Source organism: Paenibacillus sp. A3 (assembly GCF_001399685.1).
Taxonomy (GTDB): domain Bacteria; phylum Bacillota; class Bacilli; order Paenibacillales; family NBRC-103111; genus Paenibacillus_G.
Genome location: NZ_JTHN01000048.1, coordinates 1 through 45,705 on the forward strand (window position 1 = coordinate 1; position 45,705 = coordinate 45,705).

General features: G+C 51.2%; 31 protein-coding genes. 12 read left to right on the forward strand and 19 right to left on the reverse strand.

Annotation, left to right across the window (positions count from 1 at the left end):
• Both QJ48_RS07315 and QJ48_RS07320 read left to right on the forward strand, forming a co-directional pair.
• The coding region (locus QJ48_RS07315) for a GyrI-like domain-containing protein (protein WP_054972983.1) at positions 1-616 on the forward strand (616 nt) is incomplete at its 5' end.
• Between the two features lie 62 nt (positions 617-678).
• Complete coding sequence (locus QJ48_RS07320) at positions 679-1,626, forward strand: hypothetical protein (RefSeq protein WP_054972984.1); 948 nt, start codon at positions 679-681, stop codon at positions 1,624-1,626.
• An 88-nt stretch (positions 1,627-1,714) separates the two neighbouring features.
• Here QJ48_RS07320 and QJ48_RS07325 read toward each other — a convergent pair whose 3' ends face one another.
• Complete coding sequence (locus QJ48_RS07325; protein ID WP_054972985.1) at positions 1,715-3,550, reverse strand: SgrR family transcriptional regulator; 1,836 nt, start codon at positions 3,548-3,550, stop codon at positions 1,715-1,717.
• Positions 3,551-3,670: 120 nt separating this feature from the next.
• Here QJ48_RS07325 and QJ48_RS07330 point away from each other — a divergent pair, with 120 nt between their 5' ends.
• The gene (locus QJ48_RS07330; RefSeq protein WP_054972986.1) at positions 3,671-4,927 is read left to right on the forward strand and encodes an MFS transporter; all 1,257 of its coding nucleotides are present in this window, start codon (positions 3,671-3,673) and stop codon (positions 4,925-4,927) included.
• 71 nt (positions 4,928-4,998) lie between these two features.
• Here the strand turns inward: QJ48_RS07330 and cysI are convergent, their stop codons facing one another.
• Entirely contained in the window at positions 4,999-6,720 is a 1,722-nt protein-coding gene (gene cysI / locus QJ48_RS07335; RefSeq protein WP_054972987.1) for an assimilatory sulfite reductase (NADPH) hemoprotein subunit, read from the reverse strand.
• Between the two features lie 35 nt (positions 6,721-6,755).
• The gene (locus tag QJ48_RS07340; protein ID WP_054973011.1) at positions 6,756-8,561 is read right to left on the reverse strand and encodes an assimilatory sulfite reductase (NADPH) flavoprotein subunit; all 1,806 of its coding nucleotides are present in this window, start codon (positions 8,559-8,561) and stop codon (positions 6,756-6,758) included.
• A gap of 203 nt (positions 8,562-8,764) precedes the next feature.
• Here QJ48_RS07340 and QJ48_RS07345 point away from each other — a divergent pair, with 203 nt between their 5' ends.
• Positions 8,765-9,430 (forward strand): GntR family transcriptional regulator, encoded by a 666-nt coding sequence (locus QJ48_RS07345; protein WP_054972988.1) that lies wholly within the window; start codon positions 8,765-8,767, stop codon positions 9,428-9,430.
• Between the two features lie 6 nt (positions 9,431-9,436).
• On the forward strand, positions 9,437-10,420 hold the full coding sequence (locus tag QJ48_RS07350; protein WP_054972989.1) for a multidrug resistance efflux transporter family protein: 984 nt from the start codon (positions 9,437-9,439) through the stop codon (positions 10,418-10,420).
• Here QJ48_RS07350 and QJ48_RS39460 read toward each other — a convergent pair.
• The 5 genes from QJ48_RS39460 to QJ48_RS07370 form a co-directional block, all read right to left on the reverse strand.
• Positions 10,381-10,476, reverse strand: a complete 96-nt coding sequence (locus QJ48_RS39460) for a hypothetical protein (RefSeq protein ID WP_369126839.1) — start codon at positions 10,474-10,476, stop codon at positions 10,381-10,383. The genes QJ48_RS07350 and QJ48_RS39460 overlap by 40 nt on opposite strands.
• A 16-nt stretch (positions 10,477-10,492) precedes the next feature.
• A complete protein-coding gene (locus tag QJ48_RS07355; RefSeq protein WP_054972990.1) occupies positions 10,493-10,933 on the reverse strand; it encodes an SRPBCC family protein in 441 nt (146 codons plus the stop codon).
• Positions 10,914-11,378, reverse strand: coding sequence for an SRPBCC family protein (locus QJ48_RS07360; protein WP_054972991.1), 465 nt, complete (start codon positions 11,376-11,378; stop codon positions 10,914-10,916). Before QJ48_RS07360 ends, QJ48_RS07355 begins: the two co-directional genes overlap by 20 nt.
• On the reverse strand, positions 11,375-11,878 hold the full coding sequence (locus tag QJ48_RS07365; protein WP_054972992.1) for a MerR family transcriptional regulator: 504 nt from the start codon (positions 11,876-11,878) through the stop codon (positions 11,375-11,377). The genes QJ48_RS07360 and QJ48_RS07365 overlap by 4 nt, the downstream gene beginning before the upstream one ends.
• Before the next feature lie 150 nt (positions 11,879-12,028).
• On the reverse strand, positions 12,029-13,882 hold the full coding sequence (locus QJ48_RS07370) for a hybrid sensor histidine kinase/response regulator transcription factor (protein WP_237762837.1): 1,854 nt from the start codon (positions 13,880-13,882) through the stop codon (positions 12,029-12,031).
• Between the two features lie 151 nt (positions 13,883-14,033).
• On the opposite strand from QJ48_RS07370, the gene QJ48_RS07375 reads away from it, so the two are divergent.
• The 4 genes from QJ48_RS07375 to QJ48_RS07390 all read left to right on the forward strand — a co-directional run bounded on the left by QJ48_RS07375 (position 14,034) and on the right by QJ48_RS07390 (position 20,367).
• Positions 14,034-15,923, forward strand: a complete 1,890-nt coding sequence (locus tag QJ48_RS07375; protein WP_272948115.1) for a serine hydrolase — start codon at positions 14,034-14,036, stop codon at positions 15,921-15,923.
• Between the two features lie 327 nt (positions 15,924-16,250).
• Positions 16,251-16,634 carry a BlaI/MecI/CopY family transcriptional regulator gene (locus QJ48_RS07380; RefSeq protein ID WP_054973013.1) on the forward strand — a complete coding sequence of 128 codons (384 nt, stop codon included), beginning with the start codon at positions 16,251-16,253 and terminating at the stop codon, positions 16,632-16,634.
• Positions 16,635-16,683: 49 nt separating this feature from the next.
• A complete protein-coding gene (locus QJ48_RS07385) occupies positions 16,684-18,960 on the forward strand; it encodes a M56 family metallopeptidase (RefSeq protein ID WP_054972994.1) in 2,277 nt (758 codons plus the stop codon).
• A gap of 333 nt (positions 18,961-19,293) precedes the next feature.
• The gene (locus QJ48_RS07390) at positions 19,294-20,367 is read left to right on the forward strand and encodes a hypothetical protein (RefSeq protein WP_054972995.1); all 1,074 of its coding nucleotides are present in this window, start codon (positions 19,294-19,296) and stop codon (positions 20,365-20,367) included.
• 68 nt (positions 20,368-20,435) lie between these two features.
• Here the strand turns inward: QJ48_RS07390 and QJ48_RS07395 are convergent, their stop codons facing one another.
• Both QJ48_RS07395 and QJ48_RS07400 read right to left on the reverse strand, forming a co-directional pair.
• On the reverse strand, positions 20,436-21,479 hold the full coding sequence (locus QJ48_RS07395) for an ankyrin repeat domain-containing protein (RefSeq protein WP_054972996.1): 1,044 nt from the start codon (positions 21,477-21,479) through the stop codon (positions 20,436-20,438).
• 30 nt (positions 21,480-21,509) lie between these two features.
• On the reverse strand, positions 21,510-21,881 hold the full coding sequence (locus tag QJ48_RS07400; RefSeq protein ID WP_054972997.1) for a helix-turn-helix domain-containing protein: 372 nt from the start codon (positions 21,879-21,881) through the stop codon (positions 21,510-21,512).
• A gap of 171 nt (positions 21,882-22,052) precedes the next feature.
• Here QJ48_RS07400 and QJ48_RS07405 point away from each other — a divergent pair, with 171 nt between their 5' ends.
• The gene (locus QJ48_RS07405; RefSeq protein ID WP_054972998.1) at positions 22,053-22,637 is read left to right on the forward strand and encodes an NAD(P)H oxidoreductase; all 585 of its coding nucleotides are present in this window, start codon (positions 22,053-22,055) and stop codon (positions 22,635-22,637) included.
• Positions 22,638-22,806: 169 nt separating this feature from the next.
• Here QJ48_RS07405 and QJ48_RS07410 read toward each other — a convergent pair whose 3' ends face one another.
• On the reverse strand, positions 22,807-23,160 hold the full coding sequence (locus QJ48_RS07410; RefSeq protein WP_054972999.1) for a helix-turn-helix domain-containing protein: 354 nt from the start codon (positions 23,158-23,160) through the stop codon (positions 22,807-22,809).
• Between the two features lie 568 nt (positions 23,161-23,728).
• The gene (locus tag QJ48_RS07420) at positions 23,729-24,571 is read right to left on the reverse strand and encodes an HNH endonuclease (RefSeq protein WP_054973001.1); all 843 of its coding nucleotides are present in this window, start codon (positions 24,569-24,571) and stop codon (positions 23,729-23,731) included.
• Between the two features lie 643 nt (positions 24,572-25,214).
• On the opposite strand from QJ48_RS07420, the gene QJ48_RS07425 reads away from it, so the two are divergent.
• On the forward strand, positions 25,215-25,766 hold the full coding sequence (locus QJ48_RS07425; protein WP_054973002.1) for a hypothetical protein: 552 nt from the start codon (positions 25,215-25,217) through the stop codon (positions 25,764-25,766).
• 384 nt (positions 25,767-26,150) lie between these two features.
• On the opposite strand, the gene QJ48_RS07430 is transcribed toward QJ48_RS07425, so the two are convergent.
• The 3 genes from QJ48_RS07430 to QJ48_RS07440 form a co-directional block, all read right to left on the reverse strand.
• Positions 26,151-26,453, reverse strand: a complete 303-nt coding sequence (locus tag QJ48_RS07430) for a hypothetical protein (protein WP_157261553.1) — start codon at positions 26,451-26,453, stop codon at positions 26,151-26,153.
• Positions 26,454-26,610: 157 nt separating this feature from the next.
• Positions 26,611-29,184, reverse strand: coding sequence for a hypothetical protein (locus QJ48_RS07435; protein WP_054973004.1), 2,574 nt, complete (start codon positions 29,182-29,184; stop codon positions 26,611-26,613).
• A 562-nt stretch (positions 29,185-29,746) separates the two neighbouring features.
• Positions 29,747-30,112: a helix-turn-helix transcriptional regulator gene (locus tag QJ48_RS07440; protein WP_054973005.1), complete on the reverse strand. Its 366-nt coding sequence runs from the start codon at positions 30,110-30,112 to the stop codon at positions 29,747-29,749.
• A gap of 358 nt (positions 30,113-30,470) precedes the next feature.
• Here QJ48_RS07440 and QJ48_RS07445 point away from each other — a divergent pair, with 358 nt between their 5' ends.
• Positions 30,471-30,908 carry a RadC family protein gene (locus QJ48_RS07445; protein ID WP_054973006.1) on the forward strand — a complete coding sequence of 146 codons (438 nt, stop codon included), beginning with the start codon at positions 30,471-30,473 and terminating at the stop codon, positions 30,906-30,908.
• 67 nt (positions 30,909-30,975) lie between these two features.
• Here the strand turns inward: QJ48_RS07445 and QJ48_RS07450 are convergent, their stop codons facing one another.
• From QJ48_RS07450 to QJ48_RS07465, 4 genes are read right to left on the reverse strand one after another with little or no spacing between them, the layout of a single operon-like run.
• Entirely contained in the window at positions 30,976-34,860 is a 3,885-nt protein-coding gene (locus QJ48_RS07450) for a non-ribosomal peptide synthetase (RefSeq protein ID WP_054973007.1), read from the reverse strand.
• A gap of 36 nt (positions 34,861-34,896) precedes the next feature.
• The gene (locus QJ48_RS07455) at positions 34,897-39,588 is read right to left on the reverse strand and encodes a non-ribosomal peptide synthetase (RefSeq protein WP_054973008.1); all 4,692 of its coding nucleotides are present in this window, start codon (positions 39,586-39,588) and stop codon (positions 34,897-34,899) included.
• Complete coding sequence (locus QJ48_RS07460; RefSeq protein ID WP_054973009.1) at positions 39,585-40,814, reverse strand: MupA/Atu3671 family FMN-dependent luciferase-like monooxygenase; 1,230 nt, start codon at positions 40,812-40,814, stop codon at positions 39,585-39,587. The genes QJ48_RS07455 and QJ48_RS07460 overlap by 4 nt, the downstream gene beginning before the upstream one ends.
• Positions 40,815-40,826: 12 nt before the next feature.
• Positions 40,827-45,566, reverse strand: coding sequence for a type I polyketide synthase (locus QJ48_RS07465; protein ID WP_054973010.1), 4,740 nt, complete (start codon positions 45,564-45,566; stop codon positions 40,827-40,829).
• Positions 45,567-45,705 lie beyond the last annotated feature (139 nt).

Sequence of the window (45,705 nt, forward strand, 5' to 3'; positions counted from 1 at the left end):
CGAGCTAAAACAAAACGGGACGCTGGTGGATGCCGAAAAGCTGAAGCCGATCCTCTTGGAGCACACAAACAGCATTCGTGACGAAATTGGGCGCCAACAAAAGCTTCTGGCTGCGGTTCAGCGCATGGTCGATTATATTTCCATTACGGGAGGAACGAACATGGAACCGAAGCTGGTGAAGAAAGCCGCTTTTACCGTTGTCGGGATGGAGTGGAACAACAAAAGCAGCGAAGGCGGCATTCCCCAATTGTGGGACCGATTCGTACCGCGGGAGGATGAGATTCAGGGGAAATTGCAGCCGGACGTCTCGTATGGCGTCTGCATCCCCGGTTCGAACGGAGATTTCTCGTATATTGCCGGCTATGAGACGGCGGGAGAACACATTCCGAACGGTATGATGACATTCACGGTGCCGGAACAAACCTATGCCGTGTTTACCCACACCGGCAGTCTGAGCCGTCTTGGAGAGACGATGGAATTAATCTATAGCAAGTGGCTTCCCCTGCACGGCCTTGAGCCGTCGCAAGGCATGGACCTCGAAGTATATGACGAACGGTTTACCGGGCCGGAAGATGAACAAACCCAAATCGATTTGTACATCCCGGTGAAGCCTTAAATTCTCCCCCCGTCAAGCGGCGGTATGGATCGCCATCTATCAAAGGAGGCAAAGATCTCACGATGGTCAATCAAAAGACGCTTTCGCACCTTACCTACACGGGCTCCGGCCCGTACTGCTACGCGAATTCCTTCGCGATGATGTTCGGCGCGGGCGCGCCCTCTCCGGCCGTGATCGAGTTCGCTACCGGCAGCCCGTTCGGGATGCAGCTGATCGGCGGCACGCTGCCGTTCTTCGATCCGTACGGCTGGGACCCCGAGGCGGGCTTCGACGACGCGCTGACCGCCCTGGGCTGGACGTCCACGGTTGCCAAAGGCGGCGACGCCGACGAGGCCCTCGCCCGCCTCAAGGCGTCCCTGTCGGACGGTCCGGTGTGGATCGGCCCGCTGGAGATGGGACATCTGCGGCATCAACCGGAAATGACCGGACCGATCGGCGCCGACCATTACGTCGTCGTCCTTGAGGTGAACGACGAGCGCGTGCTCATGCACGACCCGCAGGGCTACCCGTACGTTTCGCTGCCGTTGAGCGACTTCATGACGGCCTGGCGAGCCGAGACGCTCAGCTACGGCGAACCGTACACGATGCGCACCGGCTTCACCCGGCTCGCGGAAGTCTCTGAGGCAGATGCCATAAGAGCGTCGATCCCTGCCGCGATCCGCTGGCTGTCGATGGACGGCGGTCACAACACGCCGGCTGGCACCCTCGGCAACGGCGAAGCCGCCGAAGGGCTCGCGGCGTTCATCGAGAGCGGCTGCAGCAGAGAGCTTCGCGGCCACCTGATTTACTTCGCGGTCCGGGTCGGCGCTCGCCGCGCCGCGGATGCCGCCACCTGCCTGACGCGCGCCGGATACGCCGAAGCCTCGCGGATCGCAGCCGAGCAGGCGCTGCTCATCGGTTCGCTGCAGCACCCGCTGGTCACCGGCGACGACGCCGCGGCGGCCGCCACGCTTCGGGCGCTCGCTCCGACGTACGCCCAGCTGCTGGCGGCGCTGGAAAGCGGAAGCTGAGATCAAGCATAACTAAGAAGCAGGCCGATCCTCAGTTTTCTTGCAGCGTGGAGGATCGGCCTGCTTTTTTCTTTTATCTCGCTCACGTTCAAGACGAGACATGCGGATGAAACCAAATCTTATGGAAATCAAGCCAGCCTGAAGCATTAATGGTAACTCCGCGAACCGATTTATGAAACGAAGTATTGCTTTTCTTTTGGATAAGATACAGGACGGAATATGTCTGCCATATCAGATTTTCCACATCCGCCAGTTTGCGCTGGCGTTCTTTCTCGTCGGATTCGCGAAAAATAGATACGGCCGCTTTTTTTACAGCCTCCGCCATGGGCTCGTCAAACGCAGACAAGAAGTAATTTTTTTGTAGATACATCTCCAACTCGCATACCTCGTCATTGCTAAAGATGTTCCCAAACAATAGACAGTCATGCTGCGGCAAAGAAGGGTGTACCGCGAATTCGGACGGATCTGTAATTTGTATTTCCAAATGGACTCCAAAAGACTCGCAGCGCTCCCGAATCCAAACGGCGTCTTCCTCGTGATATTCGGTTGTCAGCAAACGGAACGCTTCCCCCTGATAGCCGCTTGCCTTCAACAGGGCCAAAATTTCCGAGCGACTTACGCTGGAATTCGCTGCCGTTATTTCACCGGAGACCGGATGGTATGGACGGAATCCCTGTGCGGGAAAAATCCGGTCGCCCCCCAACTCGGCAATCATCTGTTCTCTATCGATGATGTGATGAAGAGCTTGCCGGAATTTTGGATGGTTTTGCGGACCGCTCTTCCACTGGTTAAATACAAGCAAACTGCAGCAGCAGAACAACGTTTCCATATCAAGCCAATCGCTGTTCCCTTTTATCAAAGCATCCCGCTGCGCTTTGGAGGCATCCCCGTGCGAAATCATAACCGATGTCCAATCAGGCTCCTTCAAGCGGCCGGTTTCCATTTCGGGGAAGATAAGAACCTCGACGCGATCCAGGTGCGGCCTGCCATGAAAATGTGCCGGAAATGCCTCCAAAATACAGATTCCCTCATTTAGGCGAACCATTCGAAAAGGGCCTGTTCCTACCGGTTTTTTCCCAAATTCCGCTTCGCCTGCTCGTACAATCTCTTCGGGAACAATACTTGCGGGAATGGTGGAAAGAAACCGCAGAAACAAATAATTCGGTTCTTTTAAACGGATGCGTACCGTTTTATGGTCTATTGCCTCGATCTTCTCGATGTCTTGAAACATCCAGCTCGATTCAAATCGTTCAGGATTCAATCGAAGCCGATCCAGTGAAAAAACGACATCATGAGCAGTCAGTTCCCGCCCATGATGGAACATGACGCTTTTTTTCAAATGGAACGTCCACTCTCTGGCATCGACGCTGCTTTCCCAGGAATGCGCGATACAAGGTGTGACGGTCCGGCTTTCCTGATCGTATTCGACCAACGTATTGAACAATTGGCCTACCATGTGAGCATCGAAATTATAATAAATCAGTCCGGGGTCAAGCGTTAAAATCGAACGGTACACAGGAAAACGCAGCGTGTCCTGCAGCTTATTCGAAACGGCCTGTGTGGAAAACCCCATTCCTTCCGACAGCCAATCCATAAACTGCTCTTTGACAGCGGCCGCCCCGAAACGATTCATCAGCTCCATCGCTTCCTTTACATTCCCCTGCCCCATCCTAAGCTTAACTTCCCGAAGGAGGATTTCGCCCGAATCCGTAAGCAATGTCAACACGGACGTATGACCGCGGCCCCGCCCGGCTTTCCACTCAATCCAGCCCAGCTCGCAAAGCTTACGGACAATCAGTTTCGCGTATCGGGGCGTACAGTACCATATCCCGGTAAGCTTATCGACCGTAACCGAGAAGGGCTTGCCGACCTCATGGTTGTTAAAATATTGGCGCAGCTCTAAAAAGTGCGGGACCGTCAGCATATCGAACCTCATTTCTACTAAAAAGGTGAACTGATTTAAACAAATCATACTCTTTTTATACCTTTTTTAATAGCTATACTGAAGTTAGGGAAGACGAAACAGCAGAGGGTGAAGAAGAGGATGAACATGATCTTAAAAAAGCGGTTAAATATGCCCCGATTTCATCCGGTAGCATGGGGAGTTATTATCGGAACCTTCCTGTCACGCACAGGATTTTTTATGACACTTCCATTTTTGGGTATTTATTTGGGCAAAGTCAAGGGAATCGATCCGGCAACCGTTGGGGCCATTTTAGCGGTAAGCTTATTGGTCGGAACGATGAGCAGCTTTGTCGGAGGAGCATTATCGGATCGTTTGGGCAGATATCCGGTTATGATTTCTTCGATGGCCGCCTGGAGTCTTGTCTTGATAGGCTTCGCCTTTGCCGCCGAAACCTGGTCTTTCTTCTTATTGAGTGCGATAAACGGTCTCTGCCGCAGTGTTTTTGAACCGACCGCCAGAGCCCTGTTGGCCGACGTAACTCCTTCCGAACATCGTGCTGACGCCTTTAATGCGAGATATTTTGCCATCAATATAGGAGGAGCTATAGGACCATTAGTAGGCTTGAAGCTTGGAGCAGGCGGTTCTTCCTCGCTTTTGCCGTTTTTCGCCAGTGCTGTGATTTTCTTTATTTACGCCATAGTTTTGGTGATTTTCATGGTCACGTTCAAGCAAAAGCTTCATGAGAAATCGGCATCGATCACGATGAACCAAATGGCACGAATTATTTTTACCGACAAAATATTCCTCTATTTTCTTTTGGGTAATGTATTTGTAGCAGGAGCCTATTCCCACTTGGATACCACCTTATCGCAATTTATTGGTCATGACCGGGTCGAATCGTATTCGTTTCTTTTCGTGATCAATACGCTTTCCGTATTGGTATTGCAATATCCTCTTGCCAAGCTGATGAAGCGCTTCTCTTCATTAACGGCATTGAAAGCCGGGTGCCTGTTATTTGGGTTGGGTCTGTTCGGGTTTGGGGTTTTTGACAATATTTTGATGCTCGCCTTGTCGATGGTCGTTTTTACGACTGGCGAAATCTTATGTTTTGTCATTGGAGATGTGCTTATCGGTGAAATTGCACCGGAACATTTGAGAGGGGCCTATTATGGCGCCAGCGGATTGGCATTTATCGGGCAGAGTGTGTGCGCTTGGATTGGCGGTATTTTACTGAGCGTATTAGGCTTCGGGCAAGGTCCTGTCCTATTCGCGATCCTCATGCTTTTGGCATTTATCGCATTTCCATTCTTCCATCGAGGGCAACATCTTTGGGAACAACGGCAGGGCCTTGAGAAAACAAATGGTTTGATAGCGGGGATTGAGCAGCAGAAGTAACTATCCCTCTTAAAAAGGCTTCGCAAATGATAAGATCATCTTGCGAAGCCTTTTTAGGTTTGTGCAGTCGGTTACTCGTGAAAATCAAGTCCCGAACGAACTTCCTTCACGTATCCGGCGCGAATCACGAAGTCACCGAAATGCTCGCCTTCCTCGCGTTCCTTCGCATAGCGGTTCAAGATGGGCCGAAGCTCCGCAAGAATTTGCGTCTCGTCAATATTTTCGCGGTACATTTTATTGAGCCGGTTGCCGGAGAAGCCGCCGCCCAAATACATGTTATATCTCCCCGGGGCCTTGCCGATAAAGGAAAGCTCCGCAAGCGCGGGCCGGGCGCATCCGTTCGGACAGCCGGTCATCCGAATGACAATCTCCTCTTCGCGCAATCCCGCCTCATCCAAGATCGATTCGATCTTGTCCAGCAGCGTAGGCAAATAGCGCTCCGATTCGGCCATCGCCAATCCACAGGTCGGCAGCGCCACACAGGCCATCGAGTTTCTGCGCAGCGCGGAATAGTGAATGCCGTCGGTCAGCCCGTATTCCTTAATGAGTTCCTCAACTTTTTTCTTCTTCTGGGCCGATACATTGCCGATGATCAGGTTCTGATTCGGCGTCAGACGGAAATCCCCGCTGTGCACCTTGGCAATTTCCCGCAACCCGGTCATCAAGGGGTAATTGTCCTCGTCCTTCACCCGGCCGTTCTGAATAAAGAGAGTGAAATGCCATTTGCCGTTGCTTCCCTTCACCCAGCCGTAACGGTCTCCATTGTGGTCAAAATGATAAGGACGCGCTTCCTCCAGCTTCCACCCCAACCGCTGATGAAGCTCATCGATAAACCATTCCAAGCCGCGGTCATCGATCGTGTACTTGAACCGGGCATGCTTTCGCACCGAACGGTCTCCATAATCCCTTTGGATCGTGACGGTCTTCTCGGCCACGTCGACCACCTGCTCCGGTGTGACAAAACCGATCACCCGCGCCAGCTGCGGATACGTTTGCGGATCGCCGTGCGTCATTCCCATGCCTCCGCCGACAGCCACGTTGAAGCCCAGCAGCCGCCCTTTCTCATGAATCGCGATGAAGCCAAGATCCTGAGAAAAGACATCGACGTCATTGGAAGGCGGCACGGCAATGCCGATCTTGAACTTACGCGGCAAATAAACAGGTCCGTAAATCGGTTCTTGCTCTTCTCCATCGCGGCTGTCGACAACCTTCTCTTCATCCAGCCAAATTTCGTGATAGGCTCTGGTTCGCGGATCAAGATGGTGGCTGATCTTCTTGGCCCATTCGTACACCTGCTCGTGGATTTCGGAAACGTACGGGTTCGGATTGCACATCACGTTACGATTGACGTCCCCGCATGCCGCAAGCGTGCTTAACAGCGCTTCGTTGACTTCCTTGATGACATTTTTCATGTTCCACTTGATCACGCCGTGAAGCTGGAACGACTGACGGGTCGTGAGACGAATCGTTCCGTTCGCATATTGCTGCGCAATACGGTCCATCATCAGCCATTGCTCCGGCGTAACGACCCCACCGGCAGCCCTCACGCGCACCATGAACTGATAGGCCGGCTCCAGCTTCTGTTTATTCCTCTCGTTGCGTAGATCCCGGTCATCCTGCATATAGCTTCCGTGAAATTTCATCAAGCGGTTATCATCCTCGGGAATGGAGCCCGTGATTCTGTCAGTGAGCGTGTCCGCAAGAGATCCCCGCAGGTAGTCGCTTCGCTTCTTGATCTCCTCTACATCGCTATGAGGCGCACTATTTGCTGAAAGTAAATTGTTTTCGCTCATGTCCCTATCCCCTCTCGTTATCTTTGAGCCTGAACTCAGTAGACATCTCGCTGATAACGTTTGTCCTGTTGCAATCGTGCCAAATACTCCGCAGCGGCTTCGGAGCTAATTCCGCCCTCCCGCTCGATAATGGTGGCGAGAGCGGCATGAACGTCATGCGCCATGTGCTTTTCGTCTCCGCATACGTAGATGCTGGCTCCTTCCTCAAGCCATTGATACAATTCCTTGCCGTGCTCAAGAATTCGGTGCTGCACATAAACCTTCTCATCCGTATCACGGGAAAACGCCACATCCATGCGGGTCAGCACGCCATCTTTCAGCCAACGCTGCCACTCGACCTGATAGAGGAAATCCGTGGAGAAATGGCGGTCGCCAAAAAACAGCCACGTCTTGCCCTGTGCCCCGGTTTCTTCCCGTTCGCCCAAGAAAGCCCGGAACGGAGCAGCGCCTGTGCCGGGTCCGATCATGATGACCGGCGTATCCGGATTTTGCGGAAGCTTGAAGTTCGGATTGTGCTGGATAAATACCGGCAGCGAATCGCCCAGCTCCAAATGCTCAGCGATATAGGTCGAGCATACCCCGTATCGCTCTCGTCCGTGCGCTTCGTATTGTACCTTCCGGACCGTGAGATGCACCTCGTCCGGGTACGCCTTCGGACTGCTGGAGATGGAATAAAGACGCGGCGGCAGCTTGCGAAGAATCGATACAAATTGTTTACCGGATACTCCTTTAAGCTGATAATCCTGCACCAAATCCAACAAATCCCGATTTTTGATATACGCTCGAAGCTCCTGCTCACGTCCTGGCGCAAGCAGCTCCTGCAGGCCGCTGCCCGGGAACAGAGTTGCCGCTTGTTCCAACAGCGGCTTGGTCAGAACCGTAATTTCATAATAGCTGGTCAAAGCTTCAAGCAGCGGGCGCTCGCTGCCGTTTTTGTCGACCGGCACGAGTTCCTCCCGGTTCCAATCCAGCGCCTGGATCAGTTCGTCGACAAGTCTGGGATGATTCTTCGGATACACGCCCACGCTGTCGCCCGGCTCATACTGGAGATTGGACCCTTCCAGCGAAATCTCCAGGTGACGCGTTTCCCGGTCCGATCCGCGGCCGTTCAGATTCAAATTTTCAAGCACTGCGGCTTGAAACGGGTTCGACCTGGAATATTCCGTCTGCTGCGTCTCGCTCCGGACCGCTGCACCGCCGCCGCTTGCCAAGGACGGAGCCGCCGCGGCCTCGTTCAGAGAGGCCAGGACCTGATTCATCCACTCCGCCGCAGAATCCTCGAAATCCACATCGCAGTCGACGCGCGCAGTAAGCCGTTTGCCTCCGAGCTCCTCAAGACGTTTGTCGAAGTCTTTGCCCGTTTGGCAGAAAAACTCGTACGAAGTGTCCCCCAAAGCCAGTACGGAAAACCGCAGGCCTTCCAATTGCGGCGCTCTCTTGCTGTGCAGAAACTCATAGAAAGACAGCGCATTATCCGGCGGTTCGCCTTCCCCGTGCGTGCTCACTATGATGAGCAGGTTTTCAACCTTCTTAAGCGTATTCGGCTTGAAGTCGCTCATGGAGGAAAGCGTTGGCTGGAGGCCCTGCTCCTTCAGCTTTTCGCTCAGCTTCTTGGCCAGCTTCTGGCTGTTCCCGGTCTGGGACCCGAATAGCACCGTGACCTCTTTGGAGAGGACCGGTTGGTTCACGGCCGGAGCAGACGCCGAAGCTTCGGTTTTGTGCAGAGCCGTCAAATAACCGCTCAGCCAAATCTTCTGCACCTCCGTCAGCGTAGGCAGCAAGCGGTTAAGAAGCTCCACCTGCTCTTGATTAAAAGGACTGTTCATCACCTGTAATATCAACAATATGCACCTCGCATAGGATGAAAATAATTCCCAGTATTCTTATATACTTAATTTTATCTTATCTTCAAGCTATCACAGCCGGGTAAATGGATCAATTAAAAGGATTTTATAGCTTTTATTAGTTTTGCTGATAAATCGCCGACCTTACCGGATCGCAAATAAATATTGCCCAACAAACCAATATCCGATATATTGGTTTTATGAAAAAAGATCAGATTAAACCCATTCAACGGCTGTCGTTTAGAGACGAAGTCTATCAAACTTTAAAAAAGTGGATTATTACCTTGGAATTGCATCCCGAAGAACGCTTGAGCGACAAAGAATTGGCGGAGAAATTCGGCATTAGCCGCACGCCTGTCAGGGAAGCGCTCAAAAGGCTCGAAGATGAAGGCCTGGTCCAATCCCTTCCGGGATCATCCACGTACGTAGCACCATTAAATGTAACGGAAGCGAAGCACGCATTTACGGTCGTCGCAGTCTTACACGCTTTAGCGGCAAAGCTCGCATGTCCTGTTTTGAAGGAAACGGATCTTCAAACGTTAGAAGCAAGTAATAACGCTTTACAGCTTGCGATTGAACAAGGCGACGTGATTCAGGCTATCGAGGCGGATACGCATTTTCACAAGGTGTTCTTGGATGCGGCCGGGAATCCCGAGATCGTACTGGCGCTGGAACGCAGCATCCCGAAAATCCAACGGTTGGAGATATCCCAATTCAATACCCTCAAAGGGTTAAATTCCGTGGAACAACACAATCACATGATTGCCGCTTGCCGAAATGGGGAGTATGAAAAGGTTGTCCGTCTTGTCGAAGAAAACTGGCTAAGTCTCGGCGAGCTGCTAACCCAACCCCCGGAATCGAGGTGAGTCCAGTTGAAGCCTATTTTGATCGGGATAGGTTCGGCCTTCTTTTTTGCTTTCACCTTTGTTCTCAATGCCTCGATGGAGCTGTCCGGCGGGAGTTGGATTTGGAGCGCTTCGCTGCGTTATCTCTTCATGGTTCCGCTGCTCTTGGGCGTGGTACTGGCTCGAAAAAGCCTGCGTCCGCTCTTCGCGGAAATGAAAAAACAACCCGGAACGTGGCTATTGTGGGGCACGGTGGGATTCGGGTTATTCTATGCTCCCTTATGCTTTGCAGCGGCGTATTCGCCCGGCTGGCTGATTGCCGGCACATGGCAAGTTACGATTATTTCGGGCACTTTGCTTGCACCGTTATTTTGGGAAACGATCTCTACCGACAAGGGACCTGTGCAAGCCCGGGGGAAAATTCCCGTTAGAGGTCTAGTTATGTCGCTCCTTATCCTGCTGGGGATTATTCTGATGCAGATCGAACATGCCAAAAGCCTTTCCTTGGAAAGCCTCTTGCTTGGAGTAATCCCTGTGCTGATCGCGTCGTTTGCCTATCCTTTGGGCAATCGGAAAATGATGGACCTCTGCGAAGGACGGTTGGATACGTTTCAGAGGGTATTGGGCATGACGATTGCGAGTCTGCCTTTCTGGCTGCTCCTTTCCTTATATGGCTTGTCTACCGTAGGATGGCCGAGCAAGGAGCAGAGCTTTCAAGCTTTGCTGGTTGCCCTGTTTTCCGGCGTCGTGGCCACCGTCCTCTTCTTCAAAGCAACGGATATGGTGCGGGGAAATATGCGGAAGTTGGCCTCGGTCGAAGCCACGCAGTCGATGGAAGTCCTGTTCGCCTTAGCCGGGGAGCTGCTGTTTTTGTCGATCCCCCTGCCCTCGCTTTTGTCCTGGTGTGGGATGATTGTCGTTGTTCTTGGCATGATTTTGCATAGTTACGTGGCGAATAAACAAGAGAAGAGTCAGTTGAAACCGTCAGCCGCGCTGAACGAAAAAGTATAAAAATATCGCCGTCCAACTCCGACAGAGCGTAGCGTGTGAACGGCGATATTTTTAATTCATCCCATCGCATAGCTAGGAGGTCATTTCTTCCAGCACCCTGCCTAACCGGTCGAGGTTCTGTTCATTAGCTTCCATACAGAATGCCTTGACTTGTTCGAATTCCTCGGTTAACTTGAAAAGCTGACGGAAAGTAACTTTGGTACGGCCTTCCAGGTTCTCGAAAGTACCCGTTACCCGAAATTCGTGACCGGATAGATGGTCAATCACGATCCGCTCAAACGGAACGATCTCAACAAAGACGTTATGGTTCGGGTAATCCGTACCGTCCGGTCCATGCATGGTGAGTCGCCACGTGCCGCCCGGCCTGATATCGCACTCGTGAAATGTATTCGTGAAGCCATGCGGCCCCCACCAACGAGCGAGCAAATCGGGGGTTGTCCAAGCCCGAAATACAAGCTCCCGCGGTACATCGAACTCGCGTGTGGAAATAAGTTCATTTTTCCCCATGGTCATGATCATTCCCCTCTTCAAAGACCTTGCCGAGCGCATCCAGCATGAGATTGGTTCCGTGCTCCCGTATTTCCGGCGTATCGTGCCCGTCAAAGAATGCCCCTTGCTCCGTAAAAATAAGCTTCGTGCCGCCCTCCAGCTTGATCAGCTCGACCGTTGTATTCGAGACGGAGACGCGTGTGCTGCCGGAATCCAGGGTGTACGTATAGACAATGCGCTGCTCCGGAACAATCTCCTGGTAACTGGCGTCGAACGTAAAGACCGGCCCTTCCGGCGGCCCGCCGCTGCTGTACTCGCGCCCGCCAACCCGAAAGTCGAAGATCTCCGGCTTCGAAAACCACTTCGCTTTGGCAGCCGGGTCAGCCCAGGCTTGGTAAACCCGCTCCGGCGAGGCGGCATAAGTCCGCTCGACGACGAAGGTCGCATGCTTAACAAATCGTTCATTCATTGATTTTCCTCCTTAGGTTTCGGCGTTGTCTCCTCGGCAAGAAAGTCCCCCAACAGATCCAGGTTTCGCTCCCAAATCGTTTGCCGCTCAATGACCAGCTTCTCAAATGACATTTTCATCGCTTGCAGAAGGCTCGTGAAATCTTCCACCGTTAATTGCGCCTTGCCCTGCATAAGCTTGGATACATGTTCGAGCTGCTCCAATAGTTTCTGCTGCAGCTTGATCTGCTCTTTGATTCGGTTGATCTGCAGGTTGACAATCTCAAGCGGACTGATTTGCCCGCCGGTTAAAAGTGATTTAATCTCCTCAAGAGATAATCCCAGCTCTTTAAGCGATAAAATCTGGTGCAAACGCGACAGGTCCGATTCATTGTACAGCCTGTGACCGGATTCCGTATGTTCCGACGGAGAGAATAGCCCGATTTGATCATAAAAACGCAAGGTTCGTACGGTAAGCCCCGTCAGATTGGCGAGGTCTCCGATCTTCCAATATTTCTTCATTCATCATCTCCACTCTTTGGCGCAAGCTTTGTACCGGTAGCTTCATTATAAAACCTTACGTTACGTAAGGTGCAAGCATTGCTTTTTCTTGTGCAATCTATACATTTCCAGGCTATCTATCGTTCAAATAACTTCATTCGTATGGCCCGCCTAAACGACAAGTCCTTCCTCCTGCGCTTTCCTCACCGCGTCTTCCCGGTTATTCACGCCCAGCTTGGCATAAATCATCGTAGTGCAATTACGAACGGTACCTTCGGAAAGAAATATTTTTTCTGCAATCGCTTTTATGCGAAGCCCCTTCACTAGGGATGCCAGAATTCCCCGCTCACGCTCCGTCAACCCGTAAGGGCAAACGCGCCCTTGCAATTTACGCAGCCCATCTAGTTCTTCCTGCTGCACCTTCATCTCTTGGAAGAGGACATCTGCGATGGACTGGGTAATCAGCGTTTCCCCTTGGTGGACGACCCTTATCGCCTCCACTAACTCAATAGGGGAAACGGATTTCAACAAGTAACCGTTGGCGCCGTTCTTGAGCGTATCGGCGGCCTGCGAAGCCTCTTCGATGGTTGTCACCATAATGACGCGTAAGGCGGGCCATCGTTCGCGTATCGCTCGAAGCGTACTCGGTCCGTCCAATACAGGCATTCGGACGTCCAGCAGCACCACATCGGGATTCACGTTTGGAATCATATCGAGCGCTTCCTGCCCGTTTCCGGCGAGCCCAACGACTTGCATATCCTGCTGTTGTTGTAAGATCAGCTGTAAGCTTTCCCTGATGATCGGCTGATCGTCAACGAGAAGTATGCGAATGCTTGCTGCTTGTGGAAGAACCGTCTGATGAGGCAGGCAGCAAATAACCGCTACCCCTCCTTCATCCAGACAATGAAGAGATAAATGTCCATGAAGGGCTTCAAGCCGCTCTTTCATCGATTGCAACCCGAATCCGAATTCAATATCCTTGTTTCCATTCCCGTTATCTTCAACCTGCATTCGGATTTGGGCTTCTTCAAAGTACAATCCCACCTGTATAAGTGAAGCACCGCCGTGGCGCACGGCATTGGTCAGCGCTTCCTGCAAGCAGCGATACAGGGGCAGCTTCCGGGACCGACTTAATTCATACTCCTTGCCGTAGATGCGCAGCTTGACGATCACCCCGGTTGACTGCTGAAATTGCTCGATCAATTCGCGAAACGAGGACTCCAAGGTCGTAAACGATTCCCGGGTGGTTTCCGCCCAATTGTGAACGATCCCCCTGGTTTCATTCAAACCGCGACGCGCCATGTGAAGCAGGGTGTCCAGTCGATTCACTTCGGTATCGGGCAAGCGAGACCGAAGCGTCTCCATACCCATAATTAGCGATGTCATCGTGTGTCCGATCGTGTCGTGCAGCTCTCTGGATATCTTGTCTCTCTCCTCAAGCAGCGTTATTTGCTCCACTCGACTCGCATATTGCTCCAAAATTTGGTTCTGTTCCTTAATGATCAGGCTCTGCTTATGCGTACGGACCAACAATTGAAAGCCGAACCCGAACCCATACATTCCCAAATGGTACAAGATGGCTTGAAAAGCGATACTATCGAAATCCAGACGAGCGGTATTCCATGCGAGAAAGGGGACAAGAAGAATCGTAGCAGGCCCCGTCCAACGGTATGTTCGTTCCGTGCTATGGAATCCCACGACAAAGGCGATGATCACAAACTGCCATTGGGTCGCTTCAAAATAGTAGTTTACAGCAATGTAAAGGCTCCCGCTCAGCGCAATCTCAGCAATCAAATAAGCGCTGGTGGAATACCGGTAAAACCAATAAGGAATAACAAACGCAAGAACCGAAACGAATAGCACCGCCTCTACAGGGTACGGCAAACGGTCGTGATATCGAACAAGCCCGATGACAATCGTGATCCACCACATGAAGCGGATCGTGAAAATGATCCAATCGAACCATGCCCATCGGTTGGCAAATGTCAGCAGGATGAACACCTCATTTCCGGATTTAACTGTCAACCATTATAGCATGCGCCTCCACGAAGCGATATCACGAAGACGAATGACAATGTACAACTTCCCAAAATGACAGGTTCGACCTCATACTCAGCCATATCGCTACAGCCTGGCGATATCCATCGCTCAAAAACGAAAGGTGAAGATGATGAATATGTCGGATACACGGAAATGGTTGGCTGCTCTACTCGCTTCTTGCTTGTTATTCATATTGTGCATGCCACGTGCGAATGCGAATGAGGCTTCGCCGTTCTCCGCAGAAGTGTTGGATCAATTGATTGATCCTCTCATGAAGGAGGAAATGAGCAAGCTTCATATTCCCGGCGCAGCGGTTGTCATTACCCAAGGCGAACGCATCATGTATAGCAAAGGGTACGGCTTCGCCGATCTGGAACAACAAGTGCCCGTTAACCCGGCAAGCACGGTGTTTCGGCTAGGTTCCTTAACCAAATCCTTCACCGCTACGGCTGCTATGCAACTGGTCGAGGAGGGAAAGCTCTCGTTGCATGACGATATCAATGCAGCCCTGAAGGATTACCAGGTTAATGGAAATTATGGCCCGATTACACTCCATCACCTGCTCACGCATACGGCAGGTCTGGATGTAATCATGTATGAAAGAGATAATCGCCAAGGATTAATCCCTCAATGGTCGACGGATACGGTTCGGACGTATTTGGAGAGGCAGCCGACGGTGTTTGCCCCGGGAAGTAAATTCCTATACAGCAATGCCGGGTCAGGACTTGCGGGAAGTGTGGTCGAACAAGTATCCAGACTTCCCTTGAATGATTACATGCGGGAACGATTGTTCCAGCCACTCGGCATGAGCAGTGCGAGCTTGAATCTCCCACAGGATCGGACCAAGTTGGCCAAGAGCTATGCTTATACGGACAACGGTTATCAAGTGGTTCCTTATTCCGGAATTCATTTTCCCGGAGGAGGAGCCGTCAATATGACGCCGAATGACTTCGCCCCCTACATGATCGCACATTTGTCCAACGGCTATTTCCACGGTCAGTCCTTGCTTAAACCGGAGACGGTCCGGATGATGCATGCGAAGCAATTCTCTTCTCATGAACGCATGTATGGGATTGGGTATGGTTTTTTTCGGTCGGAGACGGTGAATGGAGTTCCCTACTTGTGGGCGAATGGAGGAATTGACGGATTTAATTCGAAAATGGTGCTCATTCCTTCCCATTCGATCGGTATTTTCATTACCGCCAACACCGGAGGTAGCGGGATGGAAATGCACGGGAAAGTCGTTCATGCCATCTCCCAAACGATCGACTCGAAAGTAGCCCGCAAGCCACTTTCTCCCCTTGAAAGCTCAGGGAGTGCGATCAAGGAACTGGAAGGACGATACGAGCTGCACTTGGCAGCGGAGCATGGCTGGGCCAAGGGACTTCGCTTGCTGGGCAGCGTACCGTATACGGTTGAAGCAAAAGACGATCGAACATTAGTGGTGACCGGCTTATTCCAGAACGACGGGCAACAGATGATCAGGAAAGAGTTTACCCAAGTAGATGAAAGGTTCTTCCAAGAAGTCGGCGGGGAGGAACAGCTGTACTTTCATAAAGAACAGGGGAGATGGACGCTGACAGGGCCGATGAACTTCTCCATCCCGCGCACGGCTTCGTTTGAGTCAGGGACTGTCTTGTTGGCTCTGTATGTGGTACCTGGCATTTTGTTCACGCTTATTCCGCTCCTATGGATCGTGAGGTACGCGATACGGCAATGGCGCAAGCAATCGCACAGCATCTCTGTAGTCATTCCAATCATCGCCCTCCTTCAGAGCATATTCTTCATTGTCCAGTTCATCTATGGGAATGGAGAGATTCTATACGGATACTCGCAGTTCTATCAGGTCGTCGTGGCTTCAATGCCTCTTATTTCGTCGGCCGCAGCTGTTTATTTCTTGATTCGAAAACTTACTGCCAAGGAGCTTGACCGATGGAAGACCGTAAACGTTGGTATCGCCGTGCTTACGCTCCTTTATACGGCTTACTTGTTCTATTGGAACTTTCTTTCCGTACATTATTCTTAGGATTACTTTCATTATGCAAGCGGTGATCGGGGCGGCTTACACCCCCGCAAATATCCTCTTGATGATGTGGGTGCCAGGTATAGCTTAACGAAGCACGAACAGACCTGCCTGATCCCAATTAAGGAATATTTTCTTAGGCCCGAGTACGATCGAATAGTCACTCGAACGTACTCGGGCTCTTCCGCTTCTGGAGTTCCTCTAATACACTCCTCATCTCCTACTTCACGAGTAAAAATAGCTCCCCCTTGACTTTTTTCATTTACACGCGTAAACTTTGATATAACGTTTACGGCCGTAAACAATAAGATATGAAAAAAGGTGAAGATGTTGACCAATTCCCCTCACATTACCGAAGCCGAAAGTGAAGTCATGAAGCTTCTATGGCAGAAAGAGCCTCTAACGGCGATCGAGATCATCTCCAAGTTAAAGGATCAAATGGACTGGTCGGACCAGACCGTCAAAACCTTCCTGAATCGGCTCCATAAAAAGAATGCGATCCGATTCGAAAAATCCGGCAGAAATTACTTATATTATCCACTGGTTTCCTACGACGAATATGTCAAAGCAGCGAACCGCTCGTTCCTGGATCGGATTTATAACGGGGCCGTGGGCATGCTGTTTGCGAAATTCCTCGAAGAGGAGAAGCTCTCCGAAAGCGAAATTGATCAGCTCCAGCAGCTATTGGAGAAAAAGAAAAGAGGCGGCAGCTAAGATCGGCGGGCGGCTTCTGCCATGAGGTTGTACGAAGGAGAACGAAATCATGAAACAGATCGAAACCGTTTTTTATCTCATGTTGACCGCATCTCTGGCATCCACTGTCATCATACTGCTGCTGCTCTTGATTCGGAAGCTGCTGTACAAACACCTGGGCCCCCGGATTTTTCATGTCCTGTGGTTTCTTGTGTTGATCAAGCTGCTTATTCCTATAGCTCCACAAAGTCCTGTCAGCCTCTTTAATCTGGTGCCGCACGGCATGCCGGATAAATCGTTTATGCCGAAATGGAATACGGAGCAGCCTCATTCTTCGGAAGCCGGATTTGAACCAAAGGTGGCCTTAAACCATAGCGAAGCGGCAAATTTGAATCCAGCTCCTATGCCGAAGCAGACGGAAGAGTCAAATACAATCGTACAGCCGCCCCCTGAAATGCATACTTATGAAAAAGATCGGGTCGAGCCGCAAACGATGCTCACGATCGGCTCGCTTGTATGGGTTGCGGGACTTCTGTCTTTGAGTATGTATTACCTGTTTGTTGCCGTGAGATTCAAAAGAATCGTTGGGACCTCCCGCAAGCTCGATAACCGCGAGGTGCTCTCCGTTCTGGAGGCGTGCAAGGGGAAGCTGGGCATCACCGCAACGATTCCCGTCTATGAGACCGATCGCCTCCATAGCCCATGCATCTACGGCTTGACGAAGCCGAGAATTTATTTGCCCGCGGATATCGTAACGATCGCCGATTCCCGTCAGCTTACGCACATCCTTCTGCATGAGCTTACCCATTACAAACGAAAGGACTTATGGTTCAATTTCCTGTGGACACTGACAGCCATGCTCCACTGGTACAATCCGGTGGTATGGCTTTCTATGAAAAAAATAAAGGCCGACCAGGAAGTCGCATGCGACGCGGGCGTACTCGAAGTGCTGGGGGAGCAGGAATCTTCATCCTACGGGATGACACTTCTTATGCTATCGCGGTTATTTGCCCGAAGCGCTTCTCCCCAAGCCAATCTTTCGCATTTTTTTGAAAACAATAAGGAAATGAAACGGAGAATTACCATGATCGCAAAATTCAAAAAAGGTACGTATAAACTGTCCGCGGCCGCGATTATCCTGGTTCTTGGCTTAAGCGCCGTCATCCTTACGAATGCTTCGAAGGGCGTGAAGAACGCCGAAGCAGACGCAGATTCCAAGCAGGGGAGCCCTTCCTCATTTAAAATTGAGAGACTGAATGACTGGGCTAAATGGTTCATCAATCTGGAGAGGGCAAATGATTTTGCCGGGTTTCCATTCAAAGTCCCCGATTATCTTCCTGACGGCTATCAACTGAGTGATATTGGAATTTACGAGAAGTTTGTGAATGGTACTCATAATCAGGTCATCATCGAGTTTGTATCAAATTTAGGAAAAGCTGATGAGAAACAATTCGAAGTGATCGCCTCCGAGGGAAATTTACTAAATGGGGCACTCTCCCAATTGTTGGAGGGGGATCAATCGAGGAGAACCCCGGGACCATCATGGGGCGCGGCACTACCCCGATCCTATATACAAGACGAGGTTACATATGCCGATATCAAAGGCGTTTTAGTAACAACCGTGCAAAAATACGAGCATCATGAACCGGAAATCGAAAAAACCTTCTTTTGGCGTGATTGGGATTGGCGTAATGTAGGAGTATACTACGGCATTCGATTCTATAGCGAAGATCATACCTCGGAAGGACTTCCTCTGAATCGGAGAAATATTTCGCAAGACGAATTGGAGAAAATTTTGCAATCTTTTAAATACCAGCAACAAATCCAACATGTCAGCTACGACGGAATATCGCATACGTTTTCGATCTATGGTGAAAAAGATTTGCAGGAAGCGGAAAAACTTCTGGGCTTTAAAGTGAAATTTCCGCTCACCCTGTCGAATAACGAACTTAAACTTGTAGCATTATACATGCGCAAGGCAGGAGCTACCCCCGGCTCCTTCAGATTTAACGTGAATGCGGTTGAAAATTTATACATTCTAACAGACAAATCCAAAGATGGCAGTCTCAAGGTTTATCAGAGCAAACTCCCGCTTATCAATGGTTCACAGTTGACGCTTATTCGGACTCTGAACATGAACGGTATCGATATTTCCGTCTATAGAGACGACAATTATGTCTATGGCGGACCCTCCTACCGCGGCGACGCCAACCACACAGATATCATAAACCGAACCTATTACTTATGGAAGCAGAATGACATTTATTATGCTGCCCGCTTAGACGATGATGAATTAAAGGGAAATCATGAAAAATTCATTAAAGCTTTCATACTCGCGCCTCAATGAGGCTGAGACCGCATGAGAAAGACCGGTAAAGGAGCCAGCCATGTAAAACGGACGGAGCGCAAGCGATGATCGAATTCCACATAGCTTGAACTGATGCAGGAGGGGCGAGGGGGCCCCCTCCTTTCTTTTCGCCGGCGGCGCTCAGCGAATAATTTAGCCGTCATTTGTGTACCGGTTCAGCTCATCGGGCCGATCTTCACCTTGCACGCTCGTCGATCAATGGCGAGGAGGAATGCCCACTCAGATGTCGAATGCTTCCAAAGTGGAGATCGAGAAATCTTCCGGCCAATACGTTAATACCAGTTGAATCCTATAGGAACGAGGAAATGAGCGATGAAGCTTCATTTGCTATATAACGAATATCTGAATCTAAAATTCAACAGGGGATTACCGTCCGTTCAAACGGACTGCTTTGAATACTCCCATTGTGAAGACGATAGCACAGAATTATTCTTCGTGGGTCGCGAGAATGAGCCGTTTATCGAGTGGACGTATGAATTACAGCCGAAAGATCCGAATTACACCGTAAGCCCGGACTGGAAGCCTGTGCTCTCGGCTTTTTTTGAACATCTGGATGTCTATGACGAACTGATCCTCTATTATTTGCTGTTTACGATCAACAAAACGATGTCCATTGTCAAGATCAATCCGTACAATGCCATGAATGATTTTATGAAGAACTATTGTTTTTTTCAGTTAGCTCAATTGTCGGATGCTGCCAGCTTGAACGATGAACAGAGACAGCAATTAAGAGACTTTTTCTTCTTTTTCTACCTTTATACTCACCCGGTGAATGAGGAGACCCTCTACTCCTTTTCATTCCGCGGGCAAGATTTGGTTCATACGAAAACCAATATCCATATGGAGCATTATTTTTCTGTATACCATGATTACTACAGCGAGCATCTCGACAAGTATAGAGATACATTATTCATCGCTCCGCATGAAATAAATGCCTGCAAACATCTTACGATGGAGTTGTTAAGGGCAATAGAGGGAAAATCGCCCAAGCTGGCCATGCCTCCGGAAGAAGGATTGGAAGATGTATTACGGCTAATCAATGACGTTGATTATTTGATCCATAGTTACTCCGAAAATAAAACAACGTTATTCGGGATGATGAGAGACTTTCTCTCTGACCATCGCTCTAACCCTTATCGCGAGCATTGTTTTCGTACGCTGCTTCAGAATTATGTTTGTTATATCCTTTATTTTAAGTTTGATGAAATTCATGATTTGGTGGATTACTTTAAAGGCACTCCGTCATGGTGCGAAACGATCATCAATAAAATCTTTACGGATGCCATCTTTATTCAGAAGATTATGAGGCAAAACCGTATAGATATTACCGAGTATAAGAATGTAGTCGAATTCTTCGACGAGGAGGCCCGAAGGATCTATCTGTGATCAGCTTTACGGGCCTATCGGCGAAACATGCGAAAGGAGCCTGCCAGCGGCAGCTCCTTCACAACATGTTAATCCATCATATGAAGAATGGCTTTGTTTACACATGCTTTGGCTAAATCCACAGCTGTCTTCCCGTCTCGATCTGTAGCATGAATGTCCGCGCCATATTCTAATAGCATTTCAATCGCGGCAACATTTTCTCTCCCAATCGCTCGATGCAAGGCGGTTTGTTTACAATCATTTCTACCTGCAAGATCAGCTCCGTGATCCAGCAAAAATTTAATCCCGACAATGTTATTAACATCCGCAAAGTTATGTAGAGGAGGGAATGGCTTCCTTTCCTGGTTCACCTCGCAGCCCAACCTTAGAATATCTTCCAGTAGAGCTTCATCTTTACAATCAAGAGCAATCCCGAAACCCTTCTTATTGACCTCTTTTTGATAAACATCCGGAAATTCCAGACGAATATAATTCACAATATCGCTTGAGTGTTTAAAAGCAATTTCAAGAGGGGTTTGAGTCAGAGAACGTTTTCCTACGTTGGCCCCCTTCTCGGCCAATAGTCTAAATGCCTCCAAATTATCGTGTTTACTGCAAAACTGCAATGAAGTGCCGCTATATTTAAGAACTTTGTCCAAATCGGATTTGCTCGCGTGGGTGACCAGCTCTTTAATTTTCTCCATGTCATTCATATAACACGCAAACACCAATGTATTCTTAATTTTCTCCGCCTTCAACGATTGCTGTAAGATTTCTTTTCTTTCCTCTTCCTTCGGTTCCAACCCATATTTCTGGAAAATGATTAACTCAAAGGCGTCCGTATCAAAAAGCTCAGGATTCGTATCGTTCACAAGGCCATGCTCAACTAATTTGCCAGCGTCGACTTTGATACAAAGAATGCCCTTTCCCAGCATGAGTTCCTCAATTTCGTCCATATATTTATCAAAAAGAGCAACAGTGGTGTGACCATCATAGGAAACTTCGTTTTCGAAAATGGGAAAATATCCGCTCGTAAACGAATTCTCCGTGCCTAAAATTAAATAGGTATACGTTTTTTCACTTAGCATAGGTTCGTTGATAATCGCGTCTACTAAATCAGCAAGGTTGTTCATCTGTTTAGGCCTCCATGTCTTTTCACGATTTTAAGCATTTTTTGAGCGTTCCGAGCAGGTGGACTTCCATTCACGTTGACGGATATATTGCTCGCCCCACTCGCTCAATTGGTCTAGTATGGATTTCAACGAGATTCCTAATTCACTCAGTTCATAGACCACTTTCGGCGGCACTTGATTATATACCGTTCTAATGATGATGCCGTCTTCCTCCAGCTCCCGAAGCTGCTGAGTTAACATTTTTTGCGTAATCTCGGGAATGGCTTTTTTTAATTCGCTCGTTCTCTTCGGCCCGGGGCCGCAGTTTAAATGACATAAAATCAGCAGTTTCCATTTCCCCCCTAAAACCTCCAAAGTCGCTTCCGCGGGGATGTTAAACGTCCGTGTTGCCTGCCTTTCCATGGGATCACCATCCTCTCGCCGGGTCTTGGGTATAGTTACTTTTCGGTGCCTATATCACTGTTTGGTGCTTATAGCACATAAAAGTGCGTTCTTCCCTTTTTTCCCAGTATAATAGATAATTTCATCATACCTCATTGGAATTAAAAAGTTGAGAGATGGAAGGTGAAGTCGATGAAAGTCTTGACCGTTGTATCGCACCCCAGGGTGAATTCCTTAACCTTTTCTGTTGCAAACAGATTTCTGCAGGGACTCGCTGATGCGGGTCACAAAACGGAGATGCTGGATCTGCATCGCAGCGGCTTTAATCCCGTGTTGTGGGAAGCGGATGAACCGGATTGGTCATCCGATCGCAAGATCTATTCGCCTGAGGTTGAGGCCGAAATGGAGCGAATGAAGAAGTACGATGCTCTCGCCTATATTTTCCCGATCTGGTGGTTCAATCTACCTGCTATGCTCAAGGGATATATCGACCGGGTATGGAATAATGGTTTTGCGTACGGCTCCAATAAATTGCATCATAAACAAGTACTGTGGCTTGGTTTGGCCGCAGCTCCGAAAGAACTCTTTGAGAAGAGACAGTACGACAAGATGCTGTCCCAGCATCTGAACATCGGAATCGCCGATTACTGCGGGATCTCTAATAGCCAGGTTGAGATATTATATGACACCTTGGATTCAAGGCCGGAAATTTTTGAGAATCTCCTGATGCGAGCTTACCATCTGGGACTACATTATGACAACGATTCGGGGCAGTAACATGCGTCTTTTCATGCACGCGCAGAAAAATCTGTGGTTTGCTCGAACGCAAAAAGGACACGACCGTTGAAACGAGTTGTGTCCTTTTTGTTGTAATGGCTTCATTAATATAAATGAATATGACATCATGTATCCACCTTCTCTGAAGCCGAGTAGATCACGATGTCATTTATCTTCCATTTTTAGCATCCTTACTTCGCTTTTCCTTGAGCAATCTGTACATTTCCAGACTATCCTTTAAGTGTCCGGCTTCATCTGTAGTCAAGTCTTCCGGTTCCCCATCAATAATCAGTCGGTTTATCTTTTTCTTGTCCCCGGGTTCGTTCAAACTTCCTACCAAAAGCCAATCAATCGACACGCCATACAATTGCGCAAGCTTCTGCAGCACTTCGTTATCGGGTTGCGATCTATCATTTTCATACTTGGATATTGTGGTAAAATCGATCCCGATTTTTTGGGCTACTTGCTCCTGTGTCAACTGCTTTCGATTTCTGGATTGTTTTAACCGCTCTCCGAAAGTCATCGGCCCCACCTCTGAGTTCAAGTATACGAAACTTGAACTTTCTTCAACATAAATTTGACGATAATTCAATTTTTATTTATAATATTGAAGTATCATCAAGTTTCGCTTGCAATAAAAAATTGTATTGGAGATGGTACTATGATTTATCTTACTTGGTTTGGAATCATGGGTCTCATTTCATTAGTTCTTATTATGATCTATAAATTTCAAGCCCGAAAAAAGCCCCAAATTAAAATTATATGGCTACTTCCCGACGAATCAATTCACGAAACGACCGTGCAGAGCATTGAGGAAATTATACCTTTACTACACTCCGTGCAAAAAATTAGCATCCATAACCTATCATATCGCTACAGGGAATCCGAGCTCATGATTGATGAAGATGGTTTTAGTCTGGCGGTATCACTTAAGTGATGCTGCTTTTTCATACCCATAGCAACGCTTGGGCCTAACTTGATTTCACTAATAGCTCGTGGATCCAGAATAAACTCTCCCCAGCAATATACGGTGCGATGTGATGGAGCATATGGAACGATTCACACGGGGGTTTTATAAGTTATTAGTTGGACTATTCTTGATCGCCAGTTGGTAAATTCCAATAAGGTATATCATATGAACTTGTTGTACTGCTGTAATGTCTTTTTTTATTGTTACACTTATTACAGAGAATTTGAAGATTGGAGGGATCATTGCTTCCGTGTTTATCCAAGGGGACTATATGATCCATATCAGGGTCGATACCTAAAAAAAGGTCTCCAGAGAGTGGGTTGCGACAGATCGTGCAAACACCCTTATCTCGAAAAAACACTCCTCTTTTTAACCAAACCGGCCATGAAGACATGCGTTTTATTTTTCCAGTTTCCGAGATGAATTCTGAGTGCAATTGATGTAGGTGAGCTTTGTCTCTAACTATATACTCCGCAAGTCTTTCATGGAAATCACGAAGAAAATGTTTATTCAACATCAGTACATGAAAAGCTGAGTGGATAATGTTGGGTTTAAGTTCATCTATTTTTTCTTGGATCCAGTCTACATAAGCAATAAGCTTCCTGCAACTCTTACAGTTTTCACAGAAGCCATGCCTCTCGATATATTCAAAATTAGGAATGATTTTAGATGGAATCCTAACATCGAAATCTTTCAAAGTGTTCTCATAAAAAACAAAAATCTCTTGACTGTAATCGCTATTTCTAAAATCTTCGATTACACTTGAATTATTAGAAATACACCATAAGTACTCGTGAAGTATTGTTTCTTTCTCTGATTTAAATAGTTTATGCGGAAACTCATCACGAATTGCTTCCCAAAAATACTCAAAATCCCAATAATCACCATAAAAATCTTGGATTGCATTGCTTACTAGATGTATGGAGTCTGAGTATGAAAATCGTTCGTGTTTTATGTGTCGCATTAAATATCTCCTATAACTTTTTTCCATTGTGCTCAGGAAGGGTGCAGGCAATATAAACCTCAGACATCAATTCAATTCCACACGGTGCGTAGCATGAAATATTTGTTCATCGTTCAAAGTACTATGATTGTTTCCTGACTGGCTTTCCAATTATTGAATCTATCAATTGAATGCCATGTACATGAATATCTATCATGCAACTAAAAATACTCGTCGTAAGTCCTTAAACGAATAATTGCTTATCAGAGAATGAACAACTGATTTCAGGACTTGCGAGTTCCAATTTTTACATTCGCATAAATAAATTAATTTAGGTGTTGTCGTAGCATCCCGATAAATACATCAACATTTGTAGACCCTCTAACAAGTTCAATATTCTTTCTTTTTTAGTCTTCATTTATAAAATCAGGACCCTCTCTTCTCTGTATGGAAAATCAATCAGTGGACTGATTCTCTACATATACCATCAATCTTGTAGGGTATCGAAATATAGTATCTGTAACCTTCAATTTGCCCCCGCTTTTCCAAAAAATATATATTCCTTATCTTCAGTAGCAATTTCCTATAATCGGAATTACAAGTTGAATATCGTGAACTTATCACATACAATTAAATATATTCCAAATATAGGGAGTGTTGCAATATGGGGCTTAATTTCTTAAATCTTGACCAAGAAACACGGCGATATATGGTAGATGAGTTGGAGTACGATCTTGAAAATGGAACGGTTTATTTCAGTTCTAGATTAAATCCAACTGGTAAGGAAAGGTATGTTGAAACCCTTAGAACATCATTACTCAATGGGGATGATGTTTCCCTTGCAAAAGAGATAAGAAATGGATACCTAAATGTAACGGAACAAAGAAGAACCAAAAACGGTTATACGACAGCACGTGTTCCTATTACAGCAGCCGATACTTTAGCAGAAGGAGAGTTTAATCGATACTATATTAGGGCATTATGTAGGCGGGCTATTAAAGAGTCAAAATATAAAATTGTTGTATACAGGGCCAAAGATGCCTCTGATCCTCGTCCTGCCTCCGAAGCTAAGATAGGTGAAAGTTTCGAACCTAATCATTTGTTGAAAGACTTAAGAGAAAACATCGGTGTTGATACAGGATTGGGCCTGCCTCCTGGTCCAAACTCAGGACTAAGTGCAAAGTTAGTCGATACCTCACAAGAAACTACTGCTTAATATACTTTTGATTTCGCATTAACAGGCATGAAATACAGTCCGTTCTTCCTCTCTTCTTTACTTTCTTCTTTACTTTCTTCTTCCTCTCCCGAAAAAATTAAACCATGAAGTCGAAAACGGCTCCGGTGAGGTGAAGAAAATGTCCAACATACTCGAAATCCACGAACAATTTGTGCTGGAAGAAGATCAACTGGTCAAGCGGACTGAAGTAAAACCAACAAAGATTAAACGCGTGACAAGGCCATCCTTTAGAGAATGGCCTTTCTTAGATACATCGTGCACTATTGTACAAGTAATGTTAATTATTCAGACTCTTGAGAATTATCTTTAATGCAAGTTGTAGTTTTATGTCCTCTCTAAGCTTTTCCTCCAACTTTCTGAAGATCACTGTCGAATTTGTTTTAAAGAAAACCCTTCAATTTCTATTTTTAAATTGTATTCTTCCCATAAAAAAAATTCATGTTCTGAGCTTTTAACAACCATTTTATTCATTTGAAAAGCATTGATTATTTCATCTCGCAATCGGGATTCGCCTAGACGTAAGTATCGTTGGAGTCTGACAGGGAGTCCATCTATTTGATAAAACTGTTGTATGAACTCAAATGGAGCAAAATGATAGTACTCGATTCCTTTAATGTCTATAACTTCTCCATCTTTTAAAAACGCAACCGTAAGGTTTCGTTCCAAAAAATTTAGCGCCATTGTTCCTAGATTATTATGAACAATATAATCTGATCGGCACAGCTGGGAAATTGATTCTTCTATTTCTCGGTAAAACAAACGGCAATATGCGGACTTGGCGAGGTCATTCACGCGATATTGAATTGCCCTCGCCTCCTCTAATTTATTGACCTTTAAGTTCCAATGTAATTTTATTCGTCGGCAATGTTTTATATTCTGCTAGATGTTCATCCAAAGCTTTTCGTAGCACATTATCTATCGATGATACCGTAACTTGCTCAGCCATTAATGCTTTAAAGAGGTCCCTGTAGAATATCTTGCGCGAATTGTTTAATTTTACAGAGTGCTTGCAGAAATTATCGTATAGATAACAGAGCACTTTTACATCCAAAAAAATTGCTTGCGTATCATAACTATCATCAAGATGTTGGTAGAAGTGTTCGCTCATGGTCTTGAAGTTATTTTCCCTAAATTGGTTAGATATAAATATATGACCACTTAATTGATGGTGATCACTAAACGCCCTAATATAATCATTCTGATTCAAAGTGTTAACATATTGCACTGCTTTTCTTTGTTCACTGATATTTAAATCATATCCCTTACCGTTTGTATTAAGCTTACAATCATAAGAAAATACCTTTTGGTATACCTTATTTTCTTTATCATCTCTAAATGAAACCGTAAAAATACCTTCTGGTACCTCTTGACCGGACATTTCTTTGCCCCACTTTTCAGCATTAGGGAAAATGTCCTTTAGCATTGCGTATACATGGTCTTCAAACATTTTATCGGTATACTCTTTCTTACTTAATTTTTCTTCAGAAAGATTTGAAATAGCATGAAATGCAGCATTTGCCGTTGCTGAAATAAATGTCTTAGTTCGTCGTTCTAAGGTTTCATAAATTTCATCCAAAAATAACGAGAACTCCTGTTCCCCTTTTATATATATTTTACCAAAGTTTGCAGGCTCCACGCAACTATAATCACTATAATTAATCATCCGTTCTTGTTGACCAATTAAAATTAATAAAGTGGGTTTCATCTGTCTATTTAAATACTTAAGCGCACTTTTTTGTAGAGATTTATCAGCAAAAACCAACTGTAAATGTTTTTCTTCATTTCGTATAGTTGTTAAATGCATACATTTTAGCTTAGTAGATCCCAAGTTCAGTTCGTTCTCCCTACTTACGAACCATACAGTATTTCCAACTTTAATACGCTCTTTTATAAATTTATAAACTTCGTTTATATTAGCATTTAAGACAGAACCAACTTTGGTTATAATTTGCTGCCCATCACAACTGTCACATTCGTTTGGAACATCTTTGGGATCCTCATAACTATAATCGATTCGGCAATTTGCACAATAGAAGTATTTAGTGACACTTTCCTCAAGAATCTTCTGATCTTTTAAGGTAGCTATTATAGAGCGTTCATATGGACTAGGCTTCTCTACACTGGAAGCCGCTAATAAATAATCAACTTTATCCGCTTTTCCCTCTTCAAAATGTTCGTTTGAAATTTCTCTGTATAACGGTACCCCAAACTTCTCAATAAACTTTTTTTCTATTGCCTTTTTGCTTAATTGATCCAGGTTACTATCATCCATAGAAAAAATCACATTACCATTTTCCAAAATTGTCGACTTTATTACACGGCTTCCTTCGCTAGATTTAAAATGCATACTTTCCAAATCTTTAAGACTTTCAAGGTTAACCACTCCTTGAGCATGTGCCTCCTCAACCGAAGGCCAAATATCTAAATCATCTAATTCTAGTGTAACTTTGGGTGAATTTTTCAAAGGACTGTTACGAAACCTTATTTTAAAGATAGTAAAATCCCTTACCGGCTGGCCAATGGCCGTTGTACTCGAACCCTTTATAATAGTATTTATAAAAACTTCTTTTTTATACTCCGTAAATACTTCAGTTTGAACCTCACTCAGAGGTGATCCAAGCGTTTGCTCTAAATATTTTCTAATAGAAGTTTCTTCTGTAGTTAACGCTTTAATTTCCACTGTTTTCTTTTCAACATCAATTAGAAATAATGCAGGAGAGACTTCTCTATTTCTTGGAGCAGTAACAAAATCCGGCCGCGGTGCATCACTTATTAAACGATAAAGAAGAATCAAAACTTTGTTATTAACAGTTGAACTAGAAAAAACTCTATAGTAGTTCTTGTTACCTGAACCTTGGAATAAAGTATCTCTGAGTCGTACATGAAAATTGTATTCTCTTGCTATGTTATGAGCTACAGAAGAAGATATAGCTTTATCGAAAACGAAAAGTTTACCAGATGCCCTGTTATCCCAAAGATACCAAGTGAAAATTTGAATAAGATGAACTGGATTAGTTTTGTAAAGATGAAGTAGCTTTGCCAAAGAAGACTTTGTGTACTGAGTTTCTTCTAGTGTTAAATTATCGTAATATGTATAAATGGTCTTCTTTTTTCTATTCGAAAAATCGTGTAAAAACAGGATTAGGTGTCTCTGCTCCAGTGGAAGTGAGCGTAGTTGATCTTTAATGCTTTCTTCATCATCTCTTATAGCTATATCATATAATTCACATAACTCTAATAGTGCGGGCATTTTAAATGAGGCTAGCATAGCCTTTATTCTAGCACTCAATAAAATTGACTCTGTTTCAGTAATCGCATCACTTTTAACGCCTATTTCTCTCCAGAAACCATTATCAACTTTATTAGCATCATGATACTGAGAATTTAGAATATGCAAGTTTTTCACCCCGTATTACATAAATTGAGAAATATTATACTACATATTTCCACAAAAGGAGCCTTTATTCCTGCGTAAAAAGACCTAACTCGACAAAAATATATTTTTTAACCCTTCGTCATACTCCTTAACCAAATATTCCCTTCCAGATTTTCCAGTAAGGGTCACCATAAGGCAGAGTGGTTTCCGAATAGAAATTACTTTGCCTAATGATTTCGTATTTACTCCCTCGCTAACGGGCTCACCAACAACAACTCGCGGAATGTGTTCCCCCTTGGACGATGCTTATGTTTGTGCGGCGAAACGGGGAGTTTAAAGCTTGCCATCAGGCTATTCGTCGTTATTTGTTGTAAGGTTCTGCGTGCATTATCTTAAATGCGCAGTACCTATTCCAGCGGCAGATAATATCCTTTATCCCAAAAACAAAGCTACACTTCGACAGGAAACCAAGTTCACGCCGTATTGTATTATTCATATCTTGGTCAATTTCACCCGCATATCTTATAAACTACAACAAATCCAGCCCCTAAACGGTGCTGGATTCTCTTTTGCCGTAAACTTCTTATTCCCACTTACCCTGCTGCTTCCGATAAGCAGTAAATTCAATATACTCACGGATAAACGCCTTTTCATCCTCCGAAAGCTCATGAACGGAGCCGACAACCGCTTGGAGCTTTTCTCCCAACGAGTCACCCTCTTTTGTGGGTCGGTCTTTACCAGTAACAAGCCAATCCAAGGTGACTTTAAAATACTCCGCGACTCTAACGAGCTTATGGATGTTAGGCGTGGACCGTTCACTTTTCCAATCCCCCATGTTGCCCGAGCTGATTCCCATTTCCTTCAGAAAATCACTCTTAGGAATGTTGTTGGCTTCAATCAAATATTCAATACGTTCGACAATTTCTTTTGAGGACACGAATTTTTCCATAGGTACACCCTTTTATAGTAATTAACTCGTAAATACGAAAAATATATTTACTTTCTCGTAAATACGAGTATAATTGGAAATGTGCAGTCTTTTTCTCTCCCAATTATACCACATCTAGGTTGACTTATTAATGTGCGAGGAAATAGCGATAAAGAAGGTTTCACAACCACAGCCTTAGTCACAACCTCATTGAAGTAAGCACCTAATAGACTTTAACATACTTGACGTAATTACGAGCATTAACGGATCAGTCGCCTTTAAATCTTTTTATGAAATACAACGGCTAACTACATTTTCATTAGAAAGGTTGCTTCGAGAAAATGAATTTAATCACCACAACCACTCAAGGTCAAACGCCATGAAACGGCTCAACGTAATAAGCTTACGCATGGTTCGCGAATCGACATACCCTTATAAAACCGACAAAATCCGTTGCCCCGAGGATGCATTTAAGCTCGTAACCGAGTACTTAAGCGACGTCGACCGCGAATACTGCCTGCTCATCTGCCTAAGCATCAGAAACACAATAACCGCGCTCGAAGTCGTCTCCATCGGTACTCTCGATGCGGCACTCGTCACGCCGAGGGAAGTGTTCAAATCCGCCATATTAAGTAATAGTGCCAGCATCATTCTAGCGCATTCTCATCCGAGCGGGGATACGTCACCGTCACAGGAAGACTTAGAGCTGACCGAACGGGTGAAAAACGCCGGAGAAATCCTCGGCATCGAGCTGCTGGACCATATCATCGTCGCGGACGGAAAGCATTTCAGCCTACGGGAAAACGGGCTCATGTAGCCCGTCCCACGCAAAAAAGAAAACCCGCACCGGAATGAAATTCCGATGCGAGCCTTCAACCCTGCATCTACCGCACAACCGCCGAACCCAGAATACCCTTGATAATCTCCACATTCGCTTCCATATGCTCGGGGTCCAGCATCCGTTCGTGTCCCCCGACGCCCTGATAATACGCCACCCTGCCCGAAGTGGCCCCTTGCCAATTCCGGTACTGTTGATCAGCCTCATCCTTCGGGGGATGACGAAGCTCGTCCTCCGGCTGCGTGGAATGAACGACATGCAGGTCCGCATGGACCGTGCCGATATTATCCAGCAAATAAATATAGAACGAATATTGCTTCAAGCGCTCCAGATCTTGTTCGTTGATGCGAAAATTTTTATAGAACTCGCGAATCACGGGGGTGGCGATATACCTCTCCCACATCGCTTGCAGGTCTTCGTCGGTCACGGGCTCCGGCTCGGTCTTCCGGTAAGCGTCCAGCATGATCACATCGGATACACGGTACCCGGCCGCCTCCATCGCTTTGGTCGCCTCGAACGCCAGATTCCCTCCGGCGGAGTACCCCAGGAACGTATAATCGCCTTCCCTCTGCGCAGCGGAGATCAGCTTCACATAGCGCTCCATCCGGTCGGGATGATCGATATAATCCAGCGCATAGATCGTGCAGTCGTCCATCTGCTTGGCGAACTCATAGTACGCGATCCCGAGACCGCCCATCGGCGGGAAGCAGAAAAGCGTTTTGCGACGCTCCTTTTTGTTCAAGCGTACGATAGGTTGAGGCTCCGCCTTGCTGTTATCCATCAAAAAGGCGGCCATGCCCCGGATCGTCGACGACTCCAAAATGACGTGCAGCGGAAGCTCGGCCCGATAGTCGTGCTGGACCCGCGACACGAGAAGCATCGCATGGAGCGAGCTGCCGCCCGCTTCGAAGAAATCGTCCGTGACGCCGATCTCCGGCCTCTCCAAAATCTCCCTGCACACGGCCGCCAGCCGATGCTCCCACGGATTGCTCGGGACGGCCTGCACCTGCGCCTCCGCCGATTCCCGAGCCGTCGCGTCGGGCTGCGGCAGCACCCGGCGGTCGATTTTGCCGTTGGACGATAGCGGCATCTCGCTGAGCTCCGTATAATGAGACGGCGCCATGAAAGCCGGCAGCCGTGCCGCGGCAAATGCCTTAAGCTCTTCCGCAGTGACCGGGGCGGCCGAAACGTAATAGGCGCACAGCACGGTGTCGCCGCTCGCCCCGTCCCAGGCCGTCACCGCCGCTTCGCTCAGCCGCTCATGGCTCCGCAACACGCTTTCAATCTCTCCGAGCTCGACGCGGTAGCCCCGGATTTTGACCTGCTCGTCTTTTCTTCCCATATATTCCAGCCGTCCGTCTGGCAGCCAGCGGGCTAGGTCTCCCGAGCGGTACATGCAATCCCCGGGATGGAACGGATCGTCCGCGAACGACGCAGCCGTCCGCTCCGGGAGATTCAGGTAGCCTCTCGCCAGCCCCCGGCCCGCGATCCACAGCTCGCCCTTCACACCAACCGGGACCAAGCCGCGGTCGTCGTTCAGTACATAGACGCGGGTGTTCGGCAGCGGCTTCCCGATAGATAAGGGTCGATCCGGCACAACGTTCCGCTCCAGCGTCGTCACGATGCTGTTCTCCGTCGGACCGTATTCGTCTACCAGCTCGATATGCGGGAACTGCTCCCTGCTCCGCTTCACCAGCTTGGCAGGCAGCCGCTCCCCGCCCAACGTCACCACGCGCAAGGAACGGGCGTCCGCCTCGCCGAGACATTCGACCAGCGCCGTATAGACGCTGGGCACGCAGTCGAGATGCGTCACCTGCCGGTCGCGAATATGATCGCGGAGCGCCAGCGGATTCCGCGCTTCCTCATCCGTGGCCAGCATCACCGTCGAACCCGACAGCAGCGGGGTGAACAAGCAGGACAGGAAGGCGTCGAACGCATACGAGTACAACTGCAGCACCCGGGCCGTCCCGTCGAACGGGTATTCCGCCCGGCGGGCCAGAACCGTATTGACCGCTCCCCGGTGCTCGATCAGGACGCCTTTCGGCTTTCCAGTCGTCCCAGAAGTATAGATGACGTAAGCCAAATGGCGGCTCTCCGAAAGCGACAACAACTCCTCCCGGTCGGCGCGGTCAAGCTCCGGGTCCCCGAGATCGATGCATTCCCCGGCAAAAGAAATCTCCCCCAGCGGCGAAGTCGTCAGCAGCAGCTTCATACCGCTGTCGGCGATCATATAGGCTTGCCGGTCGGCCGGATAGTCCGGCGGGATCGGGACGAAGGCCGCGCCCGCCTTCAAGATGCCAAGCATGCCTGCGATCATCTCCACGGAACGTTCGGCGCGCAGGCCGATGCGGTCGTCAGGCTGCACCCCTTTGCGCCGCAGCACATGGGCCAGTTGATTGGAACGCTCATGCAGCTCGCGGTACGTCAGCGTGCGAGTGCCGCAGATCAAGGCCGGGTGATCCGGCGTCTTGCGGACCTGATCCGCGAAGCAGGCATGAAGCGTCCGATCCGCCTGCTCGTACCGGACCGACTGGAAAAAATCTCCCAGCAGCTTCCGCTTATCCTCCGGCGTCAGCACCTCGATCCGGTCAACGGGCACCGTTTCGTCCGTCATGATCTGATCCAGCACGCCAATGAATTGGTCCTTGAGCTGCTCCATCAGCCACGGCTCATACAGCGATGCGTTGAAGTTAAACTTCATGGCGGCATCCTGCGGATAAACGTAGATATTGAACTGCTCCGTCTCCTCTTCGGCGCGAATATCCGCGAACTCGAAGCCCAAGCCGTCCTTCGACTCGACATTGTCCACGTACCTCCGGTCGAAGGGGAAATTTTCGAAGATCATCAGATGATCCAGTTGACGATGCTTCACATCCGTGGCCTGATTCATCTCCTGCAAGGGGACAAAATCGTACGCCTTCGACTCCAGCGCTTGCCGCTGCACCTGTTTGAGGCATTCGGCGAAGGGCTGTCCGGGCTGCAGCCGGATACGAACGGGGATCGTATTGAGAAAAAGTCCCACCATCTCCTCGATCCCCTTCACCTCGGCGGGCCTTCCCGACACGATGGAGCCGAACACGACGTCGTCGCTCTGCATGTACTGCCGGAGCACGATCGCCCATGCCGCCTGGAACACCGAATTGATCGTCGCCTGACAGGCTCTGGCGAGCTGCTGAAGCCGATCCATCCGGGCTTGGCCCAGCTCCGCGTTGACACTCATGACCACTGGCTTGACCGCTGGCTTGCCCGAAGGGTCCGAAGCGGAAGAATGGGCCTGCGCGATTACAGGAAAACCGCCCCGGGACCGCTCCAATCCGACCAACGTCTTTTGCCAATAAGCAATTCCCGCTTTCTTATCCTGTCTCTCCAGCCATTCCTGGTAATGGCTGTAAGGGGACGATTCCACGGTCACAGGCTCCCGCTTGTCTTGCAGCAGGCGGTAATTGTCCAGCAGCTCCTGGAACACCCGGGAGAACGACCAGCCGTCCAAAATAATATGGTGGTTACACCAGATCCAGCGGTACTCCTGCGGACCTGTCCGGAACACGGCCATTCGGACGAGAAGATCTTTACTGAGGTCGAAGCCCCGCGCCTTGTTATCCTGCTTCCATTGGCGCAGATGCGCCTCCTGCCGTTCCTTCGCCAGCTCCGACACGTCCTCGAAATGCAGGCGGAATTTCCGCTCCTTTATCACCACCTGCAACGGACGAGGCAAATTGTCGTGAACGAATACCGTTCTCAGGATATCGTAGCGCTTCACGAGGGCGTCCATGCTTTGCTCCAGCCGGGAGACGTCGAGCTCGCCCCGCAGCACCGCCTCGATCTGTACAAAAGAGTGCCGGGACTCCTTATCCGAGAGCCAGAGATAATACATCCCTTCTTGCGAAAGAGCCAGCGGGTAGATTTTTTTAATTTTGTCCTTGGAATTCATAGGCAGTTCCTCCTGTTGCGCCGCAGCCGTAAAGGGCTACTCGATCGTATCGACCAGATCGTAGAGCTGATCCAGCTCTTGCAGCGTCAGCCGGTTGTAGCCCAGGTCGCTGGGCGTGGCTTCGGCGGCGTTTTGCTCCCCGCAGTGGCGAATGAGGTCCAGCAGGCGGCTTTGGAGCTTCTCCAGCAAAGCGGCGATCGTGTCGTGACGGTGATGCGTACGATTGTAGTCTATCGCGATGTGAAGACGCCGGTCCTGCACATAGCCGGTGATAAAAAGCGAAGCCGTCCGCTCGGCTTCCGGGCTTATCAGACGGCCGACCGGCCACGGCGACGGGCCGAACCACCGCTTGCGCAGATCGGTATCGATCTGGCCGATATAGTTGAAGCAGATGTCCGGCTGCTGCGTAAACGTCAAGCCCGGCACGCTTTCCCGGGGCATAATATATTTCAACAGGCCGTAGCCGATCCCGTGATTCGGCAGCTGCCGCAAATGCTCCTTGACCGATTTGATCTGGTAACCCAAATCATCCGTATGCTCCATCGGCAGCACGACCGGAAACTGCGACGTAAACCAGCCGACCGTGCGGGTGGTGTTCATAGCCTTGACGACGTTCTCCCGGCCGTGCCCTTCCAGATGGATGACGATCCGGTTCGTATTGATCCATTCCTTCAAGGTCAAGCCCAAGGCGGTCAGCAAAATATCGTTGATTTCCGTATGGTAAGCGCGGTGGACCTGCTTCAGCAGCCGCTCCGTTTCTTCGGGCGGCAGCGTGAACATCGCTTGGGCTTCGTCCTTCGACAGGTTATCCGGTGCCTCGAAGTCCCTTGGGACAGCCACACACGGCGTGCTCTCGACGGCCGCCCAATAATCGGCCTCGCGCAGTACTTCGCCGCTCCGGGCGTACTGCTGCAAGGCTTCTGCCCAAGCTTGGAACGAATGCGTTTTGGGCGGCATGACGATGTCACCCTCGTGGGTCAGCGCCTGCTCGTAAGCCGCTTCCAAATCTTCCAGCACAATTCGCCACGACACCCAATCCATCACCAAGTGGTGAGCGACGAGCAGCAAATGATCACCCTGCGGCGTCCGGAACAAGGCGGTCTTCATCAGCGGACCGTTCGCCAAATCGATGCTCTCGTGCAGCCGATTGGCTTGCGCCAGAACGGCCGATTCCATCGAATCGCCGCCGTCCAGAGCCACGACCTCGAAACCGATCAGCGGCTGCTCCTCCGGTCCCCGGTTATACAGCAGCTTGCGGCCCTCTTCGTCCCTCACCACGGACCGCAGCACGTCATGATGCTCGGCCAGCTTTTCCAGCACCCACTTCAAGGCGGGTTCGTCCAAAGCGTTCTCCGCATGCAGCATCACCGCCAAGTTCCAGTGAGCCGAAGAAGCGAAATCACGGTCGAAAAACCACCGGATGATCGGCGTATCCGCTATCTGTCCTTCCACGGCGTCCTGCGAGATCTGCACCTGCTCGGCGGCGGGCTTAAGATCGAGGCAAAGCTCCTTCAGCATCGGGGTCAAAAAGATCTTCTTCATCTCCAGGTCCCAGCCTCTGCGGTACAATCTCGATGCGATCTGAATCGCCTTAATGGAATCTCCTCCGAGGTGGAAAAAGTTATCTTCTCGCCCGACCGCTTCTCCTCCCAGCACCTCCTGCCATACGGAAGCCATCAGCTCTTCCAGCTCGCCTTCCGGTGGGACGAACTCTGCTGCCGGACCGCCTACCGCCGCAGGCTCCGGGAGCCGCTTGCGGTCCAATTTGCCGCTGGACGTCAGCGGGAAAGCGTCCAGCCTCACGTAATGAGCCGGAATCATGTAAGCGGGCAGCCGATCCAACAGCAGCGCGCGCAGCTCCGAGACATCCAATTCCCGATCTGAGACGAAATAGGCGCAGAGAGCTTTGCCGGAGGAGGAGGCAGAGGCGACCTGCCGGACCAGAACAGCGGCTTCTTTGACCGCCGGATGCCCGTTCAACGCGGCTTCGATCTCGCCCGTTTCGATCCGGATGCCGTTCAGCTTCACTTGATCGTCGCGCCGCCCGAGGTACTCGACGCTTCCGTCGGGCAGTCGGCAGCCGAAGTCGCCCGTCCGGTACATGACCTCGCCCGGACGGAACGGATGATCCACGAACCGCTCGGCTGTCAGTTCGGGATTGTTTCTGTAGCCCCGGGCCAGCCCCGCTCCGCTGATATACATTTCCCCGCGTACGCCGACCGGCACGGGCTGCAAGCTCTCGTCCAAAATATAAATTTGCGTGTTGGCGACAGGACGCCCGATGCAAGCGGGCAGACTGTCCGCATCAAATTCGTGAGCCGTCGCGAAAATGGTCGCCTCCGTCGGGCCGTACAGGTTCAGCAAACGTCTGGAATCCGACAGCCACGCACGAATGTCGAGCGTACACGCTTCCCCGCCCGTTCCTACGGTACGCAGCGAATCGGGCAGCCGGTCCGGGGTGAGCGTGGACAAGACCGACGGCGTCAGCACCATCGCCGTAATCCGCTGCTCCTCCAGAAACCGGTGCAGCGCCTCGCCTCCCGCCGTCGCTTCCGGGCTGACGAGACAGAGCGCCGCGCCCGAGGCGAGCGTCGCGAAAATCTCCAAGACCGACGCATCGAATGTCGTCGACGCATATTGCAGCATCCGGCTGCCTCTGGACAAGCCGAACAGCCCAATGGCTGCTTCCACCGCATTGCACACGCTGCGGTGCTCGATCGCTACCGCGTTCGGCTTGCCCGTCGATCCCGACGTATACATCACGTAGGCCAGGTCGCCCGCATCCGCTTCGACGCGCGGATTGTCCGCGCTCTCCTCTGAAACCGATTGCCAAGCGCCGTCAAGCATGAGCTTGTGCCGCACCGCCAAGACCGGCTCCGCATCCGCCAATTTAGGCTGAGTCAGCAGAACTTCGATTCCCGAATCCTCGATCATCGTCCGAATCCGCTCGGCCGGATAAGCCGGATCGATGGCGACGTACGCGCCCCCCGCTTTCAGAATGCCGAGCAGGCCCGCAATCGTTTCGAACGAGCGCTCCATCATCAAACCAACCGCCGTCTCCCTGCCGACTCCCCGCTTCCGCAATGCATGGGCGACCTGATTGGCGCGCCGGTTCAGCTCCCGGTACGCCATGGACTGGGTGCCGCACACGACGGCCGGATCATCCGGCGTAAGCTCTGCCTGTCTCTCGAACAGATGATGAATGCACGAATCGTCCGGGAACGGGTGCGCCGTCTCGTTCCACTCGTCAATGAGCTGATGCCGCTCTTTGTCCGACAGCATCGCTATCTCGTGAATAAATTGCTGTGGATTGCGCACGATGCTCTGCAGCAGAGCTTCCCAATGTCGGCTCATGCGCTCGAACGTCTCCCGGCGGAACAGATCCGGGGAATATTCGAGAAAGCCATCCAGCCCGTCTTCCGTCTCGGTTAAGCCGATGGTGACGTCGTACTTGGCCGTCTCCCCGTCGATCATCTGAATATCCGCTTCCAGCTCGGGGAGCGCGAATTTTTCCTCCGGCACGTCCACATACACGAATACCGCCTGCACCAACGGGTTACGGCTCGGATCAATCGGAACCCGCAGCTCGTCCAGCAGCAGACCGACCGGCAGCTCCTGGTGCTTGTAGACCTCTCTGGCGGTATCGCGCACCTGCCGCAGCAGGTCGATGAAGCTCATCTCCCCTGACATATGCGAACGCAGCGTGCCCATCGTCAGAAAATACCCCATTACTTTTTCCATCTCGATCCGGTTGCGGTTGGCAAGCGGAGTCCCGACCAGAATGTCGGCCTGCCCGGTATACCGGTAGAGCAGCGCCTTGAACGCCGCCATCACGATCATGAAGGTCGAAGCGTTCTCCCGCTTGGTGATCGCTTTCAGCCTATCCAAAATCTCCTTCGACGACCGGAGGAAGACGCGAGCTCCCCGGTAAGTGATCGCGGGCGGCCGAGGGAAGTCCGTATGGATGTCGAGGACGTAGTCGCAATCCTTCAACTGCTCCTTCCAGAAGGCGAGCAGCTTCTCCCGGGTCTCGCCCTGCAAATAATTCCGCTGCCATTCGGCATAATCCGCGTACTGGATCGGCAGCTCCGGAAGCTCGGCGGGGACGCCTGCAAGCGCCGCCTTGTAATGTGCCATCAGCTCTTCGAAGAAGATCGAGAACGTGAGCCGGTCGATGACAATGTGATGGATCGTCAAGACGAGCGTCCATTCCGTATCCGACAGCGTAAACAGCTTGAAGCGGATGAGCGGGCCTTTTTCCAGATCGAACAATTGCTGGACCTCTTCGCGCATGAGCTGCTGGGCGACGGCTTCCCGTTCTTCCTCGGGGATATCCCGCAGGTCAACGACGGGAACGCTGACGCGGAGCTCGGGCAGCACAGTCTGCACGGGGTCGACGCAGCCGAAGACGGTCCGCCAAGCCTCGTGGCGCTTGACGATTTCGTTGATGCCGTACTCCAGCGCCCCATGATGCAGCTTTCCTCTCAAACGGGCGGCCCCGTACACGTTGTACGCGTGCGATTCAGGGTGCATCCGGTTAAAGAACCAAAGCCGCTCCTGATCGAAGGAGAGCGGGCTCGGGTCTGTATGGTTCCGCCGTGGGATCGCTGCGGCAGCCGGATTCGGGCTTAGCTGCTGCGCATTCAAGTTTTTTTGCTTGAGCCGCTGTTCGAACAGCGCCCGCTGCTCCGGCGTCAGCGATTGGATACGGTCGGTCAGATTCTTCATGGGATCAGCTCCTTGTCATAGGCGAATTTCCGCTGCAATTCGGATAACCATACCAAGCTTTCCATCACCGTCTCCCGGTCCACGCCAAAATCGATCAGGCAGGCAATCTCCCCGACACCGATGTCGCGGAGCGTCTCTACCAGCTTCGCGCACTTGTCCGGCGTTCCGAGTAGGGAGCTTTCGCGGTAGTACTTATCGAAAGCGCGGGACACAATCGCTTCGAAGTCCGCGTCGGTCATGCCGTCGTAGTCGGCGAGAATTTGCCTTTGTTGGCTTAAAAAAGTCTTGAGATATTCCTTCAGCGGCCGCTCCACCTTCGCCCGAACCGCTTCGTCGTTCTCCCCGAGGCAGGTATGAAGCATGACCGCGACCTTCTTCGTCTGCGGATCGTAGCCATGCCTCTGCAGCGCTTCGCGGTACCGCTCGATCTTGCCCTCCAGCTCGGCAAAACCGTTCCCGAGAATGCCGGTCAGGATGCCGGCTCCGATTCCGGCAGCTTGCCGGTACGTCTCCTCGTTGCCGTTCGTGGCGATCCACAGGTTCAGCTCGCTTTGGATCGGCCGGGGGAGCGTCTTGATTTGGTGCACCGTTCCGCTGGCGTCGGTAAAAGGAACCGCCTCCCCGCTCCATAGAGCCCGAACCTGTTCGACCGATTTGAACAGCTCTTCCTTGCGATGGACATAATAGTCCGGGTCCTGCACCGGCGCGAGGATAAAATCGGCGGGATGCCAGCCCGTAGCAAAAGCAACCGACACGCGCCCGCCCGACAGGTTGTCCACGACCGACCATTCCTCGACGAACCGGACCGGATGGTGCAGCGGGAGCACGACGCTCCCCGCCCGCAGCTCGACCCGCTCGGTGACCGCCGCCAGCGCTGCGCTAAGCACCGAAGGATTCGGGTACAGTCCCCCGAACTCCTCAAAATGCCGCTCCGGCGTCCACACCGCCTTAAACCCGTGCCTGTCCGCAAACGCCGCGCATTCCATCAGCAGCCCGTATTTATGACGATCCGTGGTCGAGCCGTCGCCGGAGAAGAAAAACAAACTGAAATCCATGGCCGCTTCGCTGCGCCTGCGCTTCGGAACAAAGGCCGCTTCCGCCGCAATCTGTCCACGCCCAGGCTTTGCCGTATCCGGCGCCGCGAGCCCCTGCTGCTTGAGACGCCGCTCCAGCAGCGCCCGCTGCTCGGGCGACAGCGCCGCCAGCCGCTCGTGAATGCCGCTCATTCCCTCATCTCCTTACCCCTCGCGGCTTAATAGCTGCATCAGCTCGTCCTGCGGCATATTTTCAATTTCGCTGAGCAAGCGTTCGATTTCGTCCAACTCCTCCGGCTTGACCTGCGTCTGCGCAATCGACTCGGCCAGCTCGGCAATGGTCGGCGATTGGAAAATAACATCCATCGGGATGTCGCCGTGAAACGCTTGGCGCAGCCGGGCGACAAGCTGGATCGAGAGCAGCGAGTTGCCGCCCAGATCAAAGAAGCTCTGCCCTCTGCCGATGCCCGGAATCCCGAACAGCGTCTCCCAGATGGCCGCGATCTTTTGCTCCGCCTCGGTTTGCGGCGGTTCTTGAGGCGCTTCACCATCCCGGTGCTCGGTGTCCGTCCGGCTATTTCGGCTATCCGAGGCAGCGTGGCCTGCCGCATGCAGCCATCCGCTGCCCACCGCATCGTGAATGCTTTGCGTGGACACGACAGCTTGGGACAGCCAGCTGGCCGCGATGCGCCGGATCGCCTCAAGCCCTTCCGCTCCGGTAATGCCGAATTGCGCCTGCATCTGCAGCATATGCTCCTTGACATTCGCCGGGAGCTCCGTCTGCTTCCGGACCCAGACGTCGTCCTGCCACATGCCCCAGTTGACGGAGACGGTGCGGCCTCCGGCGGCCGCATGCCACTTGGCGAACGCATCGACAAAATGATGGGACGCGCACTGATCCATCAGTCCGATGCCGCCGGTGAACGAGATCGTGCGCGAGAACACGATCATCAGCTCCAGCGGATGGGAGCGAAGCAGCGATACCAAAACGAGCAGCCCAAGCGCCTGAGGCGCAATGATCCGTTCCGACCGCTCCCGGTCGCCCAACTGGATCAAGCCCGAGCCGTACGGTTCCTGGGCGAACAAGACGCCATGAATCGCGCCGAACCGCCGCTCCGCTTGCCGCACAATGTCCCGCAGCCCGGCTTCATCCGTCAGATCGGCGCTGGCATAGAGCAGGGGGCTTCCATTTTGTTCCAGACTGTGAATTCGCTTAATGATCTTGGCCGTATCGTCCGACTCCCCGTTACGCAGCAAGTAATGCTCCCACTCGCGGGCGCCCGGGAACGACGCCTCCCCGATCAGTACGAAAGAAACCTTCGCCGTCCGGGCGATTTCCTCACACAGCTGCAGGCCGATTTCACTCGTTGCCCCCGTCACCAGATACACGCCTCCGTCGCGGAAGGCGGCATCCGCAGGATCGGCTTCCGGAAGCTTGACCGCTTCGTAGAGTTGCGTGAAGCGCTGCATCCCCCGGTACGCAACGATAAAGTCCTCTCCCCCATGCTCGATCTCCTGAAGCAGCTGCCGGGTCAAGCGTCCGGAGGAAGCCGAAGCGAGATCGGCCAGGCTCACGTCGATGGCACGTGCCCGAATCTGCGCGTACTCTTGCGGAATGACTCGCAGCGCTCCGAGCAAAGTCGCCCGCTCCGGGCTCCGCACCTGCTCATGGGCCACCCATTGCAGGCTGCCGGTCAGCGCGATCAGCTCCGTCGGCTTCGCCGTCACCTGCATGCCGATCGCTTGGGCCAAATGCATCAAGCTGTAGAGCCCAAGCTGCTGCGACCGGGCATAACGCTGCGCAATAGGGACGGGGACATCCCCCTCCTCCGACTCCGGTTCGGCGACGTTCCAGAGGTGGACTACGGCATCCGGGAAGCGCTGCTGTGCCGCCAAAGCATGCAGCAGCTCCTCATAGGACCGGCCTTGTGCGGGATGGACCGTAAAAACATCCTCCTCCACTTGCCGGAATCCGCCGCCTTCGAGCACGGCGACGACATCGTGCCCCTTGTTCTTCAAGCCCTCGCTTAAGGCCTCGCCCAAGCCATGCCGGTCGTGGAACAGCAGATACGTTCGCTTGTGCGGCGCTGCATCCCCGGAGACCGGGGTCTGCGGAGGCAGGAACGTTTGTTTCCATACCGGAGCGTAGAACCAGTCGACCATGTCCGCCCGGCGCTCCTGTCCCGCAGCTGCGGCCGCATCGGCAGAAGCGGCCGGGAGGGCTCGAACCTTTTTTTCCAAATAGTAGCGGTAGCGCTCGAACGGATACGTCGGCAAAGGCAACCGACGGCGCGCCTTGCCTTCATGCCATGCGGCGCAATCGATGTCCGCGCCTGCGGACCACAGCTCGCCCAGCGCCTGAAGGACGCTGGCATACGCAGATTTGCCCGCAGCCGCCGGAGGCAGCGTGTTGACCGCCAGCGCCCCAGGTGTCGCGTTCCGGGCGGTTTGCTGCCGGACCAGTGAGGTCAAAGACTGTCCCGGACCGATCTCCAGAAACGCCGTTCTTCCCGATTCCGACAGCAGGCGGATTCCGTCTGCGAAGCGGACGGTGTCCCGCAAATGCCGGACCCAATACATCGGGTTCGTCGCTTGCTCCGCCGTAATCCACGTTCCCGTCACATTCGAGACGTACGGAAGCTGCGGCGCATGCAGCTCGATCCCCCGCATCACCCAAGCGAACCGTTCGAGCATCGGCTCCATCATCGCCGAATGGTAAGCGTGCGAGGTCGCGAGCCGCTTCGATACAGCGTTCCTGTGGCCGAGCGCCTGCTCCAGCCGTTCGATCGCCCCGAAGGTTCCCGACACCACGCAGGACATCGGACCGTTCACGGCAGCCACGGACAGCTCCGGGGACGCATCGGCCAGCAGCTCCCGCACTTCCGCTTCAGACAGCGCGATCGCCAGCATCGCCCCGCGATCCATCTCCTGCATCAGACTTCCGCGTGCGGCGACGGCGGTCAAGGCATCGTCCAAGGTCATGACTCCCGCCAAGCAGGCGGCCACATACTCGCCGATGCTGTGGCCGATCATCGCCTGCGGACGAACGCCCCAAGCCTCCAGCTGCTTGGCCAAAGCATATTCGAGGACGAACAGCGCAGGCTGCGTCAGGGCGGTTTGGCGCAGCCGGGAAGCCGCTTCCTCCGCTTCGGACGGAGCCGGATACAGCACATTCCGCAGATCGAGGCCGAGCAGTGGTTGCAGCCGTTCGGCGCACCGGTCCACCTGCTCGCGATACACGGGCGCAGATTCGTACAGCTCGGCGCCCATATAAATGTGCTGCGCCCCCTGCCCGGTAAACATAAAGGCCACGCTCAGCGGCGATTCGCTGCCGCCCGCGGGCTCTTGAGCGCCCCGGTCGGACGGCGGCAGGTCCGCGAGCTTCGCTTTCAATCCGTCCGCGACCGTCCCGGAATCGCGGCCGACCACCGCGAGCCGCCGGGCGAACGTTTCTCTTCCTGCGGCAAGCGTATAGGCCACATCGGATAAGGGAACGTCCCGGTTCGCTTCCAAATAGCCGATCAACCGCTCCGTCTTCCGGCGCAAGGCCGTGGCCGTTTTTGCAGACAAGACGATGACGTTCCAATCGGCGGTCCCGTTCCTGGTTCCGGCCTCCGTCTCCGCACTGGCGAACGCAGCCCCCGCCTCCGGATACCGCACTTCTACTAAGGGCGCTTCTTCCAGCACGACATGCGCATTCGTGCCCCCCATACCGAACGAACTTACCCCGGCCCGGCGGGGATTCCCGTCCGTCATCCATTCCCTGAGCCGGTCGTTCACATAGAAAGGACTGTTTGCAAAATCGATTTTCGGATTCGGCTCCGTGTAGTGCAAACTCGGCGGCAGCATTTTATTTTGCAGGCACAGCACCGTTTTGATCAGCCCGGCAATTCCGGCGGCGCTGTCGAGATGGCCGATGTTCGTTTTGACCGACCCGATGGCGCAGTACTGCTTCTGGCTCGTAGTCTCACGGTACGCCTCCGTCAAGGCGGCCACTTCAACGGGATCGCCCAGCGCGGTGCCGGTGCCGTGAGCCTCGATATACGTCATCGTCGCCGGGTCGATCTCCGAGACGGCCAGCGCTTCCTTGATGACCTCGGCTTGCCGCGTCACGCTCGGTGCGGTATACCCGACCTTCTGCGCCCCGTCGTTATTGACCGCCGAACCGCGGATTACGGCCAGAATCGTATCCCCGTCCAACACGGCTTCGTCCAGCCGCTTCAGCAAGACGGCACCGGCCCCGTTCCCGACTGCCGTGCCTTGGGACTTGGCGTCGAATGCGCGGCAGCGCCCGTCCGGCGACAGAATGCCCCCTTCCTGATAGTCGAACCCTGCCGTTTGGTCCGCTTTGACCGACACGCCGCCGGCGATCGCCATATCACACTCGTACGTGAGCAGCGCCTGACACGCCATGTGGACGGCCACCAAGGAGCTGGAGCAGGCCGTTTGCACTGCGACGCTCGGGCCGCTCAGGTTTAACTTGTACGAAACGCGGGTGGCGAGAAAGTCCGGGTGGTTGCCGATACCGATCTGGAACGGCCCGAACGATTCCACAAGCTCGTCATGGCTAAGTACATGCTGGAGATAATCCGAGTGCCCGCTGCCCGCATAGACCCCGACCCGTTCGGGGCACCTCGTCGGAGGATATCCTGCCGACTCCAAGGCCTCGTAGGCGCATTCCAGAAACAACCGGTGCTGCGGGTCCGTCATTTCCGCTTCCCGCGGCGTCATTCCGAAGAAGGTGGCATCGAAGTCGGCCGCTTCCTCCAAAATCCCTGCGGCATGGACCCGGTTCTTCTCCGGCTCCTTGAAGGAGGTAATCGATTCCCGCCCGTCTCGCAGATTGGCCCAAAATTGCTCCAAATCCCCGGCTCCCGGGAACCGTCCCGCCATCCCGATAATCGCAATTCCCCGCAGTTCCCCGTCTTTTGCAATCGCTTCCATAAGTTCTTTACCTCCCCTGCTTTTTAAGAGACCGCTGCATAAGAGGTCGCTGCGCGAGCGAATCGTTCTTCCGATCGCTGTTGTCCCCGGATTCTTCGATTCAATAACCCCTCAGGCGGGTAGAATCCGGAGACAAAGG

Excerpts from the sequence above, each read along its gene's own strand:
- QJ48_RS07345 (WP_054972988.1), top strand. The coding sequence starts at position 8,765 with ATGAAAAAAGATCAGATTAAACCCATTCAACGGCTGTCGTTTAGAGAC.
- QJ48_RS07355 (WP_054972990.1), bottom strand. The coding sequence starts at position 10,933 with ATGACCATGGGGAAAAATGAACTTATTTCCACACGCGAGTTCGATGTA.
- QJ48_RS07410 (WP_054972999.1), bottom strand. The coding sequence starts at position 23,160 with ATGACTTTCGGAGAGCGGTTAAAACAATCCAGAAATCGAAAGCAGTTG.
- QJ48_RS07320 (WP_054972984.1), top strand. The coding sequence starts at position 679 with ATGGTCAATCAAAAGACGCTTTCGCACCTTACCTACACGGGCTCCGGC.
- cysI (WP_054972987.1), bottom strand. The coding sequence starts at position 6,720 with ATGAGCGAAAACAATTTACTTTCAGCAAATAGTGCGCCTCATAGCGAT.
- QJ48_RS07375 (WP_272948115.1), top strand. The coding sequence starts at position 14,034 with ATGTCGGATACACGGAAATGGTTGGCTGCTCTACTCGCTTCTTGCTTG.
- QJ48_RS07455 (WP_054973008.1), bottom strand. The coding sequence starts at position 39,588 with ATGAAGAATCTGACCGACCGTATCCAATCGCTGACGCCGGAGCAGCGG.
- QJ48_RS07325 (WP_054972985.1), bottom strand. The coding sequence starts at position 3,550 with ATGCTGACGGTCCCGCACTTTTTAGAGCTGCGCCAATATTTTAACAAC.
- QJ48_RS07425 (WP_054973002.1), top strand. The coding sequence starts at position 25,215 with ATGGGGCTTAATTTCTTAAATCTTGACCAAGAAACACGGCGATATATG.
- QJ48_RS07465 (WP_054973010.1), bottom strand. The coding sequence starts at position 45,566 with ATGGAAGCGATTGCAAAAGACGGGGAACTGCGGGGAATTGCGATTATC.
- QJ48_RS07395 (WP_054972996.1), bottom strand. The coding sequence starts at position 21,479 with ATGAACAACCTTGCTGATTTAGTAGACGCGATTATCAACGAACCTATG.
- QJ48_RS07460 (WP_054973009.1), bottom strand. The coding sequence starts at position 40,814 with ATGAGCGGCATTCACGAGCGGCTGGCGGCGCTGTCGCCCGAGCAGCGG.
- QJ48_RS07440 (WP_054973005.1), bottom strand. The coding sequence starts at position 30,112 with ATGGAAAAATTCGTGTCCTCAAAAGAAATTGTCGAACGTATTGAATAT.
- QJ48_RS07405 (WP_054972998.1), top strand. The coding sequence starts at position 22,053 with ATGAAAGTCTTGACCGTTGTATCGCACCCCAGGGTGAATTCCTTAACC.
- QJ48_RS07390 (WP_054972995.1), top strand. The coding sequence starts at position 19,294 with ATGAAGCTTCATTTGCTATATAACGAATATCTGAATCTAAAATTCAAC.
- QJ48_RS07365 (WP_054972992.1), bottom strand. The coding sequence starts at position 11,878 with ATGAAGAAATATTGGAAGATCGGAGACCTCGCCAATCTGACGGGGCTT.
- QJ48_RS07450 (WP_054973007.1), bottom strand. The coding sequence starts at position 34,860 with ATGAATTCCAAGGACAAAATTAAAAAAATCTACCCGCTGGCTCTTTCG.
- QJ48_RS07420 (WP_054973001.1), bottom strand. The coding sequence starts at position 24,571 with ATGCGACACATAAAACACGAACGATTTTCATACTCAGACTCCATACAT.
- QJ48_RS07330 (WP_054972986.1), top strand. The coding sequence starts at position 3,671 with ATGAACATGATCTTAAAAAAGCGGTTAAATATGCCCCGATTTCATCCG.
- QJ48_RS07385 (WP_054972994.1), top strand. The coding sequence starts at position 16,684 with ATGAAACAGATCGAAACCGTTTTTTATCTCATGTTGACCGCATCTCTG.
- QJ48_RS07445 (WP_054973006.1), top strand. The coding sequence starts at position 30,471 with ATGAAACGGCTCAACGTAATAAGCTTACGCATGGTTCGCGAATCGACA.
- QJ48_RS07400 (WP_054972997.1), bottom strand. The coding sequence starts at position 21,881 with ATGGAAAGGCAGGCAACACGGACGTTTAACATCCCCGCGGAAGCGACT.
- QJ48_RS07360 (WP_054972991.1), bottom strand. The coding sequence starts at position 11,378 with ATGAATGAACGATTTGTTAAGCATGCGACCTTCGTCGTCGAGCGGACT.